The organism is Pantoea sp. WMus005, assembly GCF_013415305.1.
In the GTDB taxonomy this organism is placed as follows: Bacteria; Pseudomonadota; Gammaproteobacteria; order Enterobacterales; family Enterobacteriaceae; genus Pantoea; species Pantoea rara.
On sequence record NZ_JACBXU010000005.1, the window covers coordinates 1 to 56,736 of the forward strand.

The following is a 56,736-nucleotide window of genomic DNA, read 5'->3' on the forward strand; positions in this document are numbered from 1 at the left end:
CGAACTCAGAAGTGAAACGCCGTAGCGCCGATGGTAGTGTGGGGTCTCCCCATGCGAGAGTAGGGAACTGCCAGGCATTAAATTCGTTCCTTTTCCTCTGACAGGGAAAATAACAGGAACAGACGGCTCTCAGCCGGTTGCTGAGCGCTGTGAAAGAATCGGTGGAGCGGTAGTTCAGTTGGTTAGAATACCTGCCTGTCACGCAGGGGGTCGCGGGTTCGAGCCCCGTCCGTTCCGCCACCCTATTAGGGGCGTAGTTCAATTGGTAGAGCACCGGTCTCCAAAACCGGGTGTTGGGGGTTCGAGTCCCTCCGCCCCTGCCAGAAAACGATCCTTTGCTTCGGCAAAGGATTTTTTTTTGCTTTTAAGAAAGCAAAAAGAAAAACCAGCTAACACTAACTGGCCTCTGATCTTCTCTGCTTACTCCCTGCCTGCAAATTCAGCTGTTTTGCCTGACCAGAATCGGGAATTTAAGCAACTGACGGATATGTGCCTGCTGATCGCTGTTCTGCAACCAGACAGCATAGAGCGGACGAACGGCAACAGGCGTATCCGGAATCATCATCAACTCACTGTAAACGCTCTGCCAGAAGTCCGGCAGGAAAGCGCACGCTCCCGTGGTATGCAGCAGTTCACGTGTGACATGCGCCGACGTTGTGGATAGTACTGGCACATCATCAGCCCCCGAGAGGTAGCTCTGGTGCTGATGAAAATCTGCCCCCCATTCCAGCTTAATATAATCATATTTTTCGCGTTTTTCGCTCTGCCGGGCACAAAACAACGCGAGTGAAATGTGACCAATCTGCTGACTGGTTAACTCATCCATTTTCGGCGCTTCAGTTGTAATCAACAAATCCAGCTGGCGCTCATGGAGCTGCTTAACCAGCAGATGCCGCTGTGCCACGCGTGCTTCTAAATGCAGGCTCTCACGATTCTCATACAGCGTCTGTAGCCATGGCGTAAGATAAGCCTCCCACAGAGATGCACTGGCACCTATCGAAAGCTCATGATGCTGCTGAGTATGAGAAACCTCCTTCTTAGCCATCATCCAGGTACTCATCAGGCTTTCAGCATAAGGAAGCAGTCGCTCTCCGGCCGCAGTCAGACGTATGTTATTGCGATGCCGTGTAAAAAGATTAACGCCAAGCTGATTCTCTAACTGACGGATGCGAAAACTGACAGCAGATTGCGTAAGGTAAAGTGCTTCTGCAGCACGCCCGAAATGGCGTGTTCTGCTCACTTCCAGGAAAGTTTTCAGTAATTCCGTATCCACAGCGTTCTCCCAAAAAATGTTTGTCGTATAGATTTAAATGTTTTGTTTTACACTCTGTCAAGCCTATCTAATACTCCGCGCCATTAACAGCACGGCATTAGAAAATCAGGAGCGTGTAACATGGCGGAAAGCTTCTCAACAGAGAATCGTTTCTTTGATAACAAACATTACCCGCGTGGTTTCTCACGCCACGGTGACTTTACTATTAAAGAAGCTCAGCTTCTTGAACGCCACGGTTTCGCTTTTAATGAGCTGGATTTATCAAAGCGTGAGCCTGCGACCGAAGAAGAACGTTTGTTTATTGAAGTGTGTCGTGGCGTGCGTGAGCCGCAAACGGAAGCTGAACGTGTATGGTCTAAATATATGACCCGTATTAAGCGTCCTAAGCGTTTTCATACGCTGTCTGGCGGTAAACCGCAGATGGACACCGTTGAAGACTTTACTGACAGCGACGATTAATTGATAAGGGGCGAAAGCCCCTTTTTTATTGCAGGCTGTTATGCAGATGAATCATCAATCGATCAATCGTGCGATAACTGACGGCTTCCTGCAGATGATATCGTGTGATGTCTGCATCCCCCGCCAGATCGGCTACCGTGCGTGCCACTTTCAAAATCCGCTGCCATGCCCGTACCGATAAACCTAACTTCTCCAGCACGGACTCCAGCCACTCGGCATCCTCTTTAGCAGGCTGACACCAGCGCATAATCTCCGCATTGTTTAAATGCGCATTTATTTTGCCTGCGCGAGCCAGCTGAATCTCACGTGCCGCGACCACCCTATGACGAACCTGCTCAGACGCTTCCGCTCTGGCACGCTGACCGCTGAGCATGCCACTCGGCAGTAGCGGCACCTCCAGCGAAAGATCAAAACGATCAAGAAAAGGGCCTGATAGCTTACTGAGATACCGGAGCACCTGTTGGGGTGAGCAGCGGTTATGCTGTCCCTGATAATGCCCGGTTGGACTGGGGTTCATCGCAGCAATGAGCTGAAACCGTGCCGGGTAGGTGACTTTAGCGCGGGTACGTGAAATAGCGATGATGCCCGACTCTAACGGCTCGCGCAGGGAGTCCAGCACCTTGCGATCAAATTCCGGTAACTCATCCAGGAACAACACGCCGTTATGTGCCAGTGAGATCTCACCGGGCCGTGGCAGCGATCCGCCGCCAATTAAAGCATAGAGAGACGCGCTATGATGAGGTGACCTGAATGGCCGGGTACGCCACTGTCGGTGCAGGGCACTGTTGTTCACCAGGCTGGCAATTGCCGCGCACTCCAGTGCTTCCTGATCGCTTAAAGCAGGCATAATGCCAGGCAGTCGGGTTGCGAGCATGGTTTTACCGGTGCCAGGTGGCCCAATCAGTAACAGGTTGTGCCCGCCAGCTGCAGTGATCTCCAGTGCTCTGCGACCCTGTTCCTGACCAATGATATCCGCGAGATCCTCAGCAGGCGCATCGCCCTGATGCTCTGGGTATGGGGCTGCTGGTAATGTAAGTTCATTGCGCAGAAAGCCGCACACTTCGCTGAGGTGAGCGGCGACCAGCGACGTACCCTGCCGGATGAGTCCGGCATCACCCTGATTTGCAGCCGAGAGAACGAGCTGCCGCCCATCCCGGATAGCCACCATGGCTGCAGGTATTGCACCCTGTACACCGCATAGTGCGCCGTCGAGTGCCAGTTCACCCAGAAACTCATAGTGCGTCAGCTTGTCGGCAGGAAGCTGCTCAGAGGCGACCAGAATGGCGATTGCCATGGGTAAGTCATACCGCCCGCCCTCTTTGGGTAAATCCGCCGGTGCCAGATTGATGGTGACGCGTTTTGCCGGAAAGGTAAAACCGCTGTTGATGATGGCGCTGCGTACCCGCTCACGTGCTTCTTTCACGGTGGTTTCAGGCAGGCCCACCAGTGTTAATGCAGGCAGGCCGTTACTGATGTGTGCTTCGATGGTCACCAGCGGGGCCTGGACTCCCAGTGCTGCCCGGGTCAGAACTTTTGACAATGACATACTCGCTCCTTGTTGCCACCAGTCTGGCGACAGCTTTAAAGGAAGGCGAGGGGACGATCAGCACTGTTCGGGGTATCGCACAGCCCACAAGTGATTATTCCATGACGTATTAAAACGTTGTGTAGCAGCGCGCAAATTCGCCAAAACATCATTACGACACTAAAGTGATGAATAATTATCATCATATAATTTTTTCTTGTTTTACATATTGATAGTACGCCATTCAGCGTTATGCACTAAAAAAATTCTGTGAAAAAAGTTGTGTCATCCCCCCTGACTATGATAACTCTGTAGGCATTACTTCGAACACGAAAAAGAATTGAACAACACATGAAAGCCCTTCTACAAGTGATTAGCCTGGTCGTGATTAGCGTGGTGGTGGTTATTAACCTACCGTGCGGGGCAACGCTTGGAGAAAGAAAGGCTTAAAAATCAAGCCTCGAATCCGAAAAAACCCCCGCACCGAAAGGTCCGGGGGTTTTTTTTCGACCCGAGGAAATATCAGTAAATCCACGAGGAACAAACAATGAACAGTAGCATAAAATTCTGTTGTTCCGGTCAGTACACAGGAGAATAGCGATGACAGGTGCACAGTGGGTAGTTCAGGCTTTACGCGCGCAGGGTGTTGATACCGTATTCGGTTACCCTGGCGGCGCAATCATGCCGGTATACGACGCGCTCTATGACGGCGGCGTGGAACACCTACTGTGTCGTCATGAGCAGGGCGCTGTGATGGCGGCCATTGGCTATGCCCGATCAACCGGCAAAACTGGCGTCTGTATCGCCACTTCAGGTCCTGGCGCAACTAACCTGATCACTGGCCTGGCGGATGCCATGATGGATTCGGTTCCGGTTGTCGCCATCACCGGTCAGGTTACCTCTGCCTTTATCGGCACCGATGCCTTCCAGGAGATCGACGTCCTGGGACTCTCGCTGGCCTGTACCAAACACAGCTTCCTGGTCGAATCTCTGGATGAGCTGCCCGCTATCATGGCAGAAGCCTTTGCGCTGGCGCAGTCGGGTCGTCCGGGTCCGGTGCTGGTTGATATTCCGAAAGACATTCAGATTGCGCAGGGTGAACCCGTACCGCATCTGGCTCCGGTAGAAGAGGGAAGCGCGCTGCCACATCAGGCAATTCACGAAGCACGCGCACTGATGGCGCAGGCCAGAAAACCAATGCTTTACGTTGGTGGTGGAGTGGGTCTGGCACAGGCAGTTCCTGCACTGCGTGCGCTGGCAGAAGAGACCGGCATCCCGGCTGTGGCTACCCTGAAGGGGCTGGGCAGCGTGGATCCAAACAGTGATGTCTATATGGGCATGCTGGGGATGCACGGCACCAAAGCCGCCAATCTGGCCGTACAGGCGTGTGACCTGCTGATCGCAATCGGTGCCCGATTCGACGACCGCGTAACCGGCAAGCTGGATACCTTTGCACCGCATGCCAGCGTAATTCATCTCGACATCGATCCTGCTGAGTTAAACAAATTGCGTCGCGCACATGTCTCTCTGCAGGGCGATCTCAACGAACTGCTGCCTGCCCTGAGTCAGCCTCTGCATATCGACGCCTGGCGTGATGAGGTGAAAGCCCTTAAAGCCAGTCATCCATGGCGCTATGACCATCCGGGCGAAGCGATCTATGCGCCGCTGTTGCTGAAGCAGCTTTCCGACCGCAAACCGGCCAATGCCGTGGTCACCACCGACGTCGGACAGCACCAGATGTGGACGGCGCAACACATGGCATTCAGTGCGCCGGAGAACTTCATCACCTCCAGTGGCTTAGGCACCATGGGCTTTGGTTTACCAGCCGCTATCGGCGCGCAGGTTGCACGTCCGGAAGATACGGTTATCTGTGTTTCGGGCGATGGCTCGATCATGATGAACATCCAGGAGCTGGGCACGATTAAGCGCGGCAAGCTGCCGGTCAAAATCGTACTGATGGATAACCAGCGTCTGGGTATGGTGCGTCAGTGGCAGCAGCTCTTTTTTGATGGCCGCTACAGTGAAACCAATCTGTCCGACAATCCCGACTTCCTCACGCTGGCCAGCGCGTTCAATATTCCCGGCCAGCGCATTACCCGTAAAGATCAGGTCGACGCCGCCCTTGATGCTCTGCTGAACAGCGAAGGTCCTTACTTCCTGCATGTTGCAATAGATGAGCATGAAAACGTCTGGCCACTGGTACCGCCGGGTGCCAGCAATGCAAACATGATGGAGAAAACCGTATGAACCAGCATCAATTGTCTATCGAAGCCCGTTTCCGTCCTGAAATATTGGAGCGCATCTTACGCGTCGTGCGTCACCGCGGCTTTCAGGTCTGTTCTATGAACATGGCCTCAGTCGCCAATGCAGACAACATTAATATTGAAATGACCGTTGCCAGCCAGCGCTCCGTCGATTTACTGTCTTCGCAGTTAAGTAAATTGATCGACGTTGCATGCGTTCAGATTCAACAACAGACAACACAACAAATCCGCGCGTAGCCGCGAGAGGGAATAACAATGAGCACGAAGAAAGCAGACTTTATTTGGTTCAATGGCGAGATGGTTAAGTGGGAAGATGCGAAGGTCAGCGTCATGTCTCACGCGTTGCACTACGGTACGTCGGTATTTGAAGGCGTGCGTTGCTACGACTCTCACAAAGGACCGGTTGTGTTCCGTCATCGCGAACACATGCAACGTCTGCACGACTCCGCCAAAATCTACCGCTTCCCGATTAAAAGCAGCGTTGATGAGCTGATGGAAGCGTGCCGCGAAGTCATCCGCGTGAACAAACTGAAAAGTGCTTATATCCGTCCGCTGGCCTTTGTCGGCGATGTAGGCCTGGGCGTGAACCCGCCAGACGGCTTCACCACCGACGTGATCATTGCTGCCTTCCCGTGGGGCGCATATCTGGGTGCTGAAGCGCTGGAAAACGGCATCGATGCCATGGTCTCCTCATGGAACCGCGTTGCGCCAAATACCCTGCCAACCGCCGCTAAAGCAGGGGGTAACTACCTCTCCTCACTGCTGGTGGGCAGCGAAGCTCGTCGTCACGGCTATCAGGAAGGGATCGCGCTGGATACCAATGGCCTGATCTCCGAAGGTGCAGGCGAAAACCTGTTTGAAGTTAAAGATGGCGTGCTCTATACACCGCCATTTACCTCTTCGGCACTGCCGGGTATCACCCGCGATGCCATCATCACGCTGGCGCGCGATATGGGCATTGAAGTGCGTGAGCAGACGCTGTCGCGTGAATCACTTTACCTGGCAGACGAAATCTTTATGTCAGGCACCGCCGCAGAAATCACACCAGTGCGCAGCGTTGATCGCATTCAGGTTGGCGAAGGCAAACGTGGTCCGGTCACCAAACGTATCCAGGAAGCCTTCTTTGGCCTGTTCACTGGCGAAACCGAAGACAAATGGGGCTGGTTAGATCCGGTTAATCCATAATCAGATACAGCGCGGGCGTCATCTGACGTCCGCGAGCTTATTCTTACTGGAGTAAATAGAGTATGCCTAAGTACCGTTCCGCCACTACCACCCACGGCCGCAATATGGCGGGTGCCCGTGCCTTATGGCGCGCGACAGGAATGACCGACGACGATTTCGGCAAGCCGATTATCGCTGTGGTTAACTCATTCACCCAATTTGTACCTGGCCACGTTCACCTGCGCGACCTGGGTAAACTGGTTGCCGAACAGATCGAAGCGGCTGGCGGTGTGGCTAAAGAGTTCAACACCATCGCGGTGGATGACGGTATTGCCATGGGTCATGGCGGCATGCTGTATTCACTGCCTTCGCGCGAACTGATTGCTGACTCGGTCGAGTACATGGTCAACGCGCACTGCGCCGACGCCATGGTCTGCATCTCCAACTGCGACAAAATCACCCCAGGTATGCTGATGGCGTCCCTGCGCCTCAATATCCCGGTGATCTTTGTTTCCGGCGGCCCGATGGAAGCGGGTAAAACCAAGCTTTCTGATCAGATCATCAAGCTGGACCTGGTGGATGCGATGATTCAGGGTGCCAACCCGAACGTCAGCGATGCCGACAGCGATCAGATTGAACGCTCTGCCTGCCCGACCTGCGGCTCCTGTTCTGGTATGTTCACCGCCAACTCGATGAACTGCCTGACTGAAGCACTCGGCCTGTCGCAGCCTGGCAACGGTTCACTGCTGGCAACGCACGCCGATCGCAAAGAGCTGTTCATCAATGCCGGTAAGCGCATCGTCAGTCTGACCAAGCGCTACTACGAGCAGGATGACGTCAACATGCTGCCGCGTAACATCGCAAACAAGGCCGCGTTCGAAAACGCCATGATGCTGGATATCGCCATGGGCGGTTCCACCAACACCGTACTGCACCTGCTGGCGGCGGCACAGGAAGGCGACATCGACTTCAATATTTCCGACATCGATCGCCTGTCACGTAAAGTGCCTCAGCTGTGTAAAGTCGCGCCAAGCACCCCGAAATACCACATGGAAGATGTGCATCGCGCGGGCGGCGTTTTTGCCATTCTCGGCGAGCTGGATCGCGCAGGCCTGTTCGACAGCAGCGCCCGTAATATCCTGCAGCAGACGATGCGTGAAACACTGGATCAGTACGACATCATGCTGACCAAAGATCAGGCGGTAAAAGATATGTTCCGCGCTGGCCCGGCGGGTATCCGTACCACCCAGGCATTCTCGCAGAACTGCCGCTGGGACACGCTGGATGATGACCGTGCCGAAGGCTGTATCCGTACCCGCGAAAATGCTTACTCGCAGGATGGCGGTCTGGCCGTGCTTTACGGCAATATCGCCGAAGATGGCTGTATCGTTAAAACGGCGGGCGTCGACAAAGAGATTCTGACCTTCACCGGTCCGGCTAAAGTCTATGAAAGTCAGGATGACGCGGTAGAAGCGATTCTGGGCGGCAAAGTCGTAGCAGGCGACGTGGTCGTCATCCGCTACGAAGGACCAAAAGGCGGACCGGGCATGCAGGAAATGCTCTATCCGACTACCTATCTGAAATCGATGGGCCTGGGCAAAAGCTGTGCACTGATCACTGACGGTCGCTTCTCCGGCGGTACATCGGGCCTCTCTATCGGTCACGCTTCGCCTGAAGCAGCCAACGGCGGCACCATTGCGCTGGTCAAAGATGGCGACACCATTGAAATCGATATCCCTAATCGCGGCATCAAACTCGCTGTGCCGGATAACGAACTGCACGCCCGCCGTGAAGAGCAGCAGGCACGTGGCGATGCGGCGTATACGCCGGTCAATCGTCAGCGTGAAGTCTCCTTTGCGCTGCGTGCTTACGCATTACTCGCGACCAGTGCTGACAAAGGCGCCGTCCGCGATAAGAGCAAGCTGGGAGGCTAAAAATGGCCGAGTCTCAACCGCTACCTGACGCGCCTGGCGGCGCCGAATATTTGCGCGCAGTGCTGCGTTCCCCGGTGTATGAAGTTGCACAGGTGACGCCGCTGCAGGTTATGGAAAAAATTTCAGCGCGTCTCGGCAACACCATTCTGGTGAAGCGGGAAGATCGCCAGCCGGTGCACAGTTTCAAAGTGCGCGGTGCTTACGCGATGATTGCCGGTCTGAACGAAGAGCAGAAAGCGCGCGGCGTGGTGACGGCGTCAGCCGGTAACCATGCGCAGGGCGTGGCACTCTCCGCGACGAAACTGGGCATCAAGTCACTGATTGTGATGCCGCTGGCGACCGCAGACATCAAGGTTGATGCAGTGCGCGCATTTGGTGGTGAGGCTTTCCTGTTTGGCGCCAACTTTGATGAGGCGAAAGCCAAAGCGATAGAACTCGCTGAACAGCGCGGCTACACCTTCGTGCCGCCATTTGACCATCCGGCTGTCATTGCCGGACAGGGCACGCTGGCGATGGAGCTGTTGCAGCAGGATGCGCACCTCGACCGGGTCTTTGTCCCGGTTGGCGGCGGCGGTCTGGCGGCCGGCGTGGCTGTGCTGATTAAGCAACTCATGCCGCAAATCAAAGTGATTGCGGTGGAATCAGAAGATTCAGCCTGCCTGAAAGCCGCACTGGAAGCGGGTCATCCGGTCGATCTGCCGCGCGTCGGGCTGTTTGCCGAAGGCGTAGCGGTCAAACGGATTGGCAGCGAAACTTTCCGGCTCTGTCAGGCTTACATCGATGACATTATCACCGTCGATAGCGATGCGATTTGCGCGGCGATGAAAGATCTGTTCGAAGATGTTCGTGCCGTGGCGGAGCCGTCTGGCGCGCTGGCGCTGGCGGGCATGAAAAAGTATATCCAGCAGCACGAGATCAAAGGCGAGCGGCTGGCGCATGTGTTATCAGGTGCCAACGTCAACTTCCACGGCCTGCGTTACGTCTCCGAGCGTTGTGAGCTGGGCGAACAGCGTGAAGCGCTGCTGGCCGTCACCATCCCGGAACAGCAGGGCAGCTTCCTGCGCTTCTGCCAGACGCTGGGCGGACGTTCCATCACCGAGTTCAACTACCGCTACGCGGATGCGGACAAAGCCTGCATCTTTGTTGGCGTGCGTCTGACCCGTGGCGTGGAGGAGCGTAGCGAAATCATCAGCGAGCTCACCAGCGGCGGTTATCAGGTGGTCGATCTTTCAGATGATGAGATGGCGAAATTGCACGTGCGCTACATGGTGGGCGGACGTCCCTCCAAGCCGCTGCGTGAACGGCTCTTCAGCTTTGAATTCCCGGAGGCACCTGGCGCATTGCTGAAGTTCCTGCAGACGCTGGGCACTCACTGGAATATCTCGCTGTTTCATTACCGCAGCCACGGCACCGATTACGGTCGTGTGCTGGCAGCTTTTGAACTCGGCAGCGATGAGCCACGTTTCGAGGAGCATCTCACCGATCTGGGTTACGACTTTCATGACGAAAGCCAGAACCCGGCGTTCCGCTTCTTCCTGTCAGGCAACTGATTACAGCTGGCTCCAGAAAGCACTGATCAGCGGCTCTCCGAGCCGCTTTTTTTGCACGCAAATGCCGAGTTCGAAGGGTGCAACCGAGTCAATATTCTCCAGTAACAGCACGCGGTTACGCACCGGGTCCGGGCTGTTCTCCAGCACCACATCCGGCAACAGTGCAATACCACAGCCCAGCGCCACCATCGAGACAATCGCCTCATGACCCGATACTGTGGCGTAAATCACCGGATTCGGTATGCGCTGACGGCGGAACCAGAGGTCGATACGCCGTCGTGCAGGCCCCTGCACCGGCAGGATAAACGGAATTTTTGACCAGTCGGGCTGCGGCTGTGTGGCCTGGGTGCGAACAGCACAGGGCAGCGCAGGCGCAATCAGTACCAGCGGGATCAGCCCCAGTGGCATAAAATCAATGCTGGCGGGCAGGGTTTCAGGCCGTCCCGCAATCGCCAGATCAGCATCGCCGGAGTGCACTTTTTCCACCGCATCCGCGGCATCGCCGGTATCCAGTTTGATTTCGACCTGCGGATGTTCAGCGCGAAAGCGGTCAAGGATTGGCGGCAGATGACTATAGGCCGCCGTCACAGAACAGAACAGGCGTAGTTCGCCGCTGAGTGACGGGCCGTTAAGATCCATCACATGGCGCAGTTGCTGATACTGCAACAGTGTCTGCTGGGCAAACTGGCGCAGGCGTTCGCCCGCTTCCGTCAGCGTTACGGTGCGGTTATCGCGCAGAAACAGCGCATGGCCGACATCTTCTTCAAGCCGCTGGATCTGGCGTGACAGCGTAGAAGGGCTGACGTGCATAGCACGCGCAGTGCGCCCGAAGTGGCAGCTTTCTGCCAGATGAAGAAACAGTTTCAGATCCCGTAAATCCATGTGCGCGTCGCCTCTGGGTGGTGTTGCATTTATTGCAATGTGACGTTGTTAATATATCAATTTAAGCAACAGAATTCCTGTCATATGATGGGGTCATTCGCGGCGCTGCATGATTCGCCGTTCCTGAACAAAAAAAGCAAACACAACCTTACCGGAGTACTCATGGCTAACTATTTCAACACATTGAACCTGCGCAACCAGCTGGCGCAATTAGGCAAATGTCGTTTCATGGCGCGTGATGAATTCGCGGATGGTGCCAGTTTCCTGAAAGGCAAAAAAGTCGTTATCGTTGGCTGTGGTGCGCAGGGCCTGAACCAGGGTCTGAACATGCGTGATTCCGGTCTGGACGTCGCCTATGCACTGCGTGCCGAAGCGATTGCGGAAAAACGCCCTTCATGGCGCAAAGCGACCGATAACGGTTTCAAAGTGGGGACTTACGAAGATCTGATCCCGCAGGCTGACCTGGTGGTTAACCTGACTCCAGACAAGCAGCACTCTGCTGTAGTTCAGGCTGTTCAGCCGCTGATGAAAGATGGCGCTGCACTGGGTTACTCACACGGTTTCAACATCGTTGAAGTGGGCGAAAGCATTCGTAAAGACATCACCGTCGTGATGGTGGCACCGAAGTGCCCGGGTACTGAAGTGCGTGAAGAGTACAAACGTGGCTTTGGTGTGCCGACGCTGATCGCGGTTCACCCGGAAAACGATCCAAAAGGCGAAGGCATGGCGATTGCTAAAGCCTGGGCAGCAGCGACTGGCGGCGATCGTGCTGGCGTACTGGAGTCCTCCTTCGTAGCAGAAGTGAAATCAGACCTGATGGGTGAGCAGACTATCCTGTGCGGTATGTTGCAGGCCGGTTCACTGCTCTGCTTCGACAAGCTGGTGGCTGAAGGGACCGACCCGGCTTACGCAGAAAAACTGATTCAGTTCGGCTGGGAAACCATCACCGAGTCACTGAAATTTGGTGGTATCACCCTGATGATGGATCGTCTTTCTAACCCGGCGAAGCTGCGCGCTTATGCACTGTCGGAACAGCTGAAAACCATCATGGCGCCGCTGTTCCAGAAGCACATGGATGACATCATCTCCGGTGAATTCTCTTCCGGCATGATGGCTGACTGGGCGAATGATGATAAAAACCTGCTGACCTGGCGTGAAGAGACCGGCCAGACCGCATTCGAAACCGCCTCACAGTATGAAGGCAAAATCGAAGAGCAGGAGTACTACGACAAAGGTGTTGTGATGGTAGCGATGGTTAAAGCGGGCGTTGAGCTGGCGTTTGAAACCATGGTAGACGCTGGCATCATTGAAGAGTCTGCTTACTACGAATCACTGCATGAGCTGCCGCTGATTGCGAATACCATCGCCCGTAAGCGTCTGTATGAAATGAACGTGGTTATCTCTGATACTGCCGAATATGGTAACTATCTGTTCTCCTTCGCCGCAGTTCCGCTGCTGAAAGAGTTCATGACCACATTGCAGCCAGGCGATCTGGGTAAAGCGGTTGAAGGCACGCAGGTCGACAATGCGCAGCTGCGTGACGTCAACGAAGCCGTTCGCCAGCATCCGATTGAAACCGTTGGCCGCAAACTGCGTGGCTACATGACCGACATGAAGCGTATCGCTGTCGCGGGCTAATAAACCTCTTCACCATTTTCAGCAAAACAAACCCCGGCTTGCCGGGGTTTTTTATTTGTGAACACTGCCTGGAAGGTTCGCTGTAGGAACGGTGCCTGCACTGCCTGCTTCGCTGTAAGATCGAGCCTGTACAGGCAATACGGTCAGATCGGAAAGACGCAAAACCCGCCATCCCTGGCATGCTCGGCCCGCGCGATTACGCACCTCATCCCTGAGCCTTTCGCCTGACCTCAGGGCGATGCTTTTTAGCCCTTCAGGGGTCATGTCTATCCCCTGATGCCCCCTCTGTTTACTGAATCCAATCCATAAAAAAACCCGGCGGCTGCCGGGTTTCACTGATCTTCATCCAATCGGATTAAACGTCATACAGCGTCTGATTACGTGTCTCTTTACAGGCGAGTAACGCAATCAGCGTCAGTACGGCCATCGATGCCAAATACAGCCCCACCGCCTGCAAACCATAATGCGCATTCAGCCAGGTCGCGATATAAGGCGCAACGGAGGCACCCAGAATCGAGGAGAGGTTATAGGAGAACGATGCGCCGGTATAACGCACTTCCGTCGGGAACAGCTCTGGCAGCAGCGCGCCCATCGGGCCAAACGTCAGCCCCATAATGCTCAGACCCAGCAGCAGAAACGCCATCACCAGTGCCTGCGAACCCGAACCGAGCATCGCCGGGAACAGGAACGAAAACGCGATTATCATCAGCGTGATAGTAATCATCGTCTTGCGACGACCAAAACGGTCAGCCAGCAAACCGGCAATCGGCACCATCACGCCAAAACCGATCACCGCCAGCATCAGCATCCACAGCATGCTGTTACGCGGGATGCCCAGACCAGCAGGCGCTGCCGTGGTGCCATAACTCATCGAATAGACAGTCATGATATAGAACAGCGTATAAGTCGCCAGCATGATAAAGGTGCCGAGAATCGTGGCGGTCAGATGCTTGCTCAGCAGCGCCGCAATCGGCACGCGAACCTGCTTCTTCTCTTTCTGCACTTTGGCAAACACCGGGCTTTCATGCAGTGACACGCGGACATAGAGGCCAATCAACACCAGCACTGCAGAGAGAATAAACGGCACGCGCCAGCCCCACTGCATAAATTGCTCGTCGGTCAGCAGCCATGAAAGCAGCAAAAAAGTCCCGTTAGCGAAGAAAAAGCCAATCGGCGCACCCAGTTGAGGGAACGAACCATAAAGCGCACGCTTCTTTGCCGGTGCATTTTCCGTCGCCAGCAGCGCCGCGCCACCCCATTCACCGCCCAGCCCCAGTCCCTGACCAAAACGCGCCAGCGCCAGTAGCAGCGGTGCCATCACGCCGATCGTCTCATAGCTGGGCAGCAGACCAATTACCACGGTAGAAATGCCCATGGTCAGCAGCGAGGCAACCAGCGTGGCTTTGCGACCCACGCGATCGCCAAAATGACCAAACACCGCTGAGCCAATCGGACGCGCGATAAAGGCGATAGCGAAAGTGGCCAGCGACTGTAGCGTCGCGACCGTGGCATCACCCTGCGGGAAGAAAATGTGCGGGAAAACAATCACCGCAGCCGTGGCATAAATATAAAAGTCGAAGAATTCGATGGCCGTACCGACCAGCGAGGCAATCACCACTTTACTGCGTGAGTTAACCGGCGTGGGATCCTGCTGTTTGTCGAGCGTGTCTGTGAGAGAGGCTTGCATAACTGTTTCTTATTTGTAAATACAGACAAAGAATCTTACGCATCTGCCAGAGCGCATTCAATGATGAAAACCCGCGCCGCGTCTGGCTTCAGCGGGTGAAAAGTGGATAATTTGTGTGGTACTGCGAATAGCGGGTGATACCGGGGTAAACCGGACGATATCTGGCGGGATACTCTAAGAAAGGGCTAAATAAAAGTGACCCCTCAGCTATTCATCCTGTTATCTGATGAAAAAATAGCCGAGGGGTGATATTTTCCGCTGTTGTTAACGGATTACGATGTTTTGTGTCGGGAGGCGCTGCCCCCTTCGCGCATCTGTGGGTCATCTTTATATTTGGCCGTGGCGATCCATGCCGCACAGAACAGCGTCAGGCGGGCAAAGAAGTAGAAGAACGCCATCAGGCCGAGTACGGAACCAAAGGCCGCACCGGAAGGCGACGTCGCCATCTTCGGCAGCGTCAGCGTCATGACAAACTTGATCACCTCAAAGCCGATTGCCGCCAGCAGTGTGCCGCGGAACAGTGCTTTTTTACGCGGCTTATGACGCGGCAGGATCCAGAAAATCCACAGGAACAGCAGATAGTTAGCCATGACAGAAATCGAAGTGGCGATGATGGTCAGTGCAGGCCGTAACCAGTCGATGCCATCCAGGCCCAGTGCACTCACGATAGAGGCCTGCGCAGAACCGGCTACCGAGGTCAGCGACAGCGTAATCACCAGCGCCAGCATCAGGCCAGCCAGCGATAGCAGATCGCGGATGTAACGTTTCCAGATTTTCTCTTTGTCATCCGGTTTGCGTTCCCAGACGTCGCGCGACTGGGCACGAATCGCTTCACGCAGGTTGCCCATCCAGTTAAGACCGGAGTAGAGCGCCAGCAGTAAACCGGTGATACCCACGGTGGCGCGCTGTTGAATGGCGGTATTCACCGTATTCTTCAACGTGGTCGCCAGCGTCGGATCGCTGATGCTGCTGACAATTTTGTTGATGATATCAGTCAGCAGATCCGGATTCGATGCCAGCACAAAACCCACGGCGGCAAATGACACCATCAGAATGGGAATCAGCGACAAAAACGAGAAATAGGTAATGGCCGCACCAAACTGGCTGCCGAGCCGATCGTTAAAGCGGTCAAGGGCACGGATAAAATGCGCCACCGCAGGAATAGCCTGAAACCAGGTGGCGAAACGCGACACGCGATCAATGGATTCATCCACGGTGTGATTGCCGGTTTTAATGTCGATAAGCGGCTTATGTGGCTGCAAATCCTGTGGGTTTTCCTGCTTGTCTGTCATAGACCTTCACTGTCCTGTTTATCATTAAAATCAAAGTATAGCCGCTCAGGTGACGTACTCCTGTAACACCTGACTCAGCCACTCCATAAATACCCGCACGCGACGTGCCACATTGCGGCGGTGCGGATAGAGCAGATGGATTGGCATCGGTCTGGCGGGGAAGCGATGCAACACTTCCACCAGCTCGCCCCTTTCCAGTAATGTCTGAATCCCGGCGGCAGGCACCTGAATAATGCCTAATCCTGCCAGACAGGCGGCACGATAGGTTTCAGTACTGTTCACCGTCACCACGCCGCCGGTATGAACGTAATGGCACTGCCTGCCATCAAAATATTCAAATCCGGGTGATGCCTGACCGAGCTGCTGGCTGTAATGCACCATCGCATGCTGCGACAGCTCTTCGAGACGCGTCGGCATGCCGAACCGCGAAAGGTAGCCAGGGCTGGCACAGTTGATCAAGGTGTGGGTACCAATTTTTCGCGCAATCAGGCCTGAATCTTTGAGTTCTCCGACCCGAAGTACACAATCAAACCCTTCGCGGATAACATCCACCTGCCGGTCGCTGCTGCTCAGCTCAATCTCCACACCGGGGTAGTGCTGCAAAAATTCTGGCAGCCTTGGCAGGACAAAACCGGTGGCCATCGCTACCGACATATCGACCCGCAGTTTACCGCTGAGTGAGGCGGGTTCGTGCTGGAACAGGCTGTCTAAATCGTCAATCATCGACAATAAATCCAGACAGCGATCGTAATAAACTAATCCATCCTGGGTCAGCTGCACCCGGCGCGTGGTGCGATGCAGCAAACGTGTTGCCATTTGATTCTCCAGCGCCTGAATCTGTCGCGATACGCTGCCTTTTGGTACGCCTAAACTCTCTGCGGCGCGGGTAAAACTGCCCATTTCGGCCACCCGCACAAACACCTGCATTGCGTGAATTTTGTCCATGTTGTTCACCGATTGTTGTCTTTATTGAAACAGTGATGCGCGTTTAACCCTGTTTATAGATCAATAATTCGCGAATATCCTTAACCCGTGTTCAATTTTTCAACAGGCGAGAGCGATGAATCAGAAAATAGCGTTAATTACCGGTGGAAACCGTGGTTTAGGCCGAAATGGAGCCTTAAAACTGGCTGCCAGAGGCACCGATATCATTCTGACGTACCGCAGCCATGCCGATGAGGCGCAGGCGGTCGTAAAGGAAATTGAGGCGCTGGGAAGGCGCGCCGTGGCGCTGGCCCTGGATGTCGGCGAAACCGGCCAGTTCGATCGCTTTGTCGGAGAAGTGAATCAGGCGCTTCAGCAGCAGTGGCAATGTGAGCGCTTTGATTATTTAGTGAACAATGCCGGTCACGGACACTACAAGCCCTTTACCGACACCACCGAGGCGGAATTTGATGCGCTGGTTAATGTGCATTTTAAAGGGCCTTACTTTCTCACCCAGAAGCTGCTGCCGCTGATCAACGACGGCGGCCGCATCCTGAATATTTCCAGCGGCCTGACCCGGCTGGTCTATCCTGGCTCTTCGACCTATGCGTCGATGAAAGGGGCGATGGAAGTCCTGACGCGCTATCAGGCGAAAGAGCTGGGCGAACGGCGCATTCGCGTCAATATCCTGGCGCCTGGCGCGATAGAGACCGACTTCGGTGGTGGCCGTGTACGCGACACCCGCGAGATTAACGATCAGATTGCCGGACTGACGGCGCTTGGCCGGGTCGGACTGCCGGATGATATCGGCGATGCCATCAGTGCGATCCTGAGTGACGAAACCGGCTGGATTACCGCGCAGCGTATTGAAGCGTCAGGCGGTCAGGGAATTTAACGGCGGGCGGCGTCGCGGTTAACACGACGCCGCCGCCTTTCACAGCGTAATGGTGCCATCGATGACGGTAACCGTATTGCCGCCAATCCAGATGGTCTCACCGGCGAAAGATACGTTCACCCGGCCTGCACGCTGCAGGGCCGTTCCCTGGCGAACGCGATAGGCGGTGGTATGGCCTGCCGCTGCGAAGTAACGCGCCAGACAGGCGTTGGCGCTGCCGGTCACCGGATCTTCGGTCAGGCTACCATGCTCTACCAGCAGGCCACGCACTTCATACTGCTCAGGCTCGCCCTCAGGTAAGCGGCCAAACGGCATCACGCCCGCCACACCTGCATGTTTAATCAGGCGCTGCAAATCGCTGACATTGGGCTGCAGCGCCAGCACGGCCTCGGCGGAGATCATCGGTACCAGCAGCCAGCGAATTCCCATATCCACGATGGTCGGGCTTTGCGTCAGATCGAACGCATTGCTGTTAAAGGCGTTCCCCATCAGCGCATCCTGCCACGGCATCAGGGTGGCAGCAGGTGCGGCAAACGCCAGTTCACCTGTTTCACTCATCTTTACCGTCACGTTACCGACGCCGCACTCCTGCACAATTTCACCCGGTGTACGGATTGGCCAGCCCGCCTCCAGTAGCGCGTGCGCGGTGCCCAGCGTCGGATGACCGGCAAATGGCAGCTCGCCTTCCACGGTAAAAATACGTACCCGGTAGTCCGCCTCTTCGTGCTGTGACGGCAGCACAAAGGTGGTTTCTGACAGGTTAGTCCAGCGGGCAATCGCTGCCAGCTGGCTATCGCTTAACCCCTGAGCATCCATAATCACCGCCAGCGGATTGCCATTAAAGGCGGATGAGGTAAACACATCGACTTGCTTAAACGCGACCTTCATTGTGACTCCTTGCTCTGGGTTCAGTGTGGCCTTTTCTCTGCCGGATGATTGCTTATAACAGCTAACAGCGTTATCAATAAGTTAAAGATTTTACCGGAGACTCTGAATGCTAACGATCCTGGGACGCGCCTCCTCAATCAACGTGCGAAAAGTTTTATGGCTGTGTGACGAGCTTGACCTTGCGTATCAGCGCGAAGAGTGGGGCGACGGCTTCCGCTCAACCCACCTGCCGGAATTCATGGCACTGAATCCGAATGCGATGGTGCCGGTTCTGAAAGATGATGACTTTGTGATGTGGGAGTCCAATGCCATTCTGCGCTATCTGGCGAATGCCTATGGCGGCGAGTGGCTCTATCCTCATCATCCGCAAACGCGGGCGCCTGTGGATCAGTGGATAGACTGGCAAGCCACCGAACTCAACACCTCCTGGCGCTACGCATTTATGTCGCTGGTGCGAAATTCACCGGCTCATCAGGATCCACGTCTGCTGGCGGCAGCCAGTAAAGGCTGGGCACACACCATGAGCATTCTCAATCAGCAATTGGAAAAAACCGGTCGCTACGTTGCCGGGCGTAATTTCACGCTGGCAGATATTCCGATCGGTCTGGCGGTGAACCGCTGGTTTGAAACCCCGCTCGACCATCCCGATTACCCTGCGGTGCGCAATTATTATGAGCGCCTGACTGAACGTCGCGGCTATACCGTCTGGGGCCGCAACGGTACACCCTGAGCCTCGCCGCTCGGGATTCCTGCCAGTTCACAGGCGATTTCACCCGCGCGTTGAATTGCCCGGGAGTAGCGCGCATCAAACGGATAGCAGCAGGAGAGTCGCAGCGCATGGTTGTAGCGCTCGCTCAGTGAATAGAGCGCGCCAGGCGTGACGCAAATTTGCTCCTGCAGCAGTCGATCAAACATCTCGGTGGTATTCACGCCGCCCGGTAACTCGACCCAGAAGACGAAGCCGCCACGCGGCAGCGTTGCGCGCGTGCCCTCCGGGAAGTAGCGGGCGATCAGACCCCGCGCCTCATCCAGGTTAGCTGCGTAACGACGGCGCAGCGTGCGCAAATGGTGGTCGTAACCGCCGGAAGCGAGAAACTCCGCCAGCGTTTCAGACAGCAGGGCGGACTCGGCCATCGATGACACTGCTTTCAGCCGGGCAATCGCATCATGAAAACGGCCAGCGGCGGTCCAGCCAATACGGAAATCGGGGGCCACAGTTTTGGTGAAGCTGGTGCAGTAGATCACCCAGCCATCGCGATCAAAGGCTTTCACGGCGGGCGAGAGCGGCCAGTCGAACTGCAACTCGTCATATAGCCCATCTTCTATCAGCGGAACGTGGTAAGTATTCACTAACTTCGCCAGCCGCTTCTTGTTCTCCAGCGACATACCGCAGCCCAGCGGGTTCTGCGCGCTCGGCATCGCAATCAGTGCCTTAATGCGCTGCTCCTGCAGCAGCATCTCCAGTGCATCCAGCGACAGCCCATGCTGCGGGTCGGTGGGGATTTCCAGCGCCTTCAGGCCGAGCGAGGCCAGCAGCGGGAAGAGGAAGAAGTAGGTCGGTGACTCCAGCCCGACGCAGTCACCAGGCTGCGTAACCGCCCGCAATGCCAGCTGAAGTGCCTCCATGCAGCCATGAGTCAGGGTGATCTCATCGGCGGTGAGCGTCTGCCCGGCGTGCAGCGCCCGTCGCGCGATCTCCTCCCGTAAGCGCTCACTACCGGGCGGAAGCGCATAGCGACCGATCATGTTGGGATGACGGCGCAACAAGGAGGCCGTAATCCGGGCGATGCGCACCGCAGGAAACAGTTCACTATCCTGCGGGCAGGCCAGAGAGATATTGGTGTAGTCCGGATGATTCTGCGCCGCAAATACCTTATCGATCAGGTCGAGCTTGCCGCTGCTGGGGTCGCGTACCCGGGTCTTATGCTGACCGTGACGGGTTACGGCAGGCAACACGCCGCGCACGTAATAGCCCGACTGCGGTCGCGCCTCAATCAACCCGCGATCTTCCAGCATCTGCCAGGCGTTGAGCACCGTATTGACGCTAACCTGGTGTGACTGGGCAACACGGCGAATCGCCGGCAGGCGTTTGCCCGGTTTCAGCGTGCCCTGATGGATGGCCTCAGCGAAGCTGTCTGCCAGCTGCTGATAGAGCGGCTGATCGGAAGTAGGAGCAAGGGACACAGTCGCCTCCGGTCTGGATGGGTACAATTGCTGTTAATAAGAACTGTATCCATAACAATAGTGATTTTATGTCACTGTTACCATCCCTTTCCCCGCCGTAGCATAGAATTCTGCCCACTTTTCAGGAGAGCCATCATGCTCGATCCCTCTTTCTTCAGTTACGTTACCGTGATGTCCATTACGCCAGGCCCGAACAACCTGTTGCTGGCGACCTCCGGGGTCAATTTTGGCATGCGGCGAACCCTGCCGATGGTGTTCGGCATACTAGTGGGCTGTGCGGTGCAGACGGTGATGGCTGGCATGGCGCTGGAGGTGTTACTGCACTGGATGGCGGCGATTCGCCTGCCGCTGACGCTGGCAGGCTGTAGCTATCTGATGTGGTTATCCTGGAAGATTTTTCGCGCCGGTGCACCCGAAGCGCGAACCCGCCCACAGCCGATGACGCTGGTGGGCGGCGCCTGCTTCCAGGCGGTCAATCCTAAAGCCTGGCTGATGGCCACCAACGTCGCGCTGCTTTACAGCGGCAGCAACGGCGTGCTGACGGTGATGATCGGCTTTATGCTGCTCAATCTGCCCTGCATCCTGATCTGGGCTGCGCTGGGCGATCGCCTGCGCAGCCATCTGCAGATTGCCTGGAAGCGTCAGCTGTTTAACAGCCTGATGGCGCTGTCGCTGGTGGCGACCACCATCTGGATGCTGACCGACGCGCTGCTGGCCGCTTAATCAGGTGCACCCGGCGCGGTGGCCGACGGCCATTTCCAGTTCTGTACTTCCGGCAAATCTTCGCCATGTTCACGAACATAGCGATGATGCTCCGCCAGACGCTGCTGTAAATCTTCCAGCAGCTCCGGATGGGCATCGGCCAGGCCCGGCACGCGCAGAATCGCCTCCTGCGCCAGATGATAGCGGTCAAGCTCGTTCAGCACCGTCATATCAAATGGCGTGGTAGTGGTTCCCTCTTCATTAAAGCCGCGCACATGGAAGTTGCGGTGATTGGTGCGTGAATAGGTCAGCCGATGTATCAGCGTCGGATAGCCGTGGAAGGCAAAAATCACCGGTTTATCCTGGGTAAACAGTGCGTCGAATTCCGCATCAGATTTGCCATGCGGATGCTGATCTTCCGGCTGCAGCGCCAGCAGATCGACCACGTTCACCACGCGGATACGCAATTCGGGCAACATCTCACGCAGCAGATCCACCGCCGCCATGGTTTCCATAGTCGGTACATCACCGGCGCAGGCCATCACCACATCCGGCTGGTCATTCTCCGGCGTGGTGCCCGCCCAGCGCCACTCGCCCATACCCGCTTCACAATGGGTCACCGCACTGGCCATATCCAGCCACTGCGGCGCAGGCTGTTTGCCCGCCACAATCACATTAATCCGATCCCAGGTGCGCAGGCAGTGATCGCCCACCCACAGCAGCGTATTAGCATCGGGCGGCAGATAGATGCGCACGATGTCCGCTTTCTTGTTGGCGACATGATCGATAAAGCCCGGATCCTGATGGCTGTAACCATTGTGGTCCTGACGCCAGACGTGCGAAGAGAGCAGATAATTCAGTGACGAGATCGGTTTACGCCAGCCCAGTTTACGCGACACTTTCAGCCACTTGGCGTGCTGGTTAAACATTGAATCGACGATATGAATAAAAGCTTCATAGCAGTTGAACAGCCCGTGGCGACCGGTCAGGAGATAGCCTTCAAGCCAGCCCTGACACTGATGCTCACTGAGGATTTCCATCACCCGGCCATCCCGCGCCAGCTGCTCATCGTACGGCTCGGTTCGCTCCAGCCAGGTGCGGCTGGTCACATCGAAGACGGGTGTCAGGCGGTTAGAGGCGGTTTCATCCGGGCCAAACAGGCGGAAATTATCGCGGTTCCGCTGGAACAGTACGCTGAGATAGCGCCCCAGATGCTCAGTGGCCTGCGCCATCTCCGTGCCTGGCTCGCTGACATCGCAGGCAAACTCCGCAATGTCAGGTGCATCCAGCTCACGGCGTAGCAGGCCGCCATTGGCATAAGGCGAAGCCCCCATGCGTTTTTCGCCTTCCGGTGCCAGCGCCTGCAGTTCTGGCTTCAGGCGACCCTGTTCATCAAACAGGTCGTCGGGCTGATAGCTGCGCATCCACGTTTCAAGGATCTGTCGATGACCTTCATCTTCACGACAGGCCGCGACCGGCACCTGATGCGCGCGCCAGAAATTCTCCACTTTTTTGCCATCGACCGTTTTTGGGCCGGTCCAGCCTTTGGGGCTGCGCAGGATAATCATCGGCCAGCGCGGCACGTCGGTGCTGGCGTTGCCGCTGCGCGCCTCACGCTGATACTCAGCGATCTTACTGAAGGCGTTATCCAGTGCCTCCGCCATCAGCGGATGCATTTTTTCCGGCTCATGCCCGCAGACAAACAGCGGCTCATAGCCGTAGCCACTGAACAGTTGATGCAGATCTTCATCGCTGCTTCGACCCAGTAGCGTCGGGTTAGCAATCTTGTAGCCATTAAGATGCAGAATCGGCAGCACCGCGCCGTCACGTTCAGGATTGAGGAATTTGATGCCGTGCCAGCTGGAGGCCAGCGGCCCGGTCTCCGCTTCGCCATCGCCAATCACGCACGGCACCACCAGATCGGGATTATCGAAGGCCGCACCAAAGGCATGAGAGAGTGAGTAGCCCAGCTCACCGCCTTCATTAATCGAGCCGGGCGTTTCCGGCGCCGCATGGCTGGGAATGCCACCCGGAAAGGAGAACTGTTTAAACAGGCGCTGCATGCCTGCCGCATCCTGAGAGATGTGCGGATAAATTTCGCTGTAGCTGCCCTCCAGCCAGGTATTCGCCACCATGCCGGGGCCGCCATGACCTGGCCCGCAGATGTAGATCATATTCAGGTCGCGCAGGCGAATAACACGGTTGAGGTGGGCATAGATAAAATTCAGACCTGGCGTGGTGCCCCAGTGACCCAGCAGACGCGGTTTAATATGTTCCGGCCTGAGTGGCTCGCGCAACAGCGGGTTATCCATCAGGTAAATCTGTCCGACGGAGAGGTAATTCGCCGCCCGCCAGTAGCGGTCGAGCAGGGTAAATTCGGGTGACGCAGGGGAGTAAGACATGCGGGTTCCTCCTGATCGTTCAGTTAAAAGATGTCTTAACCCTAATAGAGAATCCTCGGAACGACCAGGCAACCGCCCAATAAAAAAGGCCCCGCCATGCGGAGCCTTTTTATCAATGACGCTGAATTACTTGCCGACGACGAATGCGGTTTCCCGTCCTTCATCGTTGGCCGCCATCGGGGTGACCGGCGAGTAGTCAAGCTGGAGAATACGGCTGGTTTCAGCTAACACTTTTTCTGTCAGCGCCACGTCGCCGTTCAGCTTACGACCCCAGGAGGGGACTACCGCACGGATTTTGTTCTGCCATTCCGGCGAAGCCATCTGCTCAGGACAGACCTTGTGCAGCAGCTCCAGCATGATCGGTGCTGCCGTAGACGCGCCCGGCGAGGCACCCAGCAGAGCTGAAATCGTACCATCCTGTGAAGCGACGACTTCGGTGCCCAGACGCAACACAGCGCCCTCTTTCTCATCTTTTTTGATGATCTGCACACGCTGACCGGCTGTGACAAGGCGCCAGTCCTCCTGTTTCGCCTGTGGCACATAGGCACGCAGCGCGTCCATACGGTCGCGGTCGCTTTGCAGTACCTGATCCATCAGGTATTTCACCAGATCAAAGCTTTTCAGCCCGACTTTAACCATTGGCAGCATATTGCTGCTGTTCAGCGAGGTGAACATATCCATCAGCGAACCCTGCTTCAGGAACCGGGTCGAGAAGGTGGCGAACGGGCCAAACAGCAACACCTGCTTGCCATCCAGCACGCGGGTGTCGACGTGTGGCACGGACATGGGTGGCGCACCCACGCTGGCTTTGCCGTAGACCTTGGCCATGTGCTGCTCGACGACCTGCGGGTTTTCCGTGACCAGGAACGAACCACCTACCGGGAAACCGGCGTAGCCGTTGGCTTCCGGAATGCCGGCCTTCTGCAACAGCGGTAACGCCGCGCCGCCAGCTCCGATAAATATTTTGCCTGCGGTCAGCGTGCGACGCGTGCCGCTGTTCAGACACTGCAGCGTGACCTGCCAGCGACCATCAGCCCGCTTTTTCAGCTCACGCACTTCCTGACGGAGACGCAGCTGGAAATTCTCTTTCTTCTCTAACGTGGCGATTAACTGACGGGTGATTTCACCGAAGTTCACATCGGTGCCCATCTCCGTCCAGGTCGCAGCCACTTTCTGGCTGCGGTCACGGCCATTCATCACCAGCGGGATCCAGCGGGCAATCTGCTGCGGATCTTCGGAGTAGGCCATGCCACGGAACAGGGTGCTTTTCTGCAGTGCCTGGAAGCGCTTGCGCAGGAAGTCGACGTTGTCGTCACCCCAGACAAAGCTCATGTGCGGCGTACTGTGAATAAAGCTTTTAGGATTGCGCAGATTGCCTTTCTGGACCTGATAAGCCCAGAACTGGCGGGAAATCTGGAACGATTCGTTGATCGTTATCGCTTTGGAGATGTCGATGCTGCCATCGGTCTGCTGAGGTGTATAGTTCAGCTCCGCCAGCGCCGCATGACCGGTGCCCGCGTTATTCCAGCCATTGGATGACTCTTCGGCCACACTATCGAGCCGCTCCACCATTTCGATAGACCAGTCCGGCTCTAACTCCTGCAGCCATGCACCGAGGGTAGCGCTCATCACACCAGCACCAATCAGCAGCACGTCAACGTCTTTGCGCTCCTGCGCGGTAATAGTGGTGTCCTTTGCCATGGCACTCATCGCGAGCGCAAGGTTTACAGCTGAATTGCTCATGAGGCGACATCTCCTCTTCTGTTGACCTGAAGCCCAACAGTTTCGCAGGCGAAATAGTCACGCTTCTTACGAGCGCGTTGCGCTATTTCTCAAAGGTTAAGTCTCAGGTATAGGGTTAAAGCGGTGATAACGCGTTAACTGAACGTTATGCTTAGTCATCTGAATATAACATTCTCGCATCTGAATTAAACATTAGTTTATTTTTTAAATGCAGAAATGATTCAGCATAAGAATTAATCATCAGGCTCAGTGGCGTATTAGCGTTTTTTTAGAGGTAAGTCAGTGAGTTAACTGAAAATCCATGTTGCGGAAAAGCCCCATGCTGGTGCAGTGGCGGAAAGGATGCGAACAGGGCGGAATTATTTAATTAGCTGAAATTTAGCGATTTATTATGCAGCGAGGAATAACAGGAATCGGGAGCAGAGAGCCTTAACGCCCTCTGTTGTAAAAATAATGTTACATTTTTGTGAGTCTTAAAATGCGTTCGCACCCGCGCACGCATCGGATTCACTTATGACTGATTCGCGCTGGCAGGGAGCTTTTTCAGACTTATCGCCATGCGGTTATAGGTGTTCATCAGGCCAATTGCGATGTTCAGATCGACAATCTCTTTTTCACTGAAGTGGACTTTCAGTGCGTTATAGCGAGTGTCTGGCGCGCCCTGCTGAGCAATCAGTGTCAGGCATTCAGCCCAGTGCAGGGCCACCTTTTCTTTATCACTGAACAGCGTGCCGGATTCATGCCAGACAGATGTCAGTACAATCTTATCCCAGCTCATACCCGATTTATTCAGCGCTTTGGTATGCATATCAATGCAGTAGGCGCAGCCGTTAATCTGGGATATGCGCAGGAACAGCAGTTCCAGTAAAGTGAGCGGCAGATCGGTTTGCGCCAGATAACTGTATACGCCGCCCAGCGCTTTCATGCCTGCCGGTGCTGCACTGTGAAAATCAATACGTTCGCTCATCTTATTGCCTCCTGGGGTTGATGAGGCGATTTTCGGCCTTTCAATGGAGCAGATAAAGTGCCAAAAAATGAGAGTCTGACTGGTCCATCACCGTTTTCTACACTCACACTGCAGCGTGGCACTTCACGCGGCCTCAGCGAGCAATTGCGCCAGCTGATTGAACAGGCGATTGGTGAAGGGCGTTTACAGCCCGGCGCACGTCTGCCCTCCTGCCGCGATCTGGCGGCGCAGCTCGGCGTAGCGCGCGGCACCGTTCGTGCCAGCTATGACATGCTGGTTGAGGGTCAGTTTCTGCAGGCCAGAGGCGCGGCGGGCACCTTTGTCAGCGCATTACTACCGCTAAAACCGGCCGGTGCTAATACTGAACGTCTGCTACTGGAGGGCGCAGAAGAATATGACGCGGCACCGCTGACCTTTCAGATGGGCATTCCGGCCAGCGATGCATTCCCGGCGAAAGTCTGGCTGCGCATTCTCCAGCGTCATGCGCGCATGCAGGCCAGCAGAGCGGCCAGCTATCCCGATCCGCGCGGTAGCGTAGCGCTGCGTCAGGCGCTGGTGGCCTACCTGGCGGTGGCACGCGGCCTGCGCTGTCAGGCGGACCAGATCATTATCACCAGCGGTTATGCGGGCGCGATGGGCCTGATTGGGCTGGCGATGGATTTTCAGGGAAAAACAGCCTGGCTGGAAGATCCCGGCTTCTGGGTGGCACGTCGCGCGGTTGAAGCATTGCGTGTCACGCCGGTTTCCGTGCCGGTTGATGCTGAAGGGTTGCAGGTGGAGGCCGGGATTGCCCGCGCGCCGGATGCCGCTTTCGCGCTGGTCACCCCGGGACAGCAGGCGCCGCTTGGCATGACCATGAGCCTGGTACGCCGCCATGAATTGCTGAACTGGGCCAGCCGGGAGCAGCGCTGGATTATCGAAGATGACTATCTCGGCGAGCTTCAGCCCGGCAACCGTGCGGCTCCGGCACTCGCAGCACTCGATAGCGAGGGGCGGGTGCTGCACATCGGTACCTTCAGCAAGACGCTGACGCCGCAACTGCGGCTGGGTTTTATGGTGGTTCCGCCCGCGCTGACGTCGCGCTTCAGCGAGGTCTGCGCGTTGCTTTCGCCTGCATCCTCAGGATTGTTGCACAACGCGGTGGCGGAGTTTCTGCGGGAAGGTCACTTTATGCGGCATCTTCGGCGCATGAAGCGCATCTATCATGAGCGACTGGAACAGATGATCGCGGCGCTCCATCCTCACTTTCCTGACCTGCAACGTGCCGGGCTGGCGGTGATTGTCCGCTTACCCGCCGGTACGCCGGATGAGGCCATTGCGCAGCAGGCGGTGGAGTGGGGCATGGCACCTTCGCCGCTGTCGATCTGGTATCAGCAGGCCGATCAGCGCGGTGCGGGTCTGGTGCTGGGTGCGGCACATCTGCCGCGTGAAGGTTACGCGCGCAGCGCCGAACGGCTAAAAGCCCTGGTCGATGCGCAGGCGGTCAGCCTCTGAACCAGCGACGCCAGACAAAGCGGATAACAAAAAACTCTATGGCGCCCAGCAGCAAAAACCAGACGCAAAACACCACCGTGTAGAGCTGATTCAGATCCTGTAAATGGAACATCTGCAACAGATGCTGCGCCACCGTCACGCTAAAGGCGGGCGCGGGCAGCAGCAGCGCCGAGAGAAAACCCAGCAGCAAAATGCCGCCAGGCACGATCAATGTTTCAAAAGGGTTATTCATAACCGGTATCTCATATTTATCAGCCAGGCATTTTCCGGTAATCGGCGACAGGGTTCAATGGTGGCGTGCGGCAATACGCGCCCAGGGCGCATTGCAGGGCAAAGGAAACGGCCAGAAAAGGCTTTGCCACCATCGACTTAGCGCCATTCATAGCGAATGATAAGAGTTATAGCCTTTGCTATACTTAAAGCCCTGATTTTACTGTCTTTTTATCTTGAGGTTTGCGTGGTAGACTGCGCCCACTTTTTCATAACTGAACACTTTGTGTGGTGAATTCAGCGTGAATTGCCGCTTTTTCGCCCCAGGTGAATAAATCATGACCTTTATTGCCACTTTAATTCTTGCGCTGGGTATGTCGATGGACGCGTTTGCCGCTGCGCTGGGCAAAGGTGCCACATTGCATCGTCCTGGTTTTAAAGAAGCGCTGCGTACCGGTCTGATCTTCGGCTCTATTGAAGCGCTGACCCCACTGATTGGCTGGGCGCTTGGCCTGGCCGCCAGCCGTTACATCATGGCGTGGGATCACTGGGTTGCCTTCACCCTGCTGGCATTTCTGGGTGGCCGTATGATGATGGAAGGTTTTCGTCAGACAGCCGTCGCAGAACCTTGTGAAGCCCCGCAAAGTCATGGCTTTATGGTCCTGGCGACCACCGCCGTCGCGACCAGCCTGGATGCGCTGGCGGTCGGTGTTGGTCTGGCTTTCCTGCAGGTGAACATTCTCACTACTGCGCTGACCATTGGTGCTGCCACCACGGTGATGGCGACGACCGGTGTATTAGTCGGACGCTTTATCGGTCCGGTACTGGGCAAATGGGCAGAAGTGCTGGGTGGCGTGGTTTTAATCGCTGTCGGCTCCACCATTCTGTTGCAGCATCTTGGCTACACCGCCTAGGGCTTTTGCACATAAAAGCGTCATTTTTGTGATCTGGTTCAAATTTATTTGCTGTTAAAACGCACAGAGGCTATACTTTTTCGGTATATCTTCAACTAAATTTGAATCAGGTATTTTATGAAACGCATCATTAAACACGTGTTCCGCGCCTACGTTGAGACGTTCAAACACGTGCCGCCGGGTGCCATGTACTAAGTACAGTACCCCGCAAGAAACCCTCGATAATCGCGGTCAGGGATCGACCTGTGATTATCACCTTTTGCTTTTGCTTTCTTCTGAGTAAACCCGCGTTTTTGCACTTCCTGGTGCGTCTAATCTGCTTCTGTCACTCTTCTTGTTGTCTTCGCGCTAAAAACACTTTCTGGCGACAAAATGACGCCTTTTTGCTTCCGTGCTTTATGTGTCGGTTGTGATGTTTTTTATGTTTGGATTAAGCGGTGTCAGGCAAGTTGTCAGGTGATGACTCGTTGCTAATTTGACATTAATGTTTACTCACAATGAGGCTAAATGTCCGCTTTGTGCCAGATTCGAACGTTGATGAACCCTTAAGAGATGACAAAACCTGATTAGCGATTATTTACTTCCTGAGCCTTCAAGAAAGCGGGGCGACTCGTTGCTCTGCATATGTAGCTATCAATCTCTTCGGTGATTTCCAATCCGCACAGCTTTGCCCATAACAACGTATGAGAAAGAAAAATATCGGCCAGTGTAAAGTTATTACCTGCAATCCATGCTTGAGTGGGGTTAAAGCGAATCTGAGAAATAACTTTATCTGCTTCCTTACTGAGGTAATTCATTATATCCGGCGAACGTTGGTTTTCGGGAGTGAAGACAATATGTTTGAGCAGACCCCAGACGGGGGCTTCCAGATCGGATAGCGTGAAGCTTAACCACGAATTAACGGAGGCTTTTTCTTCAGCGGTTGCGGGATAAATAGAGATGTCTTTATGTTGTTCACACAGGTAAATACAGATCGCTAAGGTTTCACTGATTGACACGTCACCATCGGTCAAAAAAGGAACTTTTCCTAATGGATGGGGTGATTTAACCTCAGAAGCAGGGTTCAAAAGCTCGACTCTGATGGACTCGTAATTCGCGCCCATCTCTTCAAGAGCCCAGAGTACTCTTAATGATCGGCTTTTAGGGTAGGTATAGATCTTCAATTCAATATCCCTTTGTTGTGAAAGCAATTTTATAAGTTAAGTAGGTAGCTCATGTCAAAATTTCCGCTTTTCGCGCATAGCATATATCCCCCGCGGTTAGGTCCACTTTGTGCCAGGAGCGGACGCAGGGAGCTGCCTGAGCATAATAAAACCGGTTGCCATTGGGCTATTTTTCAGGCGATGTAGAGGTTAAGAGAAACCGCCTGAAGTTGACTCAATATTACTGAAAATTCAGTAATATTCTGTATGTCATGCTCATTTCACGGGATTGCAAACCTTGAAGGCGTGATTTTTTTCAAAAATTCCTGCTACAAAATCCATGAATACAATCGCCCTTTTTGGCAAAAGTCGATTGGCAACATAAACGGCCTGAATGGGAACGGGCGACGCAGTGTAACCAGTCAGCAATAATTGTAATTCGCCACTTTCCAGCCCCTCTTTAAACAACCATTCCGGGCCCTGTGCGATTCCAATTCCCGCATTGACAAATTTCTGTACTGCTTCAGGTGAATTGACCCTGAGCCGACCAGAAACAGGAACAGTGATATCCTTAAATCTCCAGGTGGCGCCTGTTGTCAGCAGGGTATAGATCAAACACTCATGTTTTTTTAAATCTTCTGGCGTATCAGGAGTTCCATATTTAGTCAGGTACTTATTACTGGCAACACAGACTCGCTCAAACATGCCAAGCCTGCGGGCATGCATAGCACTGTCTTCCAGGTGGCCAATCCGTATGGCCAGCTCAGCCCCTTCATCAACGAGATTGACATAGCGGTCATTAATCTGCAGGTCCAGTGCCATTTCAGGGTTGCGTTCTAAAAAATCCGGGATGTGCGGAACTAAGAATGTATGAGCCAGTGCTGTGGGGCAGGCAACGCGTAACAGCCCTGTGGGTGTAACATTTTCTCTGAAAGAAGACTCTGACTCTTCGACAGCCTCAAGAATCCGCCTTGTTTCCAGATAATAACGTTCGCCTTCAGGCGTTAATGAGAGCTTGCGGGTCGATCTGTGAAGTAATCTGGTCTGCAAATGTTCTTCGAGGGTTGCTACATGACGGCTAATATTCGGTTGCCCTAAACCTAAATCTCTGCCAGCTGCGGAAAAGCTGCCTGTTTCAACGGTACGGACAAAACATCTCATCAAAAGTAATTTATCCATTCAATTGCTCATTTATGCTTTTAAAGCATGAAATATATTCAAATATACAATCTTATCACTCAGTTTGCATAAGCATATATTGTCTTCCTGTCGGTCATTCGCCGATCCGTTGTTAAAGCCAGCAGGAGATTTTCAGATGTCCAGATTACAAGGCAAGCGTGCACTGATTACAGGTGGAACAAGTGGTATTGGTCTTGAAACAGCGAAGCTGTTTGTTGCAGAAGGTGCACGCGTTATTGTTACCGGGGTTAACCCGGATTCAATTGCAAAGGCGAAAGCAGAACTGGGTTATGAAGTTTTAGTGGTAAGCGCTGATTCCGCTGATATAAATGCGCAAAAAGCGCTGGCTCACACTGTAAAGGAACACTTTGGTGAGTTGGATATCGCTTTCCTGAATGCAGGCATATCAATGTATATGCCAATTGAACAATGGACAGAGGAACTGTTCGACCGCATTTATGATATCAACGTCAAAGGTCCTTATTTCCTGATGCAGTCTCTGCTGCCCGTTTTCGCCAGCTCTGCATCAGTGATCTTTAATACATCTGTAAATGCTCATACAGGGCCCGTAAATTCTTCAGTTTACGGCTCAACGAAAGCAGCATTGCTTAACATGTCGAAAACACTCTCTAACGAGTTGCTTCCCCGTGGGATTCGTATCAATGCCGTGAGCCCCGGCCCGGTTGATACACCGCTTTATGATAAGGCGGGAATTCCGGTGGAATATCATGATCAGGTGATGAAAGATATCGTTGCAACCATCCCTGCAGGTCGTTTTGGTAAGCCTCAGGAAGTAGCGCAAGCGGTGCTTTATTTCGCCTCTGATGAGTCTGCCTGGACGGTGGGTTCAGAAATCATCATCGACGGCGGCGTTTTAATCTAAGCCACCATAATAAGGTTTACAGTGAATCAAGCCCGCCACCTTTTATAGCGACGGGTTTTGATTTTATGTGGAGTCTGAGATGTCTATCCATTGATCTGCTCAAGGTTAATTAACACTGCCGCAAGTGGGTAATACGTCCTTGAGGGACAATTGCAGAAGTCCGCTTTTCGCTCAAAGCAAACATACATCATTTCATACAGTAATTGCCTTTCTCTGCCACATCTCATCACCGTTTTCTTTAATACATAACCCCTCAATCTCTCACCCCCATCACACCATTAACCCGCCGCCCACCCGATCCCGTCCTACACTGAATTATTCCCCCCAACCAGGAGCAGCGGATGATCCAGAATCATCGACGAAAACAGGCAGCGATTGTGGCAGGCGTAGGATTAGGTGTAGCGGCCACGCTTTGGGGTATGAAACGCTGGCAGGAACTCAGGCAAACGCCGCCGGTGTCGCCGCGTAGTCATCATGCGGGGCTGGCAGGCTACTTCCAGCAGGTGGGCGACTGGCGCATGTTTACCCGCGTTACACCCAATGAAGATCAGGGACTGCCGGTGGTATTGATTCACGGTCTGGTCATGTCGGGCCGGGCGATGGAGCCGCTGGCACTGGCGCTGGGACGTGACTATCACGTGCTGGTGCCGGATCTGCCTGGCTTTGGGGCCAGTACGCTGCCCGCGTCTGCGCCGGTCATGACGGTGGATCAGCAGGCGGACGCGCTCTGGCTCTGGCTGCAACACAACGGGTTTCAGCGTGCCATCTGGGTCGGTAACGGTTTTGGCTGCCAGATTCTGGCCGCGCTGGCGGTGAAATATCCGCAGGCAGTGGCGGGGCTGGTGCTGCAGGGGCCGACGGTGGATCGCCATGCGCGCAGCCTGACGCGTCAGCTCTGGCGCAGCTGGCGTAACACCGGACTGGAGGGGCATCGCTCGCCGGGTTCGCTGGCGCGCATTGATTATGCAAAAGCGGGACTGCGCCGTGCGTTTGGCACGTTGCGCGTCATGATGCGCGACCACATCGAACATCGCCTCACTTATATCAACGCGCCGACGCTGCTGCTGCGTGGCTCGCGCGATCCGATCTGCCCGGCGCGCTGGCTGGATGAACTCGCCGCGCTGATGCCGCGCAGTGAACGCCTGACGCTGCGCGACGGCACCCATACGCTGCACTACGTCTATCCGTGGAGTTTCTGCAACGCCATCCGCCCGTTCGTGGCGCGCATTCAGCAGGAGAATCAGCATGAGTAAACCGCCCAAGGGTATCGCCCGTTTTGACTCCGCCGCCGCCATGCTGCTGGCGCTGGCGAATGCGCTACACGATCGCCCCTTTGCCAGTCCGAGCCAGTCACCGACGCTTGACCGGCTGCTGCCTTCGCTGAATCGTCTGCCGACCGGGCTGCGTGAGTGGGGTTATGCGCTGGGCGGCATGGCCGAAGGCATCAGCCTGCGCCAGGCGGGTGAGCTGGATATAGAAGGCATCGCTGAATGGATGGTGAGTGAGTATCCACAGCAGGATTATCCGGCGGCCTTTATCGGCTCGTCGAACGGCGCGCTGGTGCATCTTGCATCGGCGATGAATGTCCCCTGGCTGCCGCAAACCTTCCTCTGTCCGGTGCGTGCCGCCAGCAACGATCCCGATGATGCGCAGGCGAGTTTTGAGCAGGGCAAAGAGGTGGCTGCCGCGCTGCTGGCCGCCTGGCCACGGCTGGCGGTTCACCACATGCATGATCCGAATCAGGATCGCCTGATGCTCGACCAGATGCGTTATTTCCGGCTAAAACTGCGCGAAATGCCACTGGCCTTCAACGAATTTCTGATGGGAAGTCTGCCTGCGGGCTCCACGCTGTTTATCAATCACTGTACCCAGCAGTGGCCGGTGACGCGGACCAGCGATCGCTCGTTCTTTCAGTTTGGTGCGCCGGGCGGGGCCAGTGAGAAAGAGTTTATGCAGGGCGGTCCGCGCGTGGCGGAATATCTGGCGCGCTATGGCGTCGAGCATGACCGCTGGACACCGCCAGCCATCACCGATCGGGTGCCAGAAGCGGAATGGGGGCTGGATGGCTATCTGATCCCACCACTCAAAAAGCTGGCCGAAGCGCAGAACTGGAAGCTGATGGAGATTCGTTATGAAGACCCGGAAGCGATGAGTTTTGTGGTAGCGGAGATCTACCGCGACTGGTATCTGGCGGCGGGCATCTTACCGACCCGGCTGACGGTGGACAGCTTCCTGCTCATGGATCCCTGGTGTACCCAGCAGCAGCAGGCGATTCCGTTCTGGCTGAGTTTCAGTAGCGAATCCTCGGCGTTAGCGCTGCAGCGCTTCCTGGAAAAGCAGCCGCCGTTCCGCAACATCGACATGATGCTCTTTTCGCACGGCACTGACAGTATCGGGCTGGCGGAGATTGATCGCTGGCGGGCGCTGCTCTCTCATGCCCGTGATGAAGGCGTTTTCATTGGCGTGGATGAAGAGCGTTTCCCGCGTGATTTCGCCACCTTTGCCCGCTTCGACTCAGCGCTACGGGAACGGGCACCGCTGTTGCCACCACCGCCTCCGCTGAGTGCGGAGACGGTAATGTCAGGTATTCAGCGTTACGGAGCAAAACACGGTGTCACGCTGACGGCGCTGACGTAGCCGCCGCGTCATCCGGTGATTAGTCGCCGTCAGTGATGGGCTGGCGCACCAGCAGCAGATAAGCGAGTGCGCCAACCAGCGTCACACAGGCACAAATCATCAGCGCAAGGCTGAACGATTTGGTGGTGTCGAGCACCCAGCCGGTGATAACGGGCGCGAATGAGGCAAAGATAAAGCTGGCAAAGTTCTGGATGCTGCCGACTGAAGCGGTCATACGGGCGGTGACGTTGGCGTGAATCAGTCCCCAGCAAGACGTTCCGGCAAAGTGGATACAGAACAGCGCCATGCCAATCAGCGTTACGGCGCTGGTGGTATCGGTCGCGCGGGTCACTACGGCGGTGAATCCGGCTGAGAGCAGCATCCCGCTGACGATGCAGACTTTGCGGGTTTTTACTGCGTTAAAGCCACGACGCACCAGCGCGTCAACGACATAGCCATTCAGCAGCATGCCCGCCGCACCAAACAGGAACGGAATCGCCGCCAGCAGGCCAGTACTTTTCAGATCGAGGTGATAGGTGGACTGCAGGTAGCCCGGCAGCCAGGCGATATAGAGCCACGCGGTGTAGTTGATGCCGCTGAAGCCAATCATCATTCCCCACATGGTGCGCTGCTTAAACAGGCCGCGCCACTCTTTGAAACTGATCGGCTCTTTCCGCGACGCCACGCTGCCCGCCTGCAGATAGTGGATCTCTTCGGCGCTCAGGGTGTTGTTGTCACGGTCGCGGTAAATCATATACCAGCCGATAGCGAGGAACATACCGAGGATACCGATGGTGACAAACATGCCACGCCAGCCCATTACCAGCATCATCGCCGCCAGAATCGGCGGGGCCACCGACAGCCCAATCATCGAAGCCGCATTAAACATCCCCATCGGCATGCCGCGATCTTTAATGTTGAACCAGTCGTTGATCACCTTCACGCCGCACGGGTTCATCGGCGCTTCGCCAATACCCAGACCGATGCGCACCAGGATGAACTGGGTGAAGTTATGCACCAGACCAGAGGCGGCCTGGAACAGCGACCAGATAAACATGCCGATGCCGAGCATAATGCGCGGCCCTTTACGATCCAGCAGCGCGCCACACGGCAGCTGCGCCAGGCCATACGCCAGCGAAAAAGCCGAGAGCAGGAAGCCGATTTCGGTGGCGCTCAGTCCCATTTCCTCACGGATGGTCATATTCGCGACCGACAGCGAGCTGCGATCCAGATAGTTGATGATGGCCGCGAACAGCAACAGCAGCATCGCCGTGATCTGCACCTTGCGGATACGCGGTGAACGTACCACGTCGCTGCGCATCGGCACGAAATCCTGGTCTGGTGGCGTGTTACCGGTCACGCTGTCGCGGCCGGTTACTGAGGTCTTTTCCATTGCACTCTCCCGAAACTGGGTACTTATCGTTATGGTGAGAAGGGGTCTGCGCGCAGCGGCAAAAGGCCGCTGTGACGTTGCAGTCGAGACTAAGAGCAAAGGGTTAAGTATGTTGCAAAGATGTTTCTGAATCGTGCGGGAGCTAGTGCTTTGTGGTTTTTAATCGGTTTTTAATTGTACTGACCGATTGAGCGCACCATCGAGGTTTTGGCGGTCGCCAGATGACTGTGTAATGCACAGAGCGCATCGATATCCTGACGGCTAATCAGTGCGGTCAGGATCGCCATATGCTCCTCCAGCGCGACGATATTACGCTGCTTAAGATCGCTTTCATCCCACTGATAATGCGAGTGAAAGATCACTGAGATAATCTCCAGTGACTGGTTGAAAAACGGGTTACTGGCGGCGGATAAAATCAGTGAATGCATCTGGCGATCCAGTGCAGCAAAGTGGCGATAGTTGCTGGCGATGGTATCGCGCATCGATCGGTGACGATCCAGCAGATCCCGTGCCTGAACCCAACGCTCATCGCTGGCGGGCAGATTCAGGAAGCGGCTCAGGGCGTGGGTTTCCAGCATCTCGCGCAGTTCAAACAGCTTCTCGGCGTAATCCTGAGTGAATTTTTTCATGCGCCACTGACCGCGTTTCACGGGCTCCAGCAGGTCATAGCGCATAAAGCGCAGCAGAAATTCGCGCACCACTACCGGGCTGACTTTCACCTGCTGCGCCAGTTGCAGCTCGCTGAAGGTATCGCCGGGCACCAGCTGCCGCTGATTAATCATATTAAAAAACATCTGCTCAAAGTGGCTGGCCTGCTGCTCAATCGGCGGCGTTAAGGCGCTAAAACTGTCATCTTCGCAGGGATCGCGCACGATTACGTAGGTTTGATCGACTTTGTCGAGCACGCCGCACTGATGCAGATAGTGCAGCGTATGGCGCACCGTGGTCCGGCTGATATTGAACATCTCGGCCAGTGCCGCCTGGGGGGGAAGGGGGGAACGAATATGACGCTGAGCAATGCTCTCAAGCATCTGGTTAATCACGTTCTGACGCAAATTCTGGCTGCGGCTCATCTGACTCTCCGGTTTTTTATGCATTAAAAACCATTCAAAGCCCAAAAAAATCGTCGTGCTTCACACTTCCCGCTAACGAACGCCGCGCAGCAAGCAGGATTCGCCATAACTGCCTGCAGGACAACCGGAGAATCACCATGACAATAATGAAAGCACTGGTCATCGCTGAACCACGTAAGATGGTCTGGGCTACCCGTGACACCCCTGAGCCTGCCGCTGGCGAGGTGCTGATTAAAATTCTCACCGCCGGGATCTGCGGCACTGATATCCACGCCTGGTCCGGCAATCAGCCGTTCTTCAGCTATCCACGGGTGCTGGGCCATGAAATCTGTGCCGAAGTGGTGGCGCTGGGTAGTGGCGCCGCGGGCTTTCAGCCAGGCCAGCGGGTGGCGTTAATGCCCTACATCTCCTGTCTGCGCTGCGACGCCTGTCAGAGTGGCAAGACCAACTGCTGTGAGCAGATCTCGGTCATTGGCGTGCATCAGGATGGCGGTTTCTGCGACTATTTAAGCGTACCGGTCAGCACGCTGCTGGCGGTGGATGAGGTGGCTCCGGAAGCGGCCGCGCTGATTGAGCCGTTTGCCATCAGCGCCCATGCGGTGCGTCGCGCCGGAATCATGGCGGATGAGCAGGTGCTGGTAGTGGGAGCCGGACCGATAGGGTTGGGTGTCGCCGCCATTGCTGCCGCCAGCGGCGCGCAGGTGGTGGTGGCGGACACCAGCGAATTCCGTCGCCAGCATGTCGCTGACCAGCTCGGGCTGGCGGCACTGAATCCGGCGGATGAGGCGTTTTATAACGCGCTACGCGAGCAGTTTGGTGGCCGGCTGGCGCTGAAGGTGATCGACGCTACTGGCAGCCCGGCGGCGATGAACAATGCGGTCAACCTGATGCGACACGGCGGCACAATCGTCTATGTCGGCCTGCACAAAGGCGATCTGGTCATCCCGGACAGTGAATTCCACAAAAAAGAAACCACGCTAATGGGCAGCCGCAATGCCACCCGCGAAGATTTCGACCGGGTGAGTGCGCTGATGGCCAGCGGCCAGCTGCGCGCCGAAATGATGCTGAATCACCATCTGGCTTTTTCCACGCTGGATGAAACCTTCGAGGCGCAAATCATCAACAACCGCCAATTGATCAAAGGTGTGATCCACTTCGACCGGTAACGCGGTCAGCCAGCGTTTCAGGACGCGGTGAGGGTCTCAAAGAAGTGCGCCCGCACCGCGTCGGCCTCCACGCCGAGCGCGATACGCTGGGCGGGCAGACCGGCAAACGGATCCGCTCGTGAGGCCAGCGCGCTCAGTTTACGCACCGTCTGACCGCAGGCGATGCCCTCTGTGATGACCCGCAGCGGATTTTCAGCGATCGTAAAAGCCTGCGGCAGCGTCAGCCACGCCACCGCCAGGGTATCGTGCAGCGCCATGCCCGCAAAACCCTCTTTCTCCAGACTGTAAGCCAGGTAAGGGCGACAGATAGCGCTCAGCACCGGCTGGTTCAGACGCTGAACCTCATCGCCGCTGATCAGCACCTTGTGCGTGACATCCAGCGGGATCACCACCACGTTCAGCGCCGAGGCGAGCACCTGATCGGCGGCGTGTGGATCTTTCCAGATATTGAATTCGCTGAAAGGCGTCACGTTGCCGCTGTGGCCATCGGTGCCAAACGCGCCGCCCATGATCACCAGCTCTTTCACCAGCGGAATAATATCCGGTGCCTGATTAATAGCCGTGGCGATGTTGGTCAGCGGGCCAATCGCCACCAGGGTGATCTGATGCGGCTGTGCCCGCACGCTGTCGATAATAAACTGCACCGCACCTGGCGCCTCATCGCTGAAGGGATTATCAAACGCGTCGCCCAGGCCGTCTTCACCGTGCAGCCTGGCGGGCGCAGAGGGTGCCAGCGCCAGCGGCCGTGAACAGCCACGATAGACCTCTGCGTTAATCGCCATTTTGTCGCAAAACAGCCGGGCGTTTTTCACCGCCTGACCCACCGCCACGTTGCCAAACACCGTGGTAATCCCCAGCAGATGCTGCGTCCGCGCCGCATAAGCCAGCGCAAAGGCATCATCCACGCCGATATCAGTATCAAAAATCAGGGTCCGCATAGGGTCTCCGCAACAGGCTGTAAACCCTCAGCATTACCCCGTCAGCGGGCAGGGCGTCAAGCGATTCTGCCGCCACGAGCACACGCTTGCCAGCCTGAAACGGGCGTCGTATTATCACCCGCTCAAGGTGATGGCGTGCCACCTTTCCCAACCGCCGGTGGGCTTAACACCGGCTGATGACGCCTGACACTCAATCCTTTCGCGGGAGCTGAGGTGTCAGGCGCAGTTTATCTCTGCCTCTCCCCTCAGCCCGGCATTACTCTGTAATCAGGAGCAACACATGTTTAAACCATTACTGGCTGTGATGATCGGCGGCTCTGCCGGCTGTGTACTGCGCTGGCTGTTCTCGATGCGTTTTAATGCGCTCTTCCCTAATCTGCCGCCTGGCACGCTGCTGGTGAATCTGATTGGCGGTCTGGTGATCGGCGGCGCGATGGCCTGGTTTGTCCGCCATCCCGATGTCGATCCGATCTGGAAACTGCTTATCGTCACCGGACTCTGCGGCGGGCTGACCACCTTCTCCTCGTTTACTGCGGAATTAATGGGGCTGCTTCAGACAGGCAAATATCTCTGGGCGATGGCCAGTGCGCTGGTGCATGTGATCGGCTCACTGCTGATGGCGTTTGCCGGTTTCGCGCTGGTCACGCTGCTGGGCTGATCCGGCGAATCGGCGCTTGTCATAACGATTAAGAGGTAGATACTGTTTCAGGTTTTACGCGCGTGTTTCAGGGCGTAACACTGAACGTCACCGATTATTCCGGACGATTAAGGAGCCGAGCAATGCGAACCAATCCCACCTTCCTTAACCTGGTGTTGTTAAACGGTGAACCTGGCCAGAAACTGCAGGCGGCGCGTGACGCCGGTTTTGATCAGGTTGAGATCTGGCGTGAGGATGTCGAAGCAAACCAGGGCGGCGCGGCGGCTCTGGCTGAGATCGCCGCCCGACAGGGGCCTGGCTTTACCAATCTCCAGGTGCTGCGTGATTTTACCGGCGCACCCGGTGCGCTGCGCGGAAAGAAGCGCGAGGAGCTGCGCCAGTTTATTCAGATTGCTCAGGCGCTGGGCTGCGACACGCTTCAGGCGCCAGCTACTACCCGCGAAGATTGCTGCGCCGACCAGATTGATGATGACCTGCGCTGGATGGCCTCTGAAGCTGCGCGCTACAACATGCGCATTATGTATGAGCCGATGGCCTGGTGCAGCGTGGACAACACGCTGCCGCTGGCGTGGCAGCGATTGCAGCGGCTCGACCAGCCCAATATCGGGCTGGTGGTTGATCTGTTCCACATCTGCGCGCTGGGGGGCGACGCCTCGCAGCTGGATGGCATTCCCGCCGATCGCATTTATGAAGTACAGCTGTGTGATATGGCGGCCGTTCCCGCCCAGGATAAGCAGAGCCTGATGGCGATGGCAAAGCACCAGCGTCTGCTGCCCGGCGATGGCATTATCGATGTTGAACGCTTTGTCGATAAGCTCAAAAGTGCAGGCTATCAGGGACCGGTGGGAATCGAAGTCTTTAATGATGCGCTGAAGCGCCTGCCGCCCGACGTGGCTGCACGTCATGCCTGGCAGGCGTTAAAGCGTTGCTGGGGTTAATCCTGTAAGCACTGCCCGATAAATCCGGCGGCATGCATTGCACCCTGGGCTGAGATGGTGTGGCCGGTGGCGGGTTCAAAGCGCGCCTCGACCGGCACCAATGCGGCCCGGAGTCGTGCTGCGGCTGATTCGCTCTCCTGCCACGGGATCACCTCATCGGCCTGACCGTGGATCAGCAGTGCGGGCACATGAGCCTGCGGGGTTAATTCACCGTCAACCGCCAGACGACCGGAAAAGGCGACCACGCCCGCCAGCGGATAACGGCCAGAAGCCAGCGCATCCAGCGCCATGATCGATCCCTGAGAGAAGCCCACCAGCACCACATCCTGCCAGCGATCGGCGAAGCCGTGCTGCGCGACAATCTCGCTCAGTGTCGCATCAAACGCCGCCCGCGCGGCCCGAACCCGTCCCGGCCGGTTCTCTGGCGTCACGTCCTCCAGGCTGAACCACTGCCAGCCAAAACCGGCGGCAAAACGTTCAGGCGCATTGGGAGAGGCAAAAATCACATCCGGCAACAGCGTCGCCCAGTGACGGCCAATCGGTGCCAGATCGTCGCCGTTACTGCCCACGCCATGCAGAAAAATTACCAGTGTTTTTGCCATCATTGCTCCTTTTAAAAACCGTATTCACTCATATCAGGACCAGCCGGAACGATCCCGTTCGGGTTCAGCGCCTTGATCGAGTAGTAACCCTGTTTGATGTGATCGATGCTGACGGTCTCTCGCACGCCAGAGACCGACAACATGCTCTTAAGATAGCGGTTCAGCAACGTATAGTCGCGTATCCGGCGCAGATTGCATTTGAACAGGCCATAATAGGCCACGTCAAAACGAATCAGGGTCACGAACAGGCGAATATCAGCTTCCGTCAGCCGTTCACCCAGCAGGAAGGTGCGACCATCGCTGAGCAGGGCTTCCAGTTCGTCGAGCTGGCTGAAAACGTCATTAAATGCCTGGTGATAGCTGATTGATGTTGTCGCGAACCCGGCGCGGTAAACGCCGTTGTTCAGACGCGGATAGAGGCTCTCATTCAGCGCATCGATCTCAGCGCGCAGCGCGACGGGGTAGAGATCGATGCGGTTATTGGCCAGATCGCCAAAGCCGCTGTTAAACATGCGCACAATATCAGCGGACTCATTGTTGACGATGGTGCCGGTTTTCTTGTCCCACAGCACCGGCACGGTGGCGCGGCCCGTATAATCGGGCACCACGCGGGTGTAGATTTCATGCAGATACTGCGCGTTATTCAGCGGGTCCGGCTGCGCACCGGGGAAGTGACCAAAGCGCCAGCCCTGGGCATCGAGCTGCGGCTCCACCACCGTTACGCTAATCAGCGACTCCAGTCCTTTAAGTTTACGCGCCATCAGGGTGCGTGATGCCCACGGGCAGATCAGCCCCACATAGAGATGGTAGCGATCGGGTTCGGCCGCGAATTCGGTGGAGCCATCGCTGCTGATAAAATGCCGGAAGCCGGACGTCTGACGGACAAACCCGCCCTGTTTATCGGTAGCCTGTACTGGATGCCAGTCACTACTCCATTTGCCTTCTACTAACATCACGTCACCTCTCTCTATTTTGAGAAGTAGCTTAACTGATGACTAAATGGTTGATAATCCGGTCATAAAGACAATGATTTCTTCCATTATGGAAGAAATCACGCGGGTGGAAAATGGGTAAAGTGGGTCACCAGGAAGTCGATGAGCAGACGCGCCCGGTGTGCCAGATGGCGGGCAGGCGGGTAAACCGCAAACAGGCCAAGCGGCGGCGTGTCGAAGTTTTCCAGCAGCCGGACAATCTCACCGCGTTGCAGCGCGGGGGCTGCAACAAAACCGGGCAGACGCGCAATGCCTAATCCGGCGACTGCCGCCTGCAGACAGGCTTCGGTATTGGCAAAGCGCAGACGTCCGCGCACCGGTACGGTAACAATCTCGTTGCTGCCGTCACAACTGGCAAATGGCCAGTGCCAGGGATCGCGGAAGTTGGTGTCAATAATGCATTGATGCTGGGCTATTTCACGCCAGTGCTGCGGCGTGCCGAACTGCTCAAGATAGACCGGCGACGCGGCGATGCGCACATGCACTTCGCCCAGCCTGCGCGCCACCAGACTGCTGTCGCTGAGGTTGCCGATACGGATCGCCATATCAAACCCCTCATCGACAATGTTTACGGCCCGGTCTGAAAAGCTGACATCCAGTTCAATCAGCGGATAGCGCCGGGCAAATGCCACCAGCACCTGGGAGAGTACCACCGTGCCAAAGGAGCCGGGCGCGCTGATTTTCAGCCTGCCGGTAGGCGTGGTGGCACTTTCACGTACGCTGGCATCCAGCGCCTCAAAGGCATCCAGCAGGTTTTTCACCCGCTCATAATAACTGCGGCCAACATCGGTGGGCGACAGGGCGCGCGTGCTGCGCTTAAACAGCTGAACGCCGAGCCGCTGCTCCAGTTTTGAAACCAGCTTCGAAGCCTGACTGCTGCTGGTGCCGAGACGTAACGCCGCCGCAGAAAAGCTGCCGGTTTCCAGCACCGTGACAAACATCCGGTCACAATCGAGTCGATCCATGGCCATGTCCTGTGGAGGTAAAGTGGCAGTATAGAAGCTGAGTCCTGGCGTTGCAGCCTTCACTTTGCGTGCCTTTACCCTTTCGCTGGCGTGGAAAACCTGCTTGACTGAACCTCTGCCCGACGTTTTCTGGAGTATTTCATGTCGCTGATTCACCTGACGTCACTGGCGGATATCCCGGCCGCCGAGTGGGATGCGCTGTTGCCTGATGACCAGCCTTTTTTGCGCCATGCGTTTCTGCTGACGCTGGAAGAGAGTGGCAGCGTGCGGCCCGAATCGGGCTGGCAGTCTGATCATCTGTTATGGCGGGAAAATGGCGTGACCCGCGCCGCGCTGCCGGGCTACCAGAAATATCATTCACAGGGCGAATATGTTTTTGATCACGCCTGGGCGGATGCCAGCCAGCGTGCCGGGATCCGCTACTATCCAAAGTGGCTGGGGGCGATCCCCTTTAGTCCGGTCAGCGGCGCGCGCCTGCTGGGGGAACCCTCTGCTGCCGCACAGCTGCTGTCAGCCCTGCCGGAGAGCCTGTTGCAGCAGGGCTTAAGCGGCGCGCACATTAACTTTACGGATGCGCAGGCGAACCAGCTGCTGGCCGATCAGCCCGACTGGCTCTCCCGGCTCGGCTGTCAGTATCACTGGCATAACCGTGGCTACCGCGATTTTCAGGATTTCCTGGACACGCTAATGTCGCGCAAGCGAAAGCAGCTGCGTAAAGAGCGTGAGCAGGTGGCGCAGAGCGGTTTTGTGTTTGACCGTTATCTGGGCTACCAGCTGCGCGAAGATCAGTGGGATTTTGTCTACACCTGTTATGCCAATACCTATGCGGTGCGCGGCCAGCGGCCTTATCTGACGCGAAACTTCTTCAGCCTGCTGGCGGAACGGATGCCGCAGAATATTGTGGTGGTGATCGCCCGCTTACAGCAGCAACCGGCGGCGATGGCCTTTTATCTGCGGGACAGCCACTCGCTCTATGGCCGCTACTGGGGCTGTCTGGCGGAATTTGACCGGCTGCACTTCGAAACCTGTTTCTATCAGGGGATGGATTTAGCCCTTGATGAAGGGCTGACGCGGTTTGATGCGGGCGCGCAGGGTGAGCACAAGCTGGTGCGCGGCTTTGAGCCGCAGATCACCCACTCCTGGCACTATCTGCTGCATCCTGGCCTGCGCGATGCCGTGGCAGATTTTCTGGTGCAGGAGCGGGAAGGCGTGCGCGGCTGGGCGGAAGAAGCGCGCGACGCCTTACCCTATCGACGCGGCGATTAATCGATGCCGACAAAGCCGCCGGTCTGATGCTGCCACAGCCGGGCATACAGACCGTTCCGGGCCAGCAACTCGTGATGGCTGCCCATCTCGGCAATGCCGCCTTTATCCAGCACCACCAGTCGATCCATCTTCGCGATGGTCGACAGGCGGTGTGCAATCGCGATTACGGTTTTGCCCTGCATCAATGACTCCAGGCTCTCCTGAATCGCCGCTTCCACTTCGGAGTCGAGCGCAGAGGTAGCCTCATCCATGATCAGAACTGGGGCATCCTTCAGCAGCACACGGGCAATTGCCACACGCTGGCGCTGACCACCCGACAGTTTCACGCCGCGCTCGCCCACGTGCGCGTCCAGCCCGGTGCGGCCCAGCGAGTCAGAGAGCAGCGGAATAAACTCATCGGCGCGGGCGCGGTGAATGGCAAGCTGTAGCTCTTCTTCGCTGGCGTCAGGACGGCCATAGAGCAGGTTTTCGCGGATTGAGCGGTGCAGCAGCGAGGTGTCCTGCGTAATCATGCCAATCTGGCTGCGCAGGCTCTCCTGCGTTACGGCGGCGATATCCTGATCGTCGATCACAATCCGCCCACCGTTCAGGTCATAAAGACGCAGCAGCAGGTTTACCAGCGTCGATTTACCGGCACCCGAAGGACCAATCAGACCAATCTTCTCGCCCGGTTTGATGTCGAGGTTAAAGCCGTTAATCACCTGGCGGCCACCGCCATAATCGAAGCGCACATCCTCAAAACGGATGTTGCCGCGCGTCACCTTCAGCTGCTTCGCCTGCGGCACATCCTGCACGCTCAGCGGCTGCGCGATGGTTTTCAGGCCATCCTGTACCGTGCCGATATTTTCGAAGATGCCATTGACCACCCACATGATCCAGCCGGACATGTTCACCAGGCGGATCACCAGACCCGTGGCCAGCGCAATCGCCCCAACGCTAATCAGTGACTGGCTCCACAACCACAGCGCCAGTCCGGATGTTGAGACAATCAGCAGGCCGTTCAGCGCCGACAGTGTCAGATCCATGCTGGTGACCATGCGGCCAGCGTGCTGGGTTTTTTCCGTCTGCTCCTGAATCGCCTCACGCGCATACTGCCGTTCCAGGTCGCTGTGGGCAAACAGCTTGATGGTGGCGATGTTGGTGTAACCGTCAACAATGGTGCCCATCAGCTTTGAGCGCGACTCCGAGGAGACCACCGAACGCGCTTTGACACGCGGCACAAAGAAACGCAGCGAGGCGCTGTAGGCCACCATCCATAGGATCAGCGGGATCATCAGCCGCCAGTCGGCACCGGCAAACAGTACCAGCGAGGTCACAGCGTAGATCAGCACATGCCAGATGGCATCTACCAGCTGCACCGCGGAATCACGCAGTGAACTGCCGGTTAGCATAATGCGCTGGGCAATACGACCCGCGAAATCGTTCTGAAAGAAGTTGAGGCTCTGGCGCAGTACGTAGTTGTGATTCTGCCAGCGGATCATGCTGGTCATACTCGGGCTGATGCTCTGATGAACCAGCATGTCGTGCAGGGCGATAAAAATCGGCCGCAGAATCAGCGCCACCGCCCCCATCCACAGGAGTATCGGCCAGTTATCCCGGAACAGGGTGGCAGGTGTGGAGTGATTGACCATATCGATAATGCGGCTCAGATAGCTGAACAGCGATACTTCGATCAGCGCGGATGCCAGCCCTACCACCAGCAGCGCCGCAAAACTTGGCCAGACCTGACGCAGATAATAGCGGTAAAACGACCAGACCGTTGAGGGAGGCGAATCGGTGGGCGCGTCATGAAAAATATTGATAAAACGCTCAAAACGACGATACAACATAGCGATACTCTTTCCGTCCGGTAAAGAGCTACAGCTTAGTGCATGAACCTCGATCGGCTAAAAGGAGAAAATATGGAAATCATTATTCGGGCACGGGAACCGCAGGATGCAGCTGCCTATCAAAGGCTCTACAGTCATCCCGATGTCTATCCCTGGACACTGCAGTTGCCGTTTCCCAGTGTCGCCACCTGGGAGAAAAAATTCGCCAGAATGGATGCAGAGGGATTTATCGCCTTTGTGGCCGAGATTGATGGCGTGCTGGCCGGTGAGCTGACGCTGTTCGTGGATAACAAGCCGCGCACTCGCCACTGCATCAGCTTTGGGCTGGGCGTGCATCCCGATTTCGCCGGTCGCGGCGTCGGTGAGCGCCTGATCCGCACCGCGCTGGATTATTCCCGCAACTGGCTGGGCATTACGCGTATGGAGCTAGAGGTGTTTCATGACAACGAACGGGCGCTGCGGCTCTATGAACGACTGGGCTTTGAGCGTGAAGGGGTGATGCGGCAGGCTGCACTGCGCGACGGTCAGCTGCGCGATGTGGTGATGATGGCGAAACTGCTGCACGAGAAGTGATACCCGGAGCGGCATCACTGCCGCTCCATGTCGCGTTACGGATTTTTAGTGCGGTATTGCTGCATGTTCTGTTGCGTCACCAGCTCAAAGGGGATCCACTGGTGAGAATCCACCTTCTGGCCTTTGATCATCTGCTGCGCCACCTCAACCGATTTTTTGCCCTGACCCACGGCATCCTGGAACACCGTCACCGCCAGTTTACCGCTCGCCAGCGCTTTCAGGCCATCCGGCGTGGCATCAATGCCGCCCACCAGAATGGTTTTCTTCGGCTTCGCCTGCGCAATCGCCATCGTCGCGCCAATCGCCATCTCATCGTTGTTGGCGGCGACAATATCAATCTCTTCGCCGTTCGACAGCCAGTTGAGCATTAAATCCATGCCCTCATTGCGTGCATAGTTGGCGGTCTGCTTCAGCACCACTTTCATGTCGGGATATTTTGCCACCACCTGTTCCACATCTCGGGTGCGCTGCAGCGCACCCGCATCGCTGAGGTTACCGATCATGATGGCGACTTTGCCACGGTAACCGGCCTGCTTCGCCAGCGATTCCATCTGCAACGTGCCGGACTCGCGTTCGTCAGAACCGACAAACACTACGCCCGGCGGCAGGGTTTTATCGCCCGGGGAGCGGTTAACATAGACCAGCGGAATGTGCGCCTGCTGCGCCAGTTTCGTCAGGGCAGGGGTACTGGCGGAGTCCACCGGATCGACAATAATCGCGTCCACGCCAGCACTGATAAAGCTCTGCACCTGGTCGGTCTGACGACCCACGTCACCGCGCGCATCTTCGAACTGCGCATTCAGCTGACGCACTTTGGCCTCTTTCTCAATCGACTGGCGAATAAGGGTGAGGAAGTTCTGGTCGAAATAGGCCATCGAGACGCCGATCTTTTCTGCCAGCGCCGACGTGGAAAGAGAGAGCAGACAGAGTATTGCCCATGCACGTTTTTTCATTGGTGACTCCCGAGGTAAACCGGATGGAATGGATTTTTCATTTTTTGTAAAAATGGATAAACCACGATCATTTGCAGCTTAGGAATTGCCGCCAGGTTTGACAACCGGCCCTTTTCACACTTGCTAGCGCCGCCACACTTTGCCGTAAAATCGCCGCGTCATAGCTGGCAGGGCCGGTGAAATCTCCGACCTGGCGCACACTCCGGGGCAGAGAGCCATGGCTTTTCGCGCTTTTGTGCAGCGCCGCACGGGCAGTTGTGGCGGTTGCCAGAAAAGCGCGTAATCGGACCCGACGATCTCAACATCCGCACAATGACCAATGGTTAGCGGCCTATCTATATTCCCTTAAACGGGATATCTCAGCGTTATTCCTGAAAAAAACCTCGTGGCGTAACCCGCCGCTTTTTAAGGAATTCAGCTCATGCCTAAAGACCAAAAGCCTCAACGGACGACGCATGTCCGCATCGGGATCCTCTGCCTGATCCTGTTTCTGTCGGTGGTGGCATACGCCGACCGCTCGATCCTCTCGATCTCCGGGTCGGCGATCAAAGAAGAGTTCGGGCTGTCAGCGATCCAGCTCGGATTGATCCTCTCTGCCTTTAGCTGGGCCTATGTTATCGGGCAGATCCCCGGCGGACTGTTGCTTGACCGCTTTGGAGCCAAAAAAGTCTATGGCGTCACGCTGGCGCTCTGGTCCGTGTCCACGCTGGCGATGGGATTCGTGGGCGAGTTCTCCAGCGGCATGACCGGCGCGCTGATGCTGATGTTTGGTCTGCGTTTTATGCTGGGATTGATTGAAGCGCCCAGCTTTCCCGCCAATGCACGCGTGGTGATTATGTGGTTCCCGGGTGCAGAGCGGGGACGGGCTTCATCGCTGTTCAGTTCGGCGCAATATTTCGCCGTCGCCATCTTCTCGCCGCTTTCAGGCTGGCTGGTGTCGCGCTTTGGCTGGGAATGGCCATTCTTTGTGCTGGGCGGCATCGGTCTGGTGGCGGTGTTTGTCTGGGCGGCCTGGATGCGCGAGCCGCGCAATCACCCCGGCGTGTCAGAAAGCGAACTGCGCCACATCGTGGAGGGTGGTGCGCTGGTCGATATTGATGCGGCCCAGACGCTGAAAGCGCGGCCACCGGTCAGCAAAGCGATGTTCAGAAAGCTGCTCACCAATCGCATGCTGTGGTGCGCCTATCTCGGTCAGTACTGCATCATTGCGCTCAGCTACTTCTTTATTACCTGGTTTCCCATTTATCTGGTGCAGGCGCGCGGCATGAACATCATGGAAGCGGGATTCGCCACCGTTGCGCCGGCGCTGTTTGGTTTTCTGGGCGGGATTAGCGGCGGTTACCTGTCAGACACGTTAATCGCCCGAGGCTGGAGCGTCTCCTGGGCGCGCAAAACACCCTATATCGTCGGCATGCTGATGGCGTCGAGCCTGGTGCTGGCTGCAATCATTCCTGGTAACGGCGGCATCATCGCCATTATGTCCTTCGCCTTTTTCGGCAAAGGCATCGCGGCCGGAGCCGGCACCTGGACGGTGATCAGCGACACCGCACCGAAAGAGGCGGTGGGTCTGGCGGGGTCGATTTTTAACGGCATCGGCAATATCGCCGGTTTCACCACGCCGCTGCTATTCGGCATCATCGTCGGTCTGACCGGCAGCTACAGCATCGGACTGGCGTTTGTGGCGGCACACTGCGTGGTAGCGGCTCTGCTGTTCCTGCTGGTGATGGGACCGATTGAACGCGTCGGCGAAGAGACCCATCGCCCTGCATCCTATAACAATCAGGAGAAAGAAGATGGCCTTAAAGCAATGTAAGGTGCTGATAAAAGGGAAATATCTGCCGCCGCAGCTGATAGAGAATATCGAACAGTCGTTTACCGCGTTCCGGCTGTGGGAGGCGGATGATGAGGCGGCCTTTCTGGCTGAGCAGGGTGCAGATATCGACATGCTGGTCACCAGCGGCAACGCGGTGATGGGCGCACCAGCCGCGCTGATCGCCGCGCTACCCAACCTGAAAGCGATCTGCAGTAACGGCGTCGGGTATGACAGCATTGATACGGAGGCCGCCCGGTCACGCGGCATTGTGGTGACCAACACGCCAGAGGTGCTGAATGATTGCGTCGCGGATCTGGGGATGGCACTGCTGCTGGATGTGGCGCGCCGCATCAGTGAGGCCGATCGTTTCACGCGCGCAGGCCACTGGCAGCAGGGGCGCTTTCCGCTGAGCAGCAAAATCGGCGGCAAGGTGTGCGGCATTGTCGGGCTGGGTAATATCGGTCAGGCGGTGGCCAGGCGCGCGCAGGCGTTTGATATGCAGATACATTACTACAACCCACGTTCACGGCCTGATGTGCCCTATACCCGGCATGAGAGCCTGGTGGCCCTGGCGCAACAGGCCGATTTTCTGGTGCTGACGCTGCCGGGTGGTGCCACGACGCGTCATATTATCAACGCGGACGTATTGCAGGCGCTGGGACCGCAGGGCTATCTGATTAACATCGCACGCGGTAGCGTGGTCGATCAGCAGGCGCTGCTGAAGGCGCTGGAAACCGGGCAGATCGCCGGTGCCGGGCTGGATGTGTTTGAACAGGAGCCGCAGGTGCCGGATGCCCTGCGCCAGCGCGACAATGTGGTGATTACGCCGCATATCGCCAGCAGCACCTGCGAAACGATGGCAGCGATGGCTGACCTGGTGTTTGAGAACATGCTGGCCTTTGCCCGTGGTGAGCCGGTGCTGACCCGGGTGGTGTAACCACACCAATGACTTAGCCATGCGCAAGCACGAGAGAGGCAGGAGGCCTCTCCTCTGACCACACTCCCGACACCACACTTCGCACAAAACAGCCTGAAGAAAATTTGCCCGGCTGCCGATATCACCTTATCCCACCCGCTGATGTTAAGGAGTGATAGCGTGATAAAGCTGATTACCATTGATGAATTGCGTCCAGGGATGTTTATCCACAAGCTGGAGGTCTGGTGGATAAAAGACCAGCGCATTCATAATCAAATGCTGATCACCGATCCACGTCAAATCGCCACGCTACGCAGTGAAGGGATCCGCCAGCTCTGGATCGACCTCGATCGATCGGTTCAGACGCCGATCGCCACCTCGATCGCAAAACGAACCATCGGGCGCACCCCGTTTTTTCAGGAACTGGATCAGGCACAGCAGATTTTTCAGCAGGGCAAACCAAAAGTGCTGGCGATGTTCAACGAGGCGCGGCTGGGTAACGGCCTGAAGCTCGATTACATGATGGATCTGGTCGATGAAATTGCCGGATCGATCACGCGTGAACCCTCTGCCATGCTAAGCGTGGCACGGCTGAAAAATCATGATGACTACACCTATCTGCACTCTATGGCGGTCTGTGGACTGATGATCGCGCTGGGCAAAAAGCTCGGACTGGATGAGATTCAGCTGCGCCGGGTGGGTATGGGCGGTTTACTGCACGATGTTGGCAAAGCGGCTGTGCCGCTGGCGATCCTGAACAAAGCGGGCAAGCTGACTGAAGAGGAGTTCAGGGTGATGCGGGAGCATCCGGTGGTCGGGACGCAGATGCTGATAGAAGCCAATGCCGATGACGACCTGCTCGATATCGCCCTGCATCATCATGAAAAATATGATGGCAGTGGCTATCCGCACCGCCTGAAAGGCGAGGCGATTTCGTTCTACGCCCGCATGGCGGCAGTGTGTGATGTCTATGATGCTGTTACCTCGACCCGCGCCTACCGCAAAGGCTGGACGCCTGCTGAGGCGATGCACCAGATGCTGAGCTGGCGCGGTCATTTTGATCCTGGGCTGCTGCACACCTTCGTGCGTACTATCGGGATCTATCCGGTGGGATCGCTGGTGCGTCTGGCCTCTGGTCGGGTGGCGCTGGTGGTGAAAGTGGGCGAAAAATCACTGATGCGTCCCTGTGTGCATGTCTTCTGGTCGCTACATGCCCAGCGTGAAGTGAAACCGGAGGAGCTCGACCTCGGCGACAGCTTCTGCACCGACAGCATTGTGGGCGCAGAAGACAGCACGCTGTGGGGTAACGTCGATCTCAATCGTATCTGGGCGCTGGAAGTCGCCTGATTTTTCGCCATTTTTACACTATTTTTACGCCCGCCCGCTGCATTTTAACCCCTTCTTTATACGCCTCCGCGCAAGCTAAGCCATAAATCCAATCCTCTGGAGGTTCCTGTGAGCGTGGGCGTAATAACTGGCATTGTGCTGGTGGTGTTGTTACTGGGCTATCTGATCTATGCCCTGTTAAACGCGGAGGCCTTCTGATGGCGGCCAATGCTTTTTTACTCATCGCATTTTATCTGGTGCTGCTGATGGTGCTGGCGCAGCCGCTTGGACGGGGCCTGGCTTCGTTAGTGGCTGATAAGCCGGTGTTTGCCCGCCTGGAAGCGCCACTGTGGCGACTGCTGGGCGCGCAGGCATCGGACATGCGCTGGCCGCACTACCTGCTGGCAATTCTGTTGTTCAACGCGCTGGGTTTCGTGGTGCTGCTGGGCATTTTGCTGTTGCAGGGCTCACTGCCGCTGAATCCTCAGCAGTTGCCTGGCCTGAGCTGGCATCTGGCGCTCAACACCGCCACGAGCTTCGTGACCAACACCAACTGGCAGTCCTACAGCGGCGAAAGCACCCTGAGCTATTTCAGTCAGATGGTGGGCCTGACGGTGCAGAACTTCCTCTCTGCCGCGACCGGTATCGCCGTCGCCTTTGCGTTGATCCGTGGCTTCGCCAATCGCAGCTCTGCTTCGCTGGGTAACGCCTGGCGCGACCTGACGCGCATCACACTCTACGTCTTACTGCCCATCAGCCTGCTGATGGCGCTGTTCTTTGTCAGTCAGGGCAGCATTCAGAACTTCGCGCCTTATCGCAGCATCTCCACGCTGGAAGGCGTGCAGCAGACGCTGTCGATGGGGCCGGTGGCGTCGCAGGAAGCGATCAAAATGCTGGGCACCAACGGTGGCGGCTTCTTTAACGCCAACTCCTCTCATCCGTTTGAAAACCCGACGGTGCTGACCAACCTGGTGCAGATGCTGAGCATCTTCCTGATTCCGGCGGCGCTCTGTTTCGCGTTTGGCGAAAGCGTGCGTGACCGTCGTCAGGGCCACATGTTGCTGTGGGCGATGACGCTGATGTTTGTGGCGGCGGTATCGGTCGTGATGTGGGCCGAACTGCAGGGCAACCCGCACTTCCTCCAGCTAGGTGCTGACAGCGCCGTCAATATGGAAGGCAAAGAGACGCGCTTTGGCATTCTTAACAGCAGCCTGTTTGCGGTCATCACCACTGCGGCCTCCTGCGGTGCGGTCAATGCCATGCATGACTCCTTTACCGCGCTGGGCGGCATGGTGCCGATGTGGCTGATGCAGCTGGGTGAAGTGGTGTTTGGCGGCGTTGGTGCCGGTCTCTACGGCATGCTGCTGTTTGTGCTGCTGGCGGTGTTTATCGCCGGACTGATGATTGGCCGTACCCCGGAGTTCCTGGGCAAAAAAGTCGATGTATGGGAGATGAAAATGACCGCGCTGGCGATTCTGGTCACCCCGGCGCTGGTGCTGATCGGCACCGCCCTGGCGATGATAACCGACGCCGGACGCAGCGCGATGGCAAACCCCGGCACTCACGGCTTCAGTGAAGTGCTCTACGCGGTCTCTTCGGCAGCTAACAACAACGGCAGTGCCTTTGCCGGACTGAGTGCGAACACGCCGTTCTGGAACCTGTTACTGGCTGCCTGCATGCTGCTGGGTCGCTTCGGCATCATCATTCCGGTGATGGCCATTGCCGGTGCGATGGCGGTGAAAAAAGTGCAGCCGGTAGGGAACGGCACGCTGCCAACCCACGGTCCGCTGTTTATTGCACTGCTGATCGGCACCGTGCTGCTGGTGGGTGCACTGACCTTTATTCCTGCTCTGGCGCTGGGCCCGGTGGCTGAGCATCTGCAACTTGTTCAGGGACAATCCTCATGAGTCGTCAACAACAGGCGTTATTTGACGCAGCCCTGCTGCGTACCTCGGCCTGGGATGCAGTGAAAAAGCTCGATCCCCGGGTACAGTTCCGTAACCCGGTGATGTTTGTGGTCTACCTCGGCAGCATCCTGACCTCGCTGCTGGCGCTGGCGATGCTGACCGGACGTATCAGCGGCAGCGCCAGCTTTACTGGCTCGATTGCGGTCTGGCTCTGGTTTACCGTGCTGTTCGCCAACCTGGCAGAGGCGCTGGCAGAAGGGCGCAGTAAGGCCCAGGCGAGCAGCCTGAAAGGGGTCAAGAAGACCAGCTTTGCCAAAAAACTGTCATCGGCGCGCTATGGTGCCGGGTGGCAGCAGGTCAGTGCCGATGAGCTGCGCAAAGGCGACGCGGTGCTGGTGGAAGCGGGCGATATCATTCCCTGTGATGGCGAAGTGATGGAAGGCGGGGCCTCTGTCGATGAGAGCGCCATTACCGGTGAATCTGCACCGGTCATCCGTGAGTCAGGAGGTGACTTCGCCTCTGTGACGGGGGGTACGCGTATTCTCTCTGACTGGCTGGTGATCACCTGTAGCGCCAACCCGGGCGAAACCTTCCTTGACCGGATGATCGCCATGGTGGAAGGCGCGAAACGCCGCAAAACCCCGAATGAGATCGCGCTGACTATTCTGCTGGTATCACTGACTATCGTGTTCCTGCTGGCGACCGTGACGCTCTGGCCGTTCTCGGCCTGGGGCGGCACGCCGGTCAGCGTCACGGTACTGGTGGCACTGCTGGTCTGTCTGATCCCGACCACGATCGGCGGCCTGCTGTCGGCGATTGGTGTGGCGGGGATGAGCCGCATGCTGGGCGCTAACGTCATTGCGACCAGTGGACGTGCGGTGGAAGCCGCCGGGGATGTGGATGTGCTGATGCTGGACAAAACCGGCACCATCACGCTGGGTAACCGCCAGGCGACCCAGTTCATGCCCGCGCCGGGCGTCAGCGAAGAGCAGCTGGCCGACGCCGCGCAGCTCGCCTCGCTGGCCGATGAGACGCCGGAAGGCCGCAGCATCGTGGTGCTGGCAAAACAGCGATTTAATCTGCGTGAGCGCGATCTCAGCAGCATGGGTGCCAGCTTTATTCCGTTCTCCGCCCAGACCCGCATGAGTGGCGTGAACGTGCAGGATCGGTTGATCCGCAAAGGTGCCGTCGATGCCGTTCGTCGCCATATCGAAGCGAACCACGGCCGTTTCCCTGCCGAAGTGAATGCCCAGGTGGAAGAGGTGGCACGCAGTGGCGGCACACCGCTGGTGGTGTCGGAGGGCGCGAACGTGCTGGGCGTGGTGGCGCTGAAAGATATCGTGAAAGGCGGCATCAAAGAGCGTTTTGCCGAACTGCGCAAAATGGGCATTAAAACGGTGATGATCACCGGTGATAACCCGCTGACCGCCGCGGCGATTGCCGCAGAAGCGGGCGTGGATGACTTCCTGTCAGAAGCCACGCCGGAAGCCAAACTGGCGCTAATCCGCCAGTATCAGGCAGAAGGGCGTTTAGTGGCGATGACCGGTGACGGCACCAATGATGCGCCAGCACTGGCGCAGGCGGATGTGGCGGTGGCGATGAACTCCGGTACCCAGGCGGCGAAAGAGGCGGGCAACATGGTCGACCTCGACTCGAACCCGACCAAGCTGCTGGAAGTGGTGCACATCGGTAAACAGATGCTGATGACGCGCGGTTCACTGACCACCTTCAGTATTGCCAATGACGTGGCGAAATATTTCGCCATTATTCCGGCGGCGTTTGCGGCGACCTATCCGCAGCTCAACATGCTCAACGTGATGCATCTGCACTCGCCTGCCAGCGCAATCCTGTCGGCGGTGATCTTTAACGCCCTGGTAATTGTCTTCCTGATCCCGCTGGCCCTGAAAGGCGTCAGCTACCGCCCACTGAGTGCGGCTGCGCTGCTGCGCCGCAACCTGCTGGTTTACGGGCTGGGTGGCCTGCTGGTGCCGTTTATCGGCATCAAAGCGATCGATCTGCTGTTAGTGTTTTCAGGCATGGCCTGAGGAGAGAAAAATGAGTCAGTTACGTCCGGCAATTTTACTGTTGTTGCTGCTTACGCTTGTCACCGGTGTGGTTTATCCTTTGCTCACCACCGGTCTGGCGCAGTGGCTGTTTCCGTCCCAGTCCAGCGGCTCGTTGCTGGAGGATCATGGCGTGGCGCGCGGGTCAGTGCTGATTGGCCAGAACTTTACCCAGCCCGGCTATTTCTGGGGCCGTCCTTCAGCGACAGGTGATAAACCCTATAACCCGCTCTCCTCAGGCGGCAGCAATATGGCCGCCAGCAACCCGGCGCAGGATAAAGCGGTAGCCGACCGCGTCACTGCGCTCCGGGCCGCCAATCCGCAGGCACCGGCCGCCGTGCCGGTTGAGCTGGTCACCGCCTCAGCCAGCGGGCTGGATCCGGATATCTCGCCACAGGCTGCTCTCTGGCAGGCGCCACGCGTCGCTGCCAGCCGCAGGGTGCCGGTGGCGCAGGTCGAGGCGCTGATTGAAAAGATGACGCATCGTCCACTGATGCCATTCCTCGGCACACCGACGCTCAACGTGTTGCAGCTGAATATGGCGCTCAACGAAC

General features: G+C 56.5%; 51 protein-coding genes, 2 tRNA genes and 1 riboswitch (1 of these 54 only partly in view). Of the genes, 31 read left to right on the forward strand and 22 right to left on the reverse strand.

What is annotated here, in order from left to right:
* The first annotated feature begins 163 nt into the window (after nt 1-163).
* Nucleotides 164-240, forward strand: a tRNA-Asp gene (locus tag HZZ01_RS16925).
* 7 nt (nt 241-247) lie between these two features.
* Nucleotides 248-323 (forward strand) — tRNA-Trp (locus tag HZZ01_RS16930).
* A gap of 116 nt (nt 324-439) precedes the next feature.
* Here the strand turns inward: HZZ01_RS16930 and hdfR are convergent.
* The gene (gene hdfR, locus HZZ01_RS16935; protein WP_008926363.1) at nt 440-1,273 is read right to left on the reverse strand and encodes an HTH-type transcriptional regulator HdfR; all 834 of its coding nucleotides are present in this window, start codon (nt 1,271-1,273) and stop codon (nt 440-442) included.
* Nucleotides 1,274-1,393: 120 nt separating this feature from the next.
* Between hdfR and HZZ01_RS16940 the strand changes: the two genes are divergently transcribed.
* Complete coding sequence (locus tag HZZ01_RS16940; RefSeq protein ID WP_010253568.1) at nt 1,394-1,732, forward strand: DUF413 domain-containing protein; 339 nt, start codon at nt 1,394-1,396, stop codon at nt 1,730-1,732.
* A 25-nt stretch (nt 1,733-1,757) separates the two neighbouring features.
* On the opposite strand, the gene HZZ01_RS16945 is transcribed toward HZZ01_RS16940, so the two are convergent.
* Nucleotides 1,758-3,278, reverse strand: coding sequence for a YifB family Mg chelatase-like AAA ATPase (locus HZZ01_RS16945; RefSeq protein ID WP_179898701.1), 1,521 nt, complete (start codon nt 3,276-3,278; stop codon nt 1,758-1,760).
* Between the two features lie 330 nt (nt 3,279-3,608).
* Between HZZ01_RS16945 and ilvL the strand changes: the two genes are divergently transcribed.
* The 6 genes from ilvL to ilvA all read left to right on the forward strand — a co-directional run bounded on the left by ilvL (nt 3,609) and on the right by ilvA (nt 10,169).
* The gene (ilvL, locus tag HZZ01_RS16950) at nt 3,609-3,707 is read left to right on the forward strand and encodes an ilv operon leader peptide (RefSeq protein WP_072101316.1); all 99 of its coding nucleotides are present in this window, start codon (nt 3,609-3,611) and stop codon (nt 3,705-3,707) included.
* Nucleotides 3,708-3,857: 150 nt separating this feature from the next.
* Nucleotides 3,858-5,504, forward strand: coding sequence for an acetolactate synthase 2 catalytic subunit (ilvG, locus tag HZZ01_RS16955; protein ID WP_179898702.1), 1,647 nt, complete (start codon nt 3,858-3,860; stop codon nt 5,502-5,504).
* Nucleotides 5,501-5,758: an acetolactate synthase 2 small subunit gene (gene ilvM / locus HZZ01_RS16960; protein WP_179898703.1), complete on the forward strand. Its 258-nt coding sequence runs from the start codon at nt 5,501-5,503 to the stop codon at nt 5,756-5,758. Before ilvG ends, ilvM begins: the two co-directional genes overlap by 4 nt.
* Nucleotides 5,759-5,776: 18 nt before the next feature.
* Entirely contained in the window at nt 5,777-6,706 is a 930-nt protein-coding gene (locus HZZ01_RS16965; RefSeq protein WP_136196583.1) for a branched-chain amino acid transaminase, read from the forward strand.
* Nucleotides 6,707-6,768: 62 nt separating this feature from the next.
* Nucleotides 6,769-8,619, forward strand: a complete 1,851-nt coding sequence (ilvD, locus tag HZZ01_RS16970) for a dihydroxy-acid dehydratase (RefSeq protein WP_095706524.1) — start codon at nt 6,769-6,771, stop codon at nt 8,617-8,619.
* A 2-nt stretch (nt 8,620-8,621) separates the two neighbouring features.
* Nucleotides 8,622-10,169 carry a threonine ammonia-lyase, biosynthetic gene (gene ilvA, locus HZZ01_RS16975; RefSeq protein WP_008926356.1) on the forward strand — a complete coding sequence of 516 codons (1,548 nt, stop codon included), beginning with the start codon at nt 8,622-8,624 and terminating at the stop codon, nt 10,167-10,169.
* On the opposite strand, the gene ilvY is transcribed toward ilvA, so the two are convergent.
* Nucleotides 10,170-11,051, reverse strand: coding sequence for an HTH-type transcriptional activator IlvY (gene ilvY, locus HZZ01_RS16980; protein WP_008926355.1), 882 nt, complete (start codon nt 11,049-11,051; stop codon nt 10,170-10,172). It abuts the gene before it with no gap.
* A gap of 162 nt (nt 11,052-11,213) precedes the next feature.
* Here ilvY and ilvC point away from each other — a divergent pair, with 162 nt between their 5' ends.
* Nucleotides 11,214-12,689 carry a ketol-acid reductoisomerase gene (gene ilvC / locus HZZ01_RS16985; protein WP_033784686.1) on the forward strand — a complete coding sequence of 492 codons (1,476 nt, stop codon included), beginning with the start codon at nt 11,214-11,216 and terminating at the stop codon, nt 12,687-12,689.
* A 355-nt stretch (nt 12,690-13,044) separates the two neighbouring features.
* On the opposite strand, the gene HZZ01_RS16990 is transcribed toward ilvC, so the two are convergent.
* The 3 genes from HZZ01_RS16990 to HZZ01_RS17000 form a co-directional block, all read right to left on the reverse strand.
* Nucleotides 13,045-14,376: an MFS transporter gene (locus HZZ01_RS16990; protein WP_033780906.1), complete on the reverse strand. Its 1,332-nt coding sequence runs from the start codon at nt 14,374-14,376 to the stop codon at nt 13,045-13,047.
* Between the two features lie 272 nt (nt 14,377-14,648).
* The gene (gene yhjD / locus HZZ01_RS16995; RefSeq protein ID WP_179898704.1) at nt 14,649-15,668 is read right to left on the reverse strand and encodes an inner membrane protein YhjD; all 1,020 of its coding nucleotides are present in this window, start codon (nt 15,666-15,668) and stop codon (nt 14,649-14,651) included.
* 45 nt (nt 15,669-15,713) lie between these two features.
* Entirely contained in the window at nt 15,714-16,613 is a 900-nt protein-coding gene (locus tag HZZ01_RS17000) for a LysR family transcriptional regulator (RefSeq protein WP_179898705.1), read from the reverse strand.
* Between the two features lie 115 nt (nt 16,614-16,728).
* On the opposite strand from HZZ01_RS17000, the gene HZZ01_RS17005 reads away from it, so the two are divergent.
* Nucleotides 16,729-17,487: an SDR family NAD(P)-dependent oxidoreductase gene (locus HZZ01_RS17005; RefSeq protein ID WP_179898706.1), complete on the forward strand. Its 759-nt coding sequence runs from the start codon at nt 16,729-16,731 to the stop codon at nt 17,485-17,487.
* A 39-nt stretch (nt 17,488-17,526) separates the two neighbouring features.
* Here the strand turns inward: HZZ01_RS17005 and HZZ01_RS17010 are convergent, their stop codons facing one another.
* Nucleotides 17,527-18,375 carry a PhzF family phenazine biosynthesis protein gene (locus HZZ01_RS17010; RefSeq protein WP_179898707.1) on the reverse strand — a complete coding sequence of 283 codons (849 nt, stop codon included), beginning with the start codon at nt 18,373-18,375 and terminating at the stop codon, nt 17,527-17,529.
* Between the two features lie 106 nt (nt 18,376-18,481).
* On the opposite strand from HZZ01_RS17010, the gene HZZ01_RS17015 reads away from it, so the two are divergent.
* Entirely contained in the window at nt 18,482-19,105 is a 624-nt protein-coding gene (locus tag HZZ01_RS17015) for a glutathione S-transferase family protein (protein ID WP_179898708.1), read from the forward strand.
* Here HZZ01_RS17015 and HZZ01_RS17020 read toward each other — a convergent pair.
* Nucleotides 19,072-20,559: a PLP-dependent aminotransferase family protein gene (locus HZZ01_RS17020; RefSeq protein ID WP_179898709.1), complete on the reverse strand. Its 1,488-nt coding sequence runs from the start codon at nt 20,557-20,559 to the stop codon at nt 19,072-19,074. The two genes, HZZ01_RS17015 and HZZ01_RS17020, sit on opposite strands and share 34 nt — an antisense overlap.
* 135 nt (nt 20,560-20,694) lie before the next feature.
* Between HZZ01_RS17020 and HZZ01_RS17025 the strand changes: the two genes are divergently transcribed.
* On the forward strand, nt 20,695-21,282 hold the full coding sequence (locus HZZ01_RS17025) for a LysE family translocator (protein ID WP_179898710.1): 588 nt from the start codon (nt 20,695-20,697) through the stop codon (nt 21,280-21,282).
* Here HZZ01_RS17025 and HZZ01_RS17030 read toward each other — a convergent pair.
* From HZZ01_RS17030 to HZZ01_RS17040, 3 genes are all read right to left on the reverse strand, one after another.
* The gene (locus HZZ01_RS17030; protein WP_179898711.1) at nt 21,279-23,663 is read right to left on the reverse strand and encodes a phosphoketolase; all 2,385 of its coding nucleotides are present in this window, start codon (nt 23,661-23,663) and stop codon (nt 21,279-21,281) included. The genes HZZ01_RS17025 and HZZ01_RS17030 overlap by 4 nt on opposite strands.
* A gap of 126 nt (nt 23,664-23,789) precedes the next feature.
* Complete coding sequence (gene mqo, locus HZZ01_RS17035; protein ID WP_179898712.1) at nt 23,790-25,406, reverse strand: malate dehydrogenase (quinone); 1,617 nt, start codon at nt 25,404-25,406, stop codon at nt 23,790-23,792.
* Nucleotides 25,407-25,917: 511 nt separating this feature from the next.
* Complete coding sequence (locus HZZ01_RS17040) at nt 25,918-26,373, reverse strand: carboxymuconolactone decarboxylase family protein (protein ID WP_179898713.1); 456 nt, start codon at nt 26,371-26,373, stop codon at nt 25,918-25,920.
* Nucleotides 26,374-26,430: 57 nt separating this feature from the next.
* Between HZZ01_RS17040 and HZZ01_RS17045 the strand changes: the two genes are divergently transcribed.
* Nucleotides 26,431-27,867 (forward strand): PLP-dependent aminotransferase family protein, encoded by a 1,437-nt coding sequence (locus HZZ01_RS17045; RefSeq protein ID WP_179898714.1) that lies wholly within the window; start codon nt 26,431-26,433, stop codon nt 27,865-27,867.
* Here HZZ01_RS17045 and HZZ01_RS17050 read toward each other — a convergent pair.
* A complete protein-coding gene (locus HZZ01_RS17050) occupies nt 27,857-28,099 on the reverse strand; it encodes a DUF1158 domain-containing protein (RefSeq protein ID WP_136197670.1) in 243 nt (80 codons plus the stop codon). The genes HZZ01_RS17045 and HZZ01_RS17050 overlap by 11 nt on opposite strands.
* A gap of 316 nt (nt 28,100-28,415) precedes the next feature.
* Between HZZ01_RS17050 and mntP the strand changes: the two genes are divergently transcribed.
* Together mntP and azuC are read left to right on the forward strand one after the other, a co-directional pair.
* Nucleotides 28,416-28,991, forward strand: a complete 576-nt coding sequence (mntP, locus tag HZZ01_RS17055; RefSeq protein WP_179898715.1) for a manganese efflux pump MntP — start codon at nt 28,416-28,418, stop codon at nt 28,989-28,991.
* 117 nt (nt 28,992-29,108) lie between these two features.
* A complete protein-coding gene (gene azuC / locus HZZ01_RS21205; protein WP_123809971.1) occupies nt 29,109-29,186 on the forward strand; it encodes a stress response protein AzuC in 78 nt (25 codons plus the stop codon).
* Nucleotides 29,187-29,557: 371 nt separating this feature from the next.
* Here the strand turns inward: azuC and HZZ01_RS17065 are convergent, their stop codons facing one another.
* Together HZZ01_RS17065 and HZZ01_RS17070 are read right to left on the reverse strand one after the other, a co-directional pair.
* On the reverse strand, nt 29,558-30,154 hold the full coding sequence (locus HZZ01_RS17065) for a glutathione S-transferase family protein (RefSeq protein WP_179898716.1): 597 nt from the start codon (nt 30,152-30,154) through the stop codon (nt 29,558-29,560).
* A gap of 255 nt (nt 30,155-30,409) precedes the next feature.
* Nucleotides 30,410-31,312: a LysR family transcriptional regulator gene (locus tag HZZ01_RS17070; RefSeq protein ID WP_179898717.1), complete on the reverse strand. Its 903-nt coding sequence runs from the start codon at nt 31,310-31,312 to the stop codon at nt 30,410-30,412.
* A gap of 136 nt (nt 31,313-31,448) precedes the next feature.
* Between HZZ01_RS17070 and HZZ01_RS17075 the strand changes: the two genes are divergently transcribed.
* From HZZ01_RS17075 to HZZ01_RS17085, 3 genes are all read left to right on the forward strand, one after another.
* Complete coding sequence (locus tag HZZ01_RS17075; protein WP_179898718.1) at nt 31,449-32,195, forward strand: SDR family oxidoreductase; 747 nt, start codon at nt 31,449-31,451, stop codon at nt 32,193-32,195.
* A gap of 341 nt (nt 32,196-32,536) precedes the next feature.
* Nucleotides 32,537-33,448, forward strand: coding sequence for an alpha/beta fold hydrolase (locus tag HZZ01_RS17080; protein WP_179898719.1), 912 nt, complete (start codon nt 32,537-32,539; stop codon nt 33,446-33,448).
* Complete coding sequence (locus tag HZZ01_RS17085) at nt 33,441-34,832, forward strand: hypothetical protein (protein WP_179898720.1); 1,392 nt, start codon at nt 33,441-33,443, stop codon at nt 34,830-34,832. The genes HZZ01_RS17080 and HZZ01_RS17085 overlap by 8 nt, the downstream gene beginning before the upstream one ends.
* 19 nt (nt 34,833-34,851) lie before the next feature.
* On the opposite strand, the gene HZZ01_RS17090 is transcribed toward HZZ01_RS17085, so the two are convergent.
* A complete protein-coding gene (locus HZZ01_RS17090; RefSeq protein ID WP_179898721.1) occupies nt 34,852-36,204 on the reverse strand; it encodes an MFS transporter in 1,353 nt (450 codons plus the stop codon).
* Between the two features lie 170 nt (nt 36,205-36,374).
* The gene (locus HZZ01_RS17095; RefSeq protein WP_179898722.1) at nt 36,375-37,277 is read right to left on the reverse strand and encodes a GntR family transcriptional regulator; all 903 of its coding nucleotides are present in this window, start codon (nt 37,275-37,277) and stop codon (nt 36,375-36,377) included.
* 137 nt (nt 37,278-37,414) lie between these two features.
* Between HZZ01_RS17095 and HZZ01_RS17100 the strand changes: the two genes are divergently transcribed.
* Nucleotides 37,415-38,443 (forward strand): zinc-binding alcohol dehydrogenase family protein, encoded by a 1,029-nt coding sequence (locus tag HZZ01_RS17100; protein ID WP_179898723.1) that lies wholly within the window; start codon nt 37,415-37,417, stop codon nt 38,441-38,443.
* Nucleotides 38,444-38,460: 17 nt separating this feature from the next.
* On the opposite strand, the gene HZZ01_RS17105 is transcribed toward HZZ01_RS17100, so the two are convergent.
* The gene (locus HZZ01_RS17105) at nt 38,461-39,381 is read right to left on the reverse strand and encodes a nucleoside hydrolase (RefSeq protein ID WP_179898724.1); all 921 of its coding nucleotides are present in this window, start codon (nt 39,379-39,381) and stop codon (nt 38,461-38,463) included.
* Nucleotides 39,382-39,498: 117 nt separating this feature from the next.
* Nucleotides 39,499-39,574: riboswitch (Fluoride riboswitch) on the forward strand.
* Between the two features lie 87 nt (nt 39,575-39,661).
* On the opposite strand from HZZ01_RS17105, the gene crcB reads away from it, so the two are divergent.
* Complete coding sequence (gene crcB / locus HZZ01_RS17110; RefSeq protein WP_136198120.1) at nt 39,662-40,039, forward strand: fluoride efflux transporter CrcB; 378 nt, start codon at nt 39,662-39,664, stop codon at nt 40,037-40,039.
* A 122-nt stretch (nt 40,040-40,161) separates the two neighbouring features.
* A complete protein-coding gene (locus HZZ01_RS17115) occupies nt 40,162-40,977 on the forward strand; it encodes a sugar phosphate isomerase/epimerase (protein WP_179898725.1) in 816 nt (271 codons plus the stop codon).
* Here HZZ01_RS17115 and HZZ01_RS17120 read toward each other — a convergent pair.
* From HZZ01_RS17120 to HZZ01_RS17130, 3 genes are all read right to left on the reverse strand, one after another.
* The gene (locus tag HZZ01_RS17120) at nt 40,974-41,579 is read right to left on the reverse strand and encodes an alpha/beta hydrolase (RefSeq protein WP_179898890.1); all 606 of its coding nucleotides are present in this window, start codon (nt 41,577-41,579) and stop codon (nt 40,974-40,976) included. The two genes, HZZ01_RS17115 and HZZ01_RS17120, sit on opposite strands and share 4 nt — an antisense overlap.
* Before the next feature lie 11 nt (nt 41,580-41,590).
* Nucleotides 41,591-42,532 (reverse strand): glutathione S-transferase family protein, encoded by a 942-nt coding sequence (locus HZZ01_RS17125; RefSeq protein ID WP_179898726.1) that lies wholly within the window; start codon nt 42,530-42,532, stop codon nt 41,591-41,593.
* Nucleotides 42,533-42,630: 98 nt separating this feature from the next.
* Nucleotides 42,631-43,536 (reverse strand): LysR family transcriptional regulator, encoded by a 906-nt coding sequence (locus tag HZZ01_RS17130; protein ID WP_179898727.1) that lies wholly within the window; start codon nt 43,534-43,536, stop codon nt 42,631-42,633.
* 141 nt (nt 43,537-43,677) lie between these two features.
* Here HZZ01_RS17130 and HZZ01_RS17135 point away from each other — a divergent pair, with 141 nt between their 5' ends.
* A complete protein-coding gene (locus tag HZZ01_RS17135; RefSeq protein ID WP_179898728.1) occupies nt 43,678-44,802 on the forward strand; it encodes a GNAT family N-acetyltransferase in 1,125 nt (374 codons plus the stop codon).
* Here HZZ01_RS17135 and HZZ01_RS17140 read toward each other — a convergent pair.
* On the reverse strand, nt 44,799-46,631 hold the full coding sequence (locus tag HZZ01_RS17140) for an ABC transporter ATP-binding protein (RefSeq protein ID WP_179898729.1): 1,833 nt from the start codon (nt 46,629-46,631) through the stop codon (nt 44,799-44,801). The two genes, HZZ01_RS17135 and HZZ01_RS17140, sit on opposite strands and share 4 nt — an antisense overlap.
* A gap of 72 nt (nt 46,632-46,703) precedes the next feature.
* On the opposite strand from HZZ01_RS17140, the gene HZZ01_RS17145 reads away from it, so the two are divergent.
* Complete coding sequence (locus HZZ01_RS17145) at nt 46,704-47,204, forward strand: GNAT family N-acetyltransferase (protein ID WP_179898730.1); 501 nt, start codon at nt 46,704-46,706, stop codon at nt 47,202-47,204.
* Between the two features lie 35 nt (nt 47,205-47,239).
* On the opposite strand, the gene HZZ01_RS17150 is transcribed toward HZZ01_RS17145, so the two are convergent.
* The gene (locus HZZ01_RS17150) at nt 47,240-48,157 is read right to left on the reverse strand and encodes a sugar ABC transporter substrate-binding protein (protein WP_179898731.1); all 918 of its coding nucleotides are present in this window, start codon (nt 48,155-48,157) and stop codon (nt 47,240-47,242) included.
* A 421-nt stretch (nt 48,158-48,578) separates the two neighbouring features.
* Here HZZ01_RS17150 and HZZ01_RS17155 point away from each other — a divergent pair, with 421 nt between their 5' ends.
* From HZZ01_RS17155 to kdpC, 7 genes are all read left to right on the forward strand, one after another.
* The gene (locus HZZ01_RS17155; protein WP_179898732.1) at nt 48,579-49,970 is read left to right on the forward strand and encodes an MFS transporter; all 1,392 of its coding nucleotides are present in this window, start codon (nt 48,579-48,581) and stop codon (nt 49,968-49,970) included.
* Nucleotides 49,951-50,907 carry a 2-hydroxyacid dehydrogenase gene (locus HZZ01_RS17160; protein ID WP_179898733.1) on the forward strand — a complete coding sequence of 319 codons (957 nt, stop codon included), beginning with the start codon at nt 49,951-49,953 and terminating at the stop codon, nt 50,905-50,907. Before HZZ01_RS17155 ends, HZZ01_RS17160 begins: the two co-directional genes overlap by 20 nt.
* Nucleotides 50,908-51,066: 159 nt before the next feature.
* Nucleotides 51,067-52,233: an HD-GYP domain-containing protein gene (locus HZZ01_RS17165; protein ID WP_179898734.1), complete on the forward strand. Its 1,167-nt coding sequence runs from the start codon at nt 51,067-51,069 to the stop codon at nt 52,231-52,233.
* Between the two features lie 108 nt (nt 52,234-52,341).
* Nucleotides 52,342-52,431, forward strand: a complete 90-nt coding sequence (gene kdpF, locus HZZ01_RS17170) for a K(+)-transporting ATPase subunit F (RefSeq protein ID WP_010253443.1) — start codon at nt 52,342-52,344, stop codon at nt 52,429-52,431.
* The gene (gene kdpA / locus HZZ01_RS17175) at nt 52,431-54,119 is read left to right on the forward strand and encodes a potassium-transporting ATPase subunit KdpA (protein WP_179898735.1); all 1,689 of its coding nucleotides are present in this window, start codon (nt 52,431-52,433) and stop codon (nt 54,117-54,119) included. Before kdpF ends, kdpA begins: the two co-directional genes overlap by 1 nt.
* A complete protein-coding gene (gene kdpB / locus HZZ01_RS17180; protein ID WP_179898736.1) occupies nt 54,116-56,164 on the forward strand; it encodes a potassium-transporting ATPase subunit KdpB in 2,049 nt (682 codons plus the stop codon). The genes kdpA and kdpB overlap by 4 nt, the downstream gene beginning before the upstream one ends.
* Nucleotides 56,165-56,174: 10 nt before the next feature.
* On the forward strand, nt 56,175-56,736 hold the 5' portion of the coding sequence (kdpC, locus tag HZZ01_RS17185) for a potassium-transporting ATPase subunit KdpC (RefSeq protein ID WP_179898737.1). 5 nt of this gene lie beyond the right edge of the window; only the first 562 of its 567 coding nucleotides appear in the window; its start codon is at nt 56,175-56,177; its stop codon lies beyond the right edge, outside the window.

What these genes read in the sequence shown, in the direction of transcription:
- HZZ01_RS16940 (WP_010253568.1), top strand. Translation starts at nt 1,394, where the DNA reads ATGGCGGAAAGCTTCTCAACAGAGAATCGTTTCTTTGATAACAAACAT.
- HZZ01_RS16945 (WP_179898701.1), bottom strand. Translation starts at nt 3,278, where the DNA reads ATGTCATTGTCAAAAGTTCTGACCCGGGCAGCACTGGGAGTCCAGGCC.
- ilvL (WP_072101316.1), top strand. Translation starts at nt 3,609, where the DNA reads ATGAAAGCCCTTCTACAAGTGATTAGCCTGGTCGTGATTAGCGTGGTG.
- ilvG (WP_179898702.1), top strand. Translation starts at nt 3,858, where the DNA reads ATGACAGGTGCACAGTGGGTAGTTCAGGCTTTACGCGCGCAGGGTGTT.
- ilvM (WP_179898703.1), top strand. Translation starts at nt 5,501, where the DNA reads ATGAACCAGCATCAATTGTCTATCGAAGCCCGTTTCCGTCCTGAAATA.
- HZZ01_RS16965 (WP_136196583.1), top strand. Translation starts at nt 5,777, where the DNA reads ATGAGCACGAAGAAAGCAGACTTTATTTGGTTCAATGGCGAGATGGTT.
- ilvD (WP_095706524.1), top strand. Translation starts at nt 6,769, where the DNA reads ATGCCTAAGTACCGTTCCGCCACTACCACCCACGGCCGCAATATGGCG.
- ilvA (WP_008926356.1), top strand. Translation starts at nt 8,622, where the DNA reads ATGGCCGAGTCTCAACCGCTACCTGACGCGCCTGGCGGCGCCGAATAT.
- ilvY (WP_008926355.1), bottom strand. Translation starts at nt 11,051, where the DNA reads ATGGATTTACGGGATCTGAAACTGTTTCTTCATCTGGCAGAAAGCTGC.
- ilvC (WP_033784686.1), top strand. Translation starts at nt 11,214, where the DNA reads ATGGCTAACTATTTCAACACATTGAACCTGCGCAACCAGCTGGCGCAA.
- HZZ01_RS16990 (WP_033780906.1), bottom strand. Translation starts at nt 14,376, where the DNA reads ATGCAAGCCTCTCTCACAGACACGCTCGACAAACAGCAGGATCCCACG.
- yhjD (WP_179898704.1), bottom strand. Translation starts at nt 15,668, where the DNA reads ATGACAGACAAGCAGGAAAACCCACAGGATTTGCAGCCACATAAGCCG.
- HZZ01_RS17000 (WP_179898705.1), bottom strand. Translation starts at nt 16,613, where the DNA reads ATGGACAAAATTCACGCAATGCAGGTGTTTGTGCGGGTGGCCGAAATG.
- HZZ01_RS17005 (WP_179898706.1), top strand. Translation starts at nt 16,729, where the DNA reads ATGAATCAGAAAATAGCGTTAATTACCGGTGGAAACCGTGGTTTAGGC.
- HZZ01_RS17010 (WP_179898707.1), bottom strand. Translation starts at nt 18,375, where the DNA reads ATGAAGGTCGCGTTTAAGCAAGTCGATGTGTTTACCTCATCCGCCTTT.
- HZZ01_RS17015 (WP_179898708.1), top strand. Translation starts at nt 18,482, where the DNA reads ATGCTAACGATCCTGGGACGCGCCTCCTCAATCAACGTGCGAAAAGTT.
- HZZ01_RS17025 (WP_179898710.1), top strand. Translation starts at nt 20,695, where the DNA reads ATGCTCGATCCCTCTTTCTTCAGTTACGTTACCGTGATGTCCATTACG.
- HZZ01_RS17030 (WP_179898711.1), bottom strand. Translation starts at nt 23,663, where the DNA reads ATGTCTTACTCCCCTGCGTCACCCGAATTTACCCTGCTCGACCGCTAC.
- mqo (WP_179898712.1), bottom strand. Translation starts at nt 25,406, where the DNA reads ATGAGCAATTCAGCTGTAAACCTTGCGCTCGCGATGAGTGCCATGGCA.
- HZZ01_RS17040 (WP_179898713.1), bottom strand. Translation starts at nt 26,373, where the DNA reads ATGAGCGAACGTATTGATTTTCACAGTGCAGCACCGGCAGGCATGAAA.
- HZZ01_RS17050 (WP_136197670.1), bottom strand. Translation starts at nt 28,099, where the DNA reads ATGAATAACCCTTTTGAAACATTGATCGTGCCTGGCGGCATTTTGCTG.
- mntP (WP_179898715.1), top strand. Translation starts at nt 28,416, where the DNA reads ATGACCTTTATTGCCACTTTAATTCTTGCGCTGGGTATGTCGATGGAC.
- azuC (WP_123809971.1), top strand. Translation starts at nt 29,109, where the DNA reads ATGAAACGCATCATTAAACACGTGTTCCGCGCCTACGTTGAGACGTTC.
- HZZ01_RS17070 (WP_179898717.1), bottom strand. Translation starts at nt 31,312, where the DNA reads ATGGATAAATTACTTTTGATGAGATGTTTTGTCCGTACCGTTGAAACA.
- HZZ01_RS17075 (WP_179898718.1), top strand. Translation starts at nt 31,449, where the DNA reads ATGTCCAGATTACAAGGCAAGCGTGCACTGATTACAGGTGGAACAAGT.
- HZZ01_RS17080 (WP_179898719.1), top strand. Translation starts at nt 32,537, where the DNA reads ATGATCCAGAATCATCGACGAAAACAGGCAGCGATTGTGGCAGGCGTA.
- HZZ01_RS17085 (WP_179898720.1), top strand. Translation starts at nt 33,441, where the DNA reads ATGAGTAAACCGCCCAAGGGTATCGCCCGTTTTGACTCCGCCGCCGCC.
- HZZ01_RS17090 (WP_179898721.1), bottom strand. Translation starts at nt 36,204, where the DNA reads ATGGAAAAGACCTCAGTAACCGGCCGCGACAGCGTGACCGGTAACACG.
- HZZ01_RS17095 (WP_179898722.1), bottom strand. Translation starts at nt 37,277, where the DNA reads ATGAGCCGCAGCCAGAATTTGCGTCAGAACGTGATTAACCAGATGCTT.
- HZZ01_RS17100 (WP_179898723.1), top strand. Translation starts at nt 37,415, where the DNA reads ATGACAATAATGAAAGCACTGGTCATCGCTGAACCACGTAAGATGGTC.
- HZZ01_RS17105 (WP_179898724.1), bottom strand. Translation starts at nt 39,381, where the DNA reads ATGCGGACCCTGATTTTTGATACTGATATCGGCGTGGATGATGCCTTT.
- crcB (WP_136198120.1), top strand. Translation starts at nt 39,662, where the DNA reads ATGTTTAAACCATTACTGGCTGTGATGATCGGCGGCTCTGCCGGCTGT.
- HZZ01_RS17115 (WP_179898725.1), top strand. Translation starts at nt 40,162, where the DNA reads ATGCGAACCAATCCCACCTTCCTTAACCTGGTGTTGTTAAACGGTGAA.
- HZZ01_RS17120 (WP_179898890.1), bottom strand. Translation starts at nt 41,579, where the DNA reads ATGGCAAAAACACTGGTAATTTTTCTGCATGGCGTGGGCAGTAACGGC.
- HZZ01_RS17125 (WP_179898726.1), bottom strand. Translation starts at nt 42,532, where the DNA reads ATGTTAGTAGAAGGCAAATGGAGTAGTGACTGGCATCCAGTACAGGCT.
- HZZ01_RS17130 (WP_179898727.1), bottom strand. Translation starts at nt 43,536, where the DNA reads ATGGATCGACTCGATTGTGACCGGATGTTTGTCACGGTGCTGGAAACC.
- HZZ01_RS17135 (WP_179898728.1), top strand. Translation starts at nt 43,678, where the DNA reads ATGTCGCTGATTCACCTGACGTCACTGGCGGATATCCCGGCCGCCGAG.
- HZZ01_RS17140 (WP_179898729.1), bottom strand. Translation starts at nt 46,631, where the DNA reads ATGTTGTATCGTCGTTTTGAGCGTTTTATCAATATTTTTCATGACGCG.
- HZZ01_RS17145 (WP_179898730.1), top strand. Translation starts at nt 46,704, where the DNA reads ATGGAAATCATTATTCGGGCACGGGAACCGCAGGATGCAGCTGCCTAT.
- HZZ01_RS17150 (WP_179898731.1), bottom strand. Translation starts at nt 48,157, where the DNA reads ATGAAAAAACGTGCATGGGCAATACTCTGTCTGCTCTCTCTTTCCACG.
- HZZ01_RS17155 (WP_179898732.1), top strand. Translation starts at nt 48,579, where the DNA reads ATGCCTAAAGACCAAAAGCCTCAACGGACGACGCATGTCCGCATCGGG.
- HZZ01_RS17160 (WP_179898733.1), top strand. Translation starts at nt 49,951, where the DNA reads ATGGCCTTAAAGCAATGTAAGGTGCTGATAAAAGGGAAATATCTGCCG.
- kdpA (WP_179898735.1), top strand. Translation starts at nt 52,431, where the DNA reads ATGGCGGCCAATGCTTTTTTACTCATCGCATTTTATCTGGTGCTGCTG.
- kdpB (WP_179898736.1), top strand. Translation starts at nt 54,116, where the DNA reads ATGAGTCGTCAACAACAGGCGTTATTTGACGCAGCCCTGCTGCGTACC.